Here is a 57671-nt window from a genome sequence, read left to right as displayed (position 1 = left end):
GAGGATAAATATGCGAAAGGACAAACTTACACATATAAATGAGCAAGGAAGAGCAAGGATGGTTGATATAAGTTCTAAGGAAATTACTGAAAGAGAAGCAGTCGCTTATGCATGTATTTATATGAAAAGTGAAACTTTAATGAGAATAAAGGAAGGAAGCATAAAAAAGGGAGATGTACTTTCTGTATCTCAAGTGGGAGGAATAATGGCATGCAAAAACACATGGAGTATTATACCTATGTGCCATAATATAAATTTATCTTCTTGCGATGTGAAGTTTAATTTAGATGAGGAAAATAGTAAAGTTGATATATATGTAAATACTAAGACTACAGGTCAAACTGGTGTGGAAATGGAGGCTCTGACAGCAGCATCTGTGGCAGCACTTACAATATATGATATGTGTAAGGCAATAGATAGAGAAATGACAATAACAGATGTAAAGCTTTTAAAAAAAACTGGTGGAAAATCAGGAAGCTTTGTTAGAGAGTAAATTGAATATTCTAGTATAAATTCTTTTAAATATAAGCAAATTAATAAAGTAATTAACTATATTTAAGAGGAGTGATTTATATGGCAAAGAAAGGTATGACAAGACCAGCACCAGATAACATGCCAGGTAAGAGAGTTAAGAAAAGAAATAATAATGAACAAAACCAGGTTGTAGAAACAAAAAAATAACAAAGGATGAGTGTATATATGAATACTCATGAAGTTTTTTTAGAAATTACAAAGCATCTTATGGAGGATGAAACACCTTCTATATATTTAAATGAACTTGTAAAAAGTGAAGCATTTAATCAATATCCTTTTAAGCTACTTAAAGCTATGACAAAAACAGAGCAAAGCCCAACTCATCACCCAGAGGGTTCTGTTTGGAATCATACAATGATGGTAGTGGATTCAGCAGCTAAAGAAAAAAAATTAAGTGAGCATCCTGAAGTATTTATGTGGGGAGCACTACTACATGATATAGGTAAGCCCCCAACTACAAAACTTAGGAAGGGCAGAATAACATCTTATGATCATGACAAGGAAGGTAAAAAGCTTGCAGAGGAATTTTTAAGATGCTTTACGGACGATGAAGAGTTTATAGAAAAGGTAGTAGCATTTGTAAGATGGCATATGCAGCCACTATTTGTATCTAAAAATTTACCGTTTGCAGATATAAATAAGATGTCTGAGGAAATTGATTTAGATGAAATAGCCCTTCTTTCTCTTTGTGATAGACTGGGAAGAGGAGAAATGACAGAAGAAAAGATAGAAAAGGAAAAGAATGGAGTAGAAGAATTTAGACACAAGGTTTTGGAAAAACTAGCTAAAAGATGAAAATAAGTGATAAAACCCCGTGGTAATAAATACAATTAAATATAAAGCATAGGATTTTTCAAAAATAAATGATATAATTGCTTTAGAAGATCTTATATAGTTACTAGAGTTATATAAGGGGGGCTTTATATGTTGGATGGAAAAAAGGTTAGAGAGTATAGGCTAAGGCTTGGATACACTGCAGCAGATGTGGAAATCCTTACAAGAAATACTAGGTTTGAAACGTCCATATCTAAATCTTATCTTGAAGAACTTGAGAGAGGAGATAAGAAAAACCCCAGTCTTCAAAAGATAGTGGTTTTAGCAAGCATACTTTGTTGCAAAGTAGATGACTTATTAGTGCACGCTTGTTGAAATTAAAAAACATATTCATATAAAATAGGCGATGTTTAATTAAAACATCGCCTTAAATTGCTAATGAAAGCTTTATATAAAATATGGCTTTGAAAATAAAGGAGGAATACATAATGCAAAAGAATCCAATTGTTACTTTTACTATGGAAAATGGAGATGTTATGAAGGCTGAACTATATCCAGAGGTTGCACCAAATACAGTGAAAAACTTTATAAGCCTTGTAAAAAAAGGTTTTTATAATGGGCTTACATTTCACAGAATAATACCTGGATTTATGATACAGGGAGGATGCCCACAGGGAACTGGAATGGGTGGCCCAGGATATGGTATAAAGGGAGAATTTAAAAGAAATGGTTTTGCAAATGATTTAAAACATACAGAAGGCGTGCTTTCAATGGCAAGAGCAGGACACCCTGATTCAGCAGGAAGCCAGTTCTTTTTAATGGTAGCAGCAGCTCCGCACTTAGATGGAGATTATGCAGCCTTTGGAAAGCTAATAGAAGGAATGGACTTAGCAAAAATGATAGTTAAAGTTCCAGCAGATTACATGGATAAACCATTAGAACCACAGGTTATGAAAGAAGTAACTGTAGATACTTTTGGTGAAGAATACGGGGAACCTGAAACTGTATAGAAACATTTTAAAGCAGTATTGAAATATATATTTTCTAAGGGAACTCAAAAAAGAGTTCCCTTAATTCATATTTTAAGAATATAAATTTCTCTATAGCACTATTCCAAATAAACAATATGAATAAAACCCCCCTACACTAATGTCATATTAATTTTATTTGCATATAATATTTTAAAGCACTAAGTAAAGTTGATAAAGATGAACAACTTATTAGAAATTCAAAATTGTACGTTTCTTGGTTCTGGAACTGAAGGAAGTGTATATTTAACAGAAGAAGGATATGCACTTAAATGTTTTAAGGATCTAAATGCAGCTAAAAGTGAGGAAGAAATACTTAACATAGCTAAAGACAGTGTTTTCTTTCCAAATACCATTTTAAGAGTTAGTAATATTTTAATAAGGGAATATGTCGATGGTGAAAATCTGTACGAATACATGAAGAAGAATGGATTGCCTTATAGTCTTTCTATGGAAATTATTGAATTGATTGAAGATTTAAAAAGACTAAACTTCAAAAAGCTAAATGTCAGAAATTCACATACATTTGTTACTTCTAGTGGAAAGATAAAGGTTATTGATCCAAGAGAACCTTTTACTATCAACATGCCATATCCAAAAGACATTATTAAAATGTTACTAAAATTGCATCTTTATGATAAATTTTTAAAAGATGTAATAAGATATAACCCAAAAGTACTTTCTTATTGGATTGAAGGTCATAATTATCTTGCATCTAAAAGAATTCGTAGAGTGCAAAAATATGCTTAAGAACTAATACCAGAGTTTCAATTGAAACTCTGGTATTAGTTTTATTTTAATAATTATAATATCCTTTGTAGGCCTTAAACTGTTTTCCATAATATTAATATCTTTATTTATAAGGTGAAAATTTGCATAATCTAAATTTTTTTATGTTAAAAAAGAGCTGCTACTTGCGTCTGATGGCATTCTTAAATCTCCTCTAGGGGATAGGCTTATAGTTCCAACCTTTGGGCCATCAGGCAATGCTGAACGTTTAAATTGTTGAGAGAAAAATCTTTTAATAAACATTTGAAGCCATTTTTTAATTTCATCCTTAGAATAATCTTTTTCAAAGGCTTTTTCCGCTAGAAATAATATTTTTTCAGGAGAAGCACCCTTCATAAAATTATATAAGAAGAAATCATGAAGTTCATATGGTCCTACTATATCCTCTGTCTTTTGTGCTATTTCACCCTTGTTATTCTTTGGAAGAAGTTCAGGACTTACAGGAGTATCTAAGATATCTAAAAGAATAGATGAAATATCTTCAGAAACCTCATTTTCGGCCACATATCTAACTAAATATCTTACCAAGGTCTTTGGTATAGAGCAGTTTACAGAGTACATTGACATATGATCTCCATTATAAGTTGCCCAGCCAAGTGCGAGCTCTGATAAATCTCCTGTACCTATGACAAGACCGTCTTCTTTATTTGCTATATCCATAAGTATTTGAGTTCTTTCCCTTGCTTGAACATTTTCATAAGTAACATCATGGATATTCTCATCATGACCAATATCCTCAAAATGTTGAAGAGAGGCCTCAACTATATTTATTTCTCTAAAATCAGTGCCTAGTTTTTTACATAAATCCACTGCGTTATTATAAGTTCTATCAGTAGTTCCAAATCCAGGCATGGTTATTGTAACTATGTTTTTCTTATCAATATTTAACATATCATAGGTTTTAAGCACAACTAAAAGTGCAAGAGTTGAATCTAGTCCTCCTGAAATTCCTACAACAGATTTTTTAAGTCCTGTATGACAAATTCTCTTAGCTAAAGCTGAAGATTGAATGTTAAATATTTCCCTGCATCTATCCATTCTTTCACTTAAATTAGAAGGAACAAAAGGATGTTTATTTATGTATCTTTCAAAGTTTACAACCTTATTAGATAAAAATTCAAATTCTATTTCACGAACCTTTGATATGGAAGTTTTAGAGCCATCTCTAAAGCTCATATTTCTTATTCTATCATTCATAAGTCTTTCTACATCAACAGTAGATACTATGACTTCATTTTCCCTTTGAAATCTATCATTTTCCTTAAGCATAGCTCCATTTTCAGAAATTAAAAGATGCCCACTAAATAATAAATCAGTAGAGGACTCAAATACTCCAGAAGATGAGTATACATAAGCTGCCATGCATCTAGCACTTTGAGAATTAACAAGATTTCTTCTGTAGGAAGCTTTACTTACTATTTCATTTGAAGCAGAAAGGTTTCCAATTATATTTGCTCCATTTAATGCAAGATAGCTGCTTGGAGGGATGGTAACCCAAATATCTTCGCAGATTTCAAATCCAAATTTAAATATTCCTGAATAAAATAATAAATCTGTTCCAAAGGGGACATCCTTTTGAAATGAGAGATTTACTATTTCATCTGTTATATTAAGTCCTTCAGTAAACCATCTCTTTTCATAAAACTCAGAGTAGTTTGGTAGAAAGCTCTTTGGAATAATTCCTAAGACCTTACCGTTAAATATTATAAAAGCACAGTTATACATGCAATTGTTAATTATAAGAGGAGCACCCACTGCAATTAGTATATCCTTAAGCTTTGAAAAATCACATAACTCCTTTAAAGCCTCCATGGAAGAGCTGTATAATTTGCTATTTAAAAATAAATCTGCACAGGTATAAGAAGTTATAGAAAGTTCAGGAAATACTATAAGTTTTGCTTCCGTATCTAATGCTTTATCTATACATTCCTTTATATTTTTCAAATTAAAACTTATATCAGCCACATTTGTAATAGGACATGCAGCTGCAACGTTTATAAAATCCTTAGAAGGAGAATAAGTTGTATCTTTCATGTTTATAAACCTCCAAACTTAAATAGTAACCAGTAAATATAGTATAACTCATAGTTGGTAAATTTAACATAAAGAGATAAAAAATAAGCTATAATTGATAAATATGCATGTAGCAGTAAATCCGTTATTATCCCAATTTGATTTCTCAACCAAGTCTATCTAATTGTATACGTGACTTGGAAAAGGAAGTCAAAACTATCATATTTGTAAGGAACAGTAAGGGAGTTGCCTTGACAAATGAACGTACTCAATTCTTACGATACGCAAGACAGGTCATACAGCTCAAGTTCTTTAAAAAATAAAATTTGCTGCAAGGTTTCAAGAGCCTCATCGTCATAGAGTCTGTATCCTGTGTCTGTGATTTCGCTTGGCTTTAATAATCCAATTTCATCGTAGTAATGTAGTGCGCGCACACTTATTCCTGTTAAATCATAAACTTGTTTTACTGTTCTCACTTTACACCTCCAAGTTTGATTTTAGAGCTGTTAATACTATCTAGCACTCAGCCGGCTGGGTATTTTTGTGAATATAGTGAAGCTCTATTTTTATATTAAACTATCACGCGGTGTTAGGGTCAACACTTTTTTAGGTGTGGAGACTTAACAAATATTCAGTACTAAAGAGTATTTGTACATGAAGCGGTTGACAAAAATTGTTAAATGTATTATTATAAATTAAAGTAAACTATGAGTTTACTTTACTTCATATAAGTGAAAGAGAGTGAAATGGTATGGGGATAAATGAACGTAAAGAAAAAGAAAAAGAAATTCGAAGAAATGATATTATTGATGCTTCAGAAAAAGTATTTTTTTCAAAAGGATATGATGTAGCTACCATGGAAGACATTGCAAGGGAGGCGGAATTTAGCAAAAGGACAGTATACGTTTATTTTAATAGTAAAGAACAGCTATACTTTGAAATAATGGTGAGAGGATATAAAATTTTAATTTGGATGATGGAAGCTTCCATTAAAGAGGTAGAAGGTGGAAATGGATTAGATAAAATAAAACAAATTGGTAGAACCCTTTATAAATTTAGCAATGAATATCCTGACTATTTTAACGCTATTATGGGGTATGAAAATAGTGAACGGGATTTTGCCAATGGAATACCTGATGAATCAAGAGAGGAATGTTATGCACTTGGAGAGAAAATGTTTGGCTATTTAACTTCAGCATTAAAAAATGGTATTGAAGAAGGAGTAATTCGAAGTGAATTAGATATTGTAAATACAGCTATCGTTTTATGGTCATGTACTATTGGTTTATTTAATACATTAACTAAAAAAATAAACTATATTAATCATTATAATAATAGGAATTCTGAAGAACTGTTATTAGAAGGTTTTGATATGTTAATAAGGTCCATAAAAAATGAAAATAGAGGTAAGGAAAATGAAAAATAGAATGATAATTATACTTCTAAGTATTGTTGTTATATTATTAGTAGCTTCTGCTATTGTATTTATAGCAGGTGGTATTTTTTCAAATCCAAAATATGTAGAGCCATGGAAGAAGTCTTATTCAAAAAAATTTGATGATCCAAGAATACAACTTGCAGCTCATGGAATTTTAGCAGCAAATGGTCATAATATGCAACCTTGGAAGATTAAATTAGATGCTGATAAAGATGTTTTTTATTTATTTGCAGACAGTGAACACTTGACAAAAGAGGTAGATCCTTTTGCAAGGCAGACTATGATTACTCAAGGCACTTTTCTTGAATATGTGAGAGTTGCAGGAGAAAAGTTAGGATATGAAACCAATATAGTGCTTTTCCCAGATGGAGAGTATGATGAACAAAATCTTGCTGGGAGCATGAATAATAAACCAGTGGCTAAAATAACATTAACAAAAGTTGAGCCTAAAAACAGTGTCCTTTATGATTTTATGTTTTTACCAGATACTAATAGGGCAGCGTATCAGAAAACACAATTAACTTCAGATCAAATAAAGCAATTAATAGCTATCAATACGGATAAAGACATGACAATAAAGATTTTTCAGGATAAAGAAAACATTAAAAAGTTAGGAAACTATGCTGTGAAAGGAGCAGAAATTGAATCAAGTATTCATCGTATAAATCAAGAATCGTCAAATATTTTTCGCTCTAATGAGTATAAAAAAAATAAATATAGATATGGTTTTTCTGTTGAAGGACAAGGAACAACTGGAATCATGAAATATGTTATGCAAGGACTTATTACATTGGTTCCATCCATTAATAACGAAAAAAATTCAGCTGATATATATGTAAAATCCACTCAAATGGTAGTAGACAACACCCCTGCTTATGTCATGATTATTACCAAAGATAATAGTCGCATTGAGCAAGTTAAAAGTGGAATGCTTTATAGCAGGTTGATTCTAACAGCGCATTCATTAGGTTTTGTTATGCAACCTCCTAGCCAAGTATTAGAAGAATATACAGAAATGAAAGAGCAATACAATAAAATTCATAGTAACTACGCTCCCAAAGATAGTACCATTCAGATGTTTTTACGTATGGGTAAGCCTACACAAGAATTTCCTCAAAGCATGAGAAGAGACGTTATGGATTTAGTAGATGGAAAGTAAAAATTACAGAAGAATATATAGCAGATTCAATTATAAACGCTCTAAACTGAGATTAGAGTGTTTAATTTTATAGTATTTAAATTTCCATATCTTGAAGGATATTGAGGTTATTTCTAGAATAATGGTATTAATAGTACGCAGATTGAACTACTTGGTGAGGATGGAGTTGTTAAAAGTAAATAGATCTACTATTGTAATTAATACCTGTGAGGAGTGTTAGTATGAAAGAAAATAAACAGTGGCATCCAATAAGAGCGATAATATTGATTTACTTGATATGCTTTGTGTTTAGAGCAATTGAATACATGTTTATTCGTACTGATCAAAGCATTTTCGGAGAGGCATTTATACATAAATTGGCCGGTACCCTTGTACTTGTGTTGGCAATACGACATTTCTCATTGAAGTGGCCCGAGGTAGGATTTATAGGCAAGTCAGCGGGAAAAAATATAGTATATGGACTGCTGCTCGGTGCTTCTATGTTCATCAAGCTTGCGGAAATGAGATGCTCATGAATTACAAGTGATTCGTATTTCTATTGCTCAGACAGTATCGTTCCTGATTGTCCTTTTTATCTACTGGAAAAGTGGAGCACACTATAAGCGTACATTTCGTAAACAGAATAATAAGATGTATTCTATATTAAAAGAAATATGAACCTTACTATAATTTATATAATTAACTAGGAGTAAATATTGGGGGAGGGTAATATAGATATGTATATAATAATATCAGCAGTAATAGTAGGTGTGTTTATATTATTTGGAAGTATAATACTTGGAAAATATATTATAGGTATAGGTGAAAATAATGAAACTGGTATATATCAAATGGTTAAGATAGATGAAAAAAATATTGTTATATTGGATACAAGGACAGGACAATATTGGGAAAAGTCTATTTTGGAAAATTCCTCTTTAAAAATATCGGATAAAGAGACAGATAAATATGCATAATTCTTACAATGTTACGCAAGCGTAAAATATTGTGTAACAATCAAAGGTATATAGGGAGGGGATAATTTGTATTTAATTGATATACTAGGAAAAGAGAATGCTTAACGGGTGAGGAAGCTGAACAGGCATTTAATAATGAGAATAAAAAATCTTGCTATATTTTTTATCAACATATAAATGATGGTTGATTAATATATAGATGAATTGATTTTTAGAGGTATTTTATGAAAAAGTTATATATATTTTTACTTATATTACTTGCGGGAGTAATATATTTTTATTATACAAAACCTAGTATATGTTCAAAATCCTATGAAGGTATACGATGTAGTATTAATAATGAATCCTATAAAGAAAATGTAACAATAAAACTTGATGGCAAATATACAAAAAAACCATTTTCATATGATGTATTTGAAGGAGATTTATATATAAACAATGATATATTGAAAAATGTAAAATTAGAATTTGATAAATTTAACAACTCACCAATTAGATATGATGATAAAAAAAGTAATACATTAACAACTTATGGATATATAATGATCAGTGATAACATCGATAAATTAACTATATTAGTAGCTGAAGAAGATATTAATAATGATTCTAAAAGTTGGCATTATGAAAATGGATTAATAATATCAGCACCAACTGATACAAAAGAAAATGCTATAAGAATTGCTGATCAGTTATTAACAAAACCTCATCAATAAATAAAAAAATATCAGAATATACTGATGAATAGTTGTAAATTAATAGGAATTTTAAAAATTAATAAAATGCGAGGATGTGATATAATGCAGTGCCCTTATTGTAATGAAGAGATGTTTAGCGGAGTTATTCATGGAGATAGATACTCAATTAAATGGGTGCCAAAGGACAAAGACAGGGGATCGTTATTACAATGGTTTTCAAGAGGTATAATTCTCGCAGGGATGGGTGAAAGTGTTGAAGAAGTATTTTATTGTGAAAAATGCGAGAAGATTATAATTGATACAAAAGGGAAAATGGATACAAGAAAAAAATAGTAAGGGAAATAAGTTAAGTGAAATCTATATAGGAGGGATTTGAGTGGTAAAAAAGATTTCTGCTATTATTTTTATGTTGCTACTGTTCATAAGTACAAATGTTTATGCAGGGGATATACCAGAGTCAATTATGTTAGGTAAACAAAATGCACTCTTCACAGGGAAAATAACTGCTATTAATACTGATACATATAGCATTGTCCCTTCTACAATTATGATGGGAAGTATAAAACAGCCAGAGCTTCAAATCAAAAAGTTTGATAAGTATTATGGAACAGGAAATAAACCTAAGATTGGCGACTTTATTGTAGCAGTTTTGTTAGATGAGAATAAAATTGATGATACTTGGGTATTTAAAAGCACATCTGAGGACTATAGAACTTTAAAACTTGTAAGCGAACCGTATGATATGGTACTTCGCTATGAAAAATATATCAATGAAGGAAAATACTTTGAAGCACAAAAGAGGATAGATGAAAATAAAAAAGTATCAAGTGCTTCTACTAATGTCAGTGTAGATAATACAAAAGAAGTTCAAAATAATAAAGAGCAATTTTATCTTACTAATGGTAAATTTATACCAATATCCATTGGAATTGCTTTGGGATTAGTTTCTTTATTTATAACTAAATTTAAAAAGAGTCATAACAATTGAATTTAAAAGCAATACAATATTTGGTCAAAGTAATTCGCGGAGGGGATTAAAATAGAAGTTAAGTTTGAAATAACAGAAGATGATTATATTAAGTTTAATTTATATCATGTTGAAAATTCACCATCACAGAAAAGGACATATAATTTGTTAAGATATGTAATGCCGGTATTGTTTTCAATACCTATATATGCAATAGGTACAAGTTTGTTTAAACAGCCAAGTGGTTATTGGATTGTTATCGATATATTATTTGTAGTAGTATGGATTATTAGCTATCCAAAACAATATAAAAAATTAGTAAAGAGACAAACTCAAAAAATATTGCAGGAAGGCGATAATTCATCTATATTTGGTAAAAAGACTATGTTAATTGATGAGAATAATATGAAAGTTTTTAGTGAATTTACATCTGAAACAATATCAAAGAAAAGTATAAAAACTATAAGAGTTTATGATGATATGATACTTGTTTACCTAAGTGGGTTTACCGCTCAAATAATACCAACAAGATATCTAAATGATGAATCTAAAAAATGCCTTATTAAGGAATTGGATATATTATAAGTATTAAAATATCTGTACTTACGGGGACGGCATTTGGGACAGCTGCTACCATTGGTGTAATTTGCATGATGATGGCAAATGCCATAGGTGCAAACGAAATATTGGTGGGAGTGGCTATATTATCTGGCATCTATTTTGGCGATAGATGTTCTCCAATGTCAACAAGTGCATTGCTAGTAAGCGAACTAACAGGAACAAATATTTATAAAAACATTCAACTTATGATTAAAGCGTCAATTGTACCATTTATATTTACATGTGCAGTTTATCTGAGTTTGGGATTTTTATGGTCAGGTAAAAGTGCTTCACTTGAAATTAGAAATGTGTTTGCAGATAATTTCAACTTGCATTGGCTCACTATTTTACCTGCTGTAATAATCTTCTCTCAAGAGCAAGGAATGTTGAGTATACCCCATGTGAAAAATATAATTCTTAATGACGATAAGCCCTTAGGGGCTTTTTTATTTGCGTTTTTTTATCTGTTTGTTTAACGTTCAGATAACCTTAAACAGGCCTAATTATTAACGTTTATATGAACAATATTAATAAAATAAGTTTACAAAAGAGGACATCAAAAGAGAGGATATATAATTTATATTGTGCTAAACTTTACATAAAAAGGGAGGTGGAAAGATGGAATGGCTGAAGCAACTAAATCAAGCGATTATTTATATAGAAAGTAATTTAACTAGGGATATTTCCTATGATGAAGCTGCAAAAATTGCTTGCTGCTCAACATATTATTTTCAACGTATGTTTTCTTACGTTGCAGGTATACCATTATCTGAATATATACGGCGTAGGCGCATGACAGCAGCAGCTTTTGAATTACAGAGAAGTGATATGAAAGTGATGGATATAGGCTTAAAATACGGCTATAAATCCCCCACATCTTTTAATCGTGCATTTCAAAGTGTTCATGGTGTCTCTCCAACTGTTGCACGGGTACAGGGAACTTTATTAAAAGCTTATCCCCCCATCAGTTTTTCAATTTTAGTTACAGGAGATGAGAATGTGAGCTATAGAATCGAGACAAAAGAATCAATAAGAATTGTTGGAGCAAGGATTGCATTACAAGAGGATATGGAACAAAACCAGAAGATTGTTCCAGTGTTTTGGAATAAAATGCTTGGAAGTACGTTGCTTTCTGAAATTTGCAGACTTACAGACAGAGATTTAAATTGTATTTTTGGTGTTACAGCATATACAAATCCCCAGAATATTTATTATTACATTGCTGTTCCAACTAATAAGCCTGTGCCCAAAGGCATGGTTGAGTTTGAGATACCTGCTGCTACATGGGTGATCTTTGAATGTAATGGTCACTTTAAGGAGTCAGTTCAGACCATATTCAAACGGTTTCTTACAGAATGGCTTCCATTTTCAGGCTATGAATATGCTGAATTACCGGATATAGAAGTTTATCCTGTAAAGGATGATGGATCAAAAGGTGGTTATATAGAAGTTTGGATTGCAGTTAAGAAAGAACGAGGTGAAAAATAAATGGATTATCAAATTGAAATTAATAAATTGGTTAAGCAGTATAAGAATGGAATCAGAGCCTTGGATGGTTTAAGTTTAAAAGTAAACCGTGGAGAAATTTTCTCTTTGCTTGGGCCAAATGGTGCAGGTAAATCTTCACTCATCAATATTCTTACAACCTTTTACAATCCTACATCCGGGGATGTAACCATGTTAGGTAAAGATTTATGCAAGGAACCTGATTGGGTCCGCACACAGATTGCCTGTGTTGCCCAGTGTGTTTCTATTGATGAGCATTTGTCACTTATGGAGAATATGATATTTCAAAGCAGGCTATACAAGGTTGATAGTGCTGTGGCAAGAAAAAGGATTAATGTACTGATTGACAATTTTGGGTTGTCGCAGTATTTGAAATATCCGGTTGCTTCCTATTCCGGAGGAGTAAAGCGTCGATTGGATATTGCTATGAATATGGTATCCATGCCTAAAATACTTTTTTTAGACGAGCCTACGGTTGGTATGGATATTGCTTCCCGAAAAGCCATGTGGGAAATCATGCGAAAAATTAGGGATGATTTTGAAATAACGATTTTTCTTACAACACATTATCTTGAGGAAGCCGATGAACTTAGCGATACAATTTGTATTATGAAAGAAGGTCGCGAATTGATCCAGGGGACTCCCGGAAGCTTGAAGCAATATACTAGACAAAATATACTCCGTATTGGTTTTTCTGATATGAAAAAAACCAAAGATTGTGCAGAAATACTTGCGCAAACACATTTGCTTACGTCAATAAACCTTAGAGAACACTCAATTTTTGCCGATATTGGAGATGATCGAAAGACTTTTGAAAATGTTAACAAGTGGCTTCTAGGAAAGGATGTTTCTTTTGACGCTATTGAAATTGTACAGCCTAGCATTGAAGATGTATTCTTGAAGTTAACTGGTATGGAAAGGAGATAACAAAATGGATACAATGAATATTTTGTTGCGTAATATAAAATGGCGCTTTCATAATCCTATTTCAATTCTACTTACTATTATACAGCCTCTCATTTGGCTTGTATTGTACAGTACAATCGCAGACCAGTCCATGGAGAACATAGCAGGCGGCAACTATACTACCTTTATTCTACCAGGTATAATGGTGCTTATTACACTTGCATGCTGCAGCAGCGGCGGATATATTAATTTTATTATGAAATCCAAAGGCAGCTTCTACAGGATATTGATAGCACCTGTAAAACGAACCTCCGTTGTTCTAGGGCAAATGCTGGAATCAGTTTTAGTTTCATTCACTGAAATAGCTATTATGCTTGTTTTGTCTATATTTTTATCAGTACGTATTGCATCGGGATTTACTGGATTGTTGCTAATGATGCTACTGATTTTCTTCACAGCATTTTTTATGTCAGGGCTATCATATGCTATTAGTCTTTGTTTACCCAATGAAGCAATTTATGAAACAATCATGAATTTGATTGTACTATCGATATTTTTTACTAGTACATCACTATTTCCCATGAACAGTATATCGGGATGGTTAAAAATTGCTGTGATGATAAACCCTTTCACCCATATTATAAACTGCCTGCGTAGCTTGATTTTTGTAACTTATATTGATTGGCAAAGCCTATTACTTGTAACAGGCTTATTTATATGCCTTTGCAGTATCAGCTTTGCATTAGCACTTTGGAGAGTGAAAAAAGAAACTGTCAATTAGATATAAACTTTTTTATAAAATTTTGAAACATTTTAGCTACCTATTCCCTCTTATATAGTGTAAGGCATGTATTCATATGTTAAAATTAATAAGAACTTATGAAATAGTATATTTAAACTCTGGAAGTCAAAATAAGGTCGCAATTTTTAGTCAATTAATGTATAATGGTATTAGTGAAACTTCATAAATAAGGTTTCACTTCTAAATTTTTAAAAACAAAAAAGTTTAGGGATTTGCTGCAAACAAATAATTGGTAAAGGAGGGCGTCGCCATGCTCACCACGACAGCTGCAATAATGTGGGTAATTATAGGCGGAATAGCACTAGCTGTAGATTTGACTACCAGTAGTCTTCTATTCGTATGGTTTACTGTAGGAAGCCTAGCTGCATTACTTGCACTTATACTAGGTTATTCATTTACAATACAAGTAATAGCTTTTATAGCTGTTAGTGTGTTATTTTTAGCTATAGGATATCCTCTTGCAAAAGAAATTCTGAAGAAGTCCGTAGATAAAATTCCAACAATGGAAGCAGGATATATAGGAAGGGAATTTGTGGTTAATAATGACGTGATGGAAAGAGCTATGATTAAAGTTGACGGGGTTTATTGGACAGTCAGAAATGAAGGAGAACCTATAATTAAGGGTGACAAAATTAGAGTAACTGGAACAGAGGGCAATAAGCTAATAATAAAGAAAATATAGAGGAGGACAATTATGTTATTTGGAAAAATATTTTTTATTATTTTACTCGTGATTTTACTATCAATGGTTATTTCATCCATAAAGGTAGTTAACACAGGATATGTTTATATACTTGAAAGGTTTGGACAATTTTTCAAGGTACTTGAGCCAGGATGGCATTTTACAATTCCATTTGTAGACTTTGTAAGAAAAAAGGTTTCTACTAAGCAGCAGATATTAGACATTGAGCCACAAAGTGTTATTACCAGTGACAATGTTAAAATATCCATAGACAATGTTATATTTTATAAGGTTATGGATTCTAAAGATGCAGTGTACAATATAGAAAATTATAAATCTGGTATAGTTTACTCAACTATTACAAATATGAGAAATATAGTTGGTAACATGAGTTTAGATGAAGTTTTATCAGGAAGAGATAAAATAAATAATGAACTTTTAAAGGTAATAGATGAAATAACTGATGCTTATGGGATTAAGATATTATCTGTTGAAATTAAAAATATAATTCCACCAGCAGAAATTCAAAATGCGATGGAAAAACAGATGAGAGCAGAAAGAGATAAAAGAGCAACTATCCTTCAAGCAGAAGGAGATAAGCAATCTGAAATTGCAAGGGCTGAGGGAGAAAAACAAGCTAAAATTTTACAAGCAGAGGCAGAAAAAGAAGCAAATATTAGACGTGCAGAAGGTCTTAAAGAATCTCAGTTACTTGAAGCTGAAGGTAAAGCAAGGGCAATAGAAGCCATTGCAGAAGCTGAAGCAAAGGCTATAGAAAAGGTTAATAAGGCAATAATAGAATCTGGTACAAATGAAACAGTTATTGCTTTAAAACAAATTGAAGCGCTGCAAGAAATGGCTAAAAATCCAGCTAACAAGCTTATATTACCTAACGAAGCAGTTTCTTCACTTGGAAGTATAGCTGCAATTGCTGAAATGCTAAAGGATAAGAAATAAAACTTGATAAACTTAAAGGAGTATGTGTTATAGACAGCCATACTCCTTTTTAAATATAATTTATTATATTATATCTTATATACTAGGATGTCCACTTATTTTTAATAATTCTTCGTTAGTTAATGCTGCTTTACTTTCATTTACTAGTACAAGTAAATAATCCCCTGAATGTATTGTAGTGGATCCATTTGGGATAATTTCTTTTTCACCACGTCTGATTCCGACGAGCAAGCAATCCGATGGTAAATCTAAATCTTTGATTTCTTTTCCATCCATCTCACAGTCTAAACAAACAGGTACTTCTAAGATTAACTTATCTTTACTATCTCCTACAGCATGATAATTCTCATTATTTTTAAGTAATCTATCCAATAGTGATTCATATATAGGTTCTGATTTTAATAAATCAGCTACTAAATAGGCAACTATAGATATAACACTTAAAGATAGCAGATGAGAAAACGAACCAGTCATTTCTGTAATCAATATGCTTCCTGTAATAGGAGCTCGTACAATAGCAGTAAAATACCCTGCCATAGCAAGTATTATGAAATTACTAACAAACTCAGAATTAAACCCAAAGAAATTTACTAATATATTTCCATAAATGGCACCAGTTAAAGCCCCTAAGACTAATAGTGGAAAGAATATTCCACCAGGAGCCCCTGAACCATAACTTATCATTGAAAATACAAACTTTCCTAGTAGAATAATAAATAACATTTTCATTGAAAAACTGCCGTGAATTAATGACTCTATAATTGGGTGACCACCACCTAGAACCTCAGGAAGAATTAAAGCAAGTACTCCTGCAACTAAGAAAGGAATCATAGGTCTAAATTTTACAGAAAGCCATTTTTGTTTTGTATAAATGTTTTGAGATTTTAATAAAGTATAATTATATATAACCCCAAAAACCCCTACGATAACTCCGAGAAGTATAATATATCCATAACTTTTGAGAGGCATTGGTACAATATTTTCAAAGTTAAAAACAGGTTTTAATCCAAAAAAGTACTTTGAAATAAAATCTGCAGTTAAAGATGCTGACATTGAAGATAATAATATTAAGGGAGAAAAATGTTTATGAACTTCTTCAAGTGAAAACATTACTCCAGCTAAGGGAGCATTAAATGCAGCAGCTAGTCCAGCACTAGCACCACTAGTGATTAAATATTTTTCTTCGATTTTAATTCTCCTAAAAACCCTGCTAACTCCTTGTCCTATAGCAGCTCCAAGTTGTATGGAAGGACCTTCACGTCCTAAGGATAAACCAGCTCCTATTGATATAACTCCGCCTATAAATTTTTTAATAACTACAGGTAACCAATTCATACTAAGCTTTCTCATTAATATACCTTCTACTTGAGGTATACCGCTTCCACTTATCATTGGTTCGCTTTTTATAAGTGTTCCAACAAAGTAGGCAGAAATTATTAGAAATATAAACCATATAGCTATAAGTTTAATATTTCCATTGAAATTTAAGATAAGCTTTTGTCTAAGTTCTTCAGCTTTTTCCAGTGTAATTCTATAAAGTACAATTAAAAATCCTGAAAAAATACCGACAAAGATTCCTTCAAGCATAAGCTTAAGTCTAAAGCTTTGAAAATGGGATAAAGTTGAGTAGGTATCATTTTTAGTACAGTTTTGCATATATTTTAGCCTCCTATTCTATAAAACTTTAAATAATCCCTTCTTTAGTATAGAACTATAGGGTAAAATAATCAAATTTATGGATGATTTTATTAAATTAATAAACAAAAGCTTCAAGAAAAATTATGAAAAATTAAATATAAACGTTGAAATAATGCTGGTAAAATTCTATAATTTTATTATGGTTTATTTTCTAAATATTTACTGTATAGGATGGGAGTGGCAAAAATGAGAATATTAATGTTAAGCTGGGAGTACCCACCTAATAACATAGGGGGATTATCAAAGCATGTATATAATTTGAGTCAAGAACTTAGCAAATTAAAACATGAGGTTCATGTTATAACCTGCGAAGAATATACATCGGCATTACATGAAAAAGACAATGGTGTATGGGTTCATAGGGTTACCCCTTATAATATTGACACCACAGATTTTGCAAAGTGGGTAATGCATTTTAATTTTGCAATAATTGAAGAAGCTACCAGACTTATTAGGGAAGTTGGGAGATTTGATATAATACATGCTCATGATTGGCTTTCAACATATGCTGCAAAAGCTTTGAAATGGTCATTTAACAATCCCCTTGTATGTACCATGCATGCTACAGAACAAGGAAGAAATAATGGCATAAAAACAGAAATGCAACGATATATATCAAATGTGGAATGGCTTTTAACTTATGAGTCATGGAAAACCATAGTATGTAATGAAAATATGAAAAACGAATTAGTAGAAATGTTCAAAACTCCTGAGGAAAATATATGGATAATACCAAATGGAATAAGTACGGAAAAGTTTAATATGCCATTTGATGAGGAACTATTTAGAAGCAAATATGCATCATCTGAGGAAAAGATTATATTATTTTTAGGAAAACATTCTTATCAAAAGGGAATTCATCTTTTAATAGAGGCTATTCCAGAAGTGGTCTCTTCATATTCTAAAGTTAAATTTTTAATAGTAGGAAAAGGACCTATGACAGAAGAACTCCAGGATAGAATAAGGTGCATGAATTTAGAGCACAAAGTTATTTTTACTGGATATTTAGAAGAAGAAGAAAAGATTAAACTTTATAGAGTATCAGATATAGCGGTAGTTCCATCTATATATGAGCATTTTGGTACAACAGCATTAGAGGCAATGGCAGCTAATTGTGCCGTTCTAGCTTCTGACATAGGTGGACTTAGTGAAATAGTGGAGCATAAACAAAACGGATTAAAGTTTATTTGTGGAGTTAGAGAAAGTTTAAGAGACAATTTGGTAGAGCTTTTAAATGATGAAAATCTAATAGAAAAGTTTAAGAAAAGTGGGAAGAAAGAAGTAGATAAGAGATATTCATGGTGCAATAGTGCTAAAATCACAGAACAGCTTTATAAAACTGTAATAAGCGAAGTTGAAGGAAGCATCTGGGCAAGCTGGCCGGAAGATGAAGAAAGAAAAAAGTTACAAGAAAAACTAAAAAAAGAAAAGGAAAAAGTACGAGAACTTAAAAAGAAACTTCAAGAATTACAGGAGGTAAAAGTAGATAAATCTACAGAATACGATACTTCTAAAGCTTACAAAACTGAAAAGGCGAAAAAAGTTTCCAAAACATCACGAAAAAAGAAAATAGCAGCTAAAGATATAGTTAAGGAAGAAACAGAAAAAGTAGTTAGTACTTAATGATTATTTTTATAGAAAACTCATAAAAGTCAGCTCAGGCTGACTTTTTAAGTTAAATGAAATACTTGAACAATGAAGAGGATAAGGTTAATATTTTAAGGTAGAGGTGAAGTTATGAAGAATAAAGCAATTATAATTGAGGATGAAGATAATATTAGAGGATTTATAAGAGTGAATTTTCAAAGAGATAACTTTACGGTATTGGAGGCTACTTCAGCGGAAGAAGGAATGAGAATAATCAACTTAGAAAAACCAGACATAGTTTTATTAGATGTAATGCTTCCAGGTATGAATGGTTTCAATGCTTGTGAGTTAATAAGAAAGGAGTTCCCACACATAGGCATAATTATACTTACAGCAAGAGGACAGGATACGGATAAAATAAAGGGATTAGAATTTGGAGCTGATGATTATATAGTAAAGCCCTTTAATCCTATTGAACTTTTATTAAGAACTAAAGCAATATTAAGACGTATGAAAGAAATAAAAAAGGATGATAATAAGCAAATACTTAATAATGGTCCTTTTAAGATAGATACCTATTCCCAAATAGTATATAAGGATGACGTTGAATTATACTTAACACCTAAAGAATATATACTTATGAAAATATTTATTAAAAGCCCAGGTAAAGCATTTACCAGAGATGAACTTTTAGATTTAGTTTGGGGATATGAGTTTATTGGTGATACAAAAATTGTCGATGTTAATATTAGAAGGCTGAGGACAAAAATTGAGGATTCTTCATCTAGTCCAATGTATATTGAAACTGTATGGGGAACGGGGTATCGTTGGAGAAAGGAATAAGGAACATGGAGGGGAAAGAAAATAAAGAAGAACAATTTAAGAGTATAAAAAGGAGAATGCTTGTTAATTTTATGCTTGTAATATTTATAAGTGTAATTGCATTTGAAGCTTTATTAATTGGGTTTACACGATACTATTTCTATAATAATGCAGAAGGTATTTTAACTAATCAAATAAAACTATCAGCTGATTTTTATAAGAGATATTTTTCAAATACCTCTCTTCAAGATAACATAATAGATAATGTAGATATATTTTGGAAGCAAACCACAGCTCAAGTTGAAATTATTGATTTAAATGGAAAAACCTTAATGAATTCAACTGGTGCTATACCAGATAAAAACATAGATGGTTTTGGCTTTGAAGCAGCATTAAAAGGGGGAAAGGGGAAGTGGATAGGGAAACCCAGTTATGATAGGCCAAGGATTATGGCTATTTCATACCCCTTAATGTCTAATAATAATATTGTAGGTGTATTAAGATTTACAACTTCGCTAGAGGAAATAGATAAAACTATAAATATGATTAACTTTATATTTTTGTTTATAGGTTTAACTGTAATAATAATTGGCAGTATTGTAAGTATATTTTTATCCTATAGTATAATTCATCCAGTTAAGGAGCTTAAGAAGGCCGCTGAGGAAATGGCAAATGGCAATTTAAATATACGTGTAAAAGAGATGAGAAATGATGAACTTGGCAGGCTTGGGAAAACTTTTAATTATATGGCAGATGAGATTCAAAAACGAGAGATCATAAAAAATGAGTTTATATCTTCTGTATCTCATGAATTAAGAACTCCACTTACAGCTATTAAGGGATGGGCAATAACACTAAATAGTGATGGAGGTTCAGATAAGGAGATTCTTACTGATGGTTTAAAAATAATTGAAAACGAAAGTGAGAGATTAACTGCAATGGTGGAGGAACTTTTGGATTTTTCCAAGTTTATTTCAGGAAGAATTTCGCTTCATAAAGAATTGGTGAGAATTGAAGATACTATAGAATATATAGAAAAATATATGAAACCTAGAGCAGAAAGAGAAAATATTAACTTTCAGGTTAAGCTTAAAGAAGGGTTGCCTTTAGTAGAAGTTGATTTAAGTAGAATTAAGCAGGTGCTAATTAACCTACTTGATAATTCATTCAAGTTTACTTGTATTGGAGGAAATGTTTCTTTAGAAGTACTACATCAAGAAAAATATATAATTTTCTTAGTGAAAGATACTGGGTGTGGTATTAGCGAGGAAGATCTTCCTAGAGTTAAAGATAAGTTTTATAAAGGGAAAAATAGTAAAGCTCAAAATGGATTAGGATTATCTATTTGTGATGAGATAATAAGTATGCATAATGGAGAGTTAATCATAGAAAGCGAGCTGGGAGCAGGAACTACGGTTTTAGTTAAAATACCAGTTGTAATTAATAATAAAATTAGGAGATAGAAAAAAATGAAGTTTGCAAAAGTTGCTATAGTATTAATATCAATATTTCTGCACGGATGTAGCCAAATTGATATTAATGTAGAGAATAAAATTACACCTCCTAAATACTCAGAATTACATGTTAAAGGTGTTTGGAAGATTGAAAAATATAAGTCTTTAAATAATGAAATGGATAAAGAAGGATTTAAAAATTACATAGATAAAATAGTAATTATCGATGAAAATATTACTGCTGTTGATAAGGAAATTTGTTTAAATCCCCAGTATAAGATTAAAAGTGTGTCATCTAACAACTTTTTTGAATATAGACATAATATAGATCATGAAATTATTGGAATAAAAGGAGAAAATATAGATATAATTTCTGCATCAGATAGCAAACAGCTTTTTTATGATTTTATTAAAATAAGTGATAATCAGCTGGCTTTATATAAAGACCAGAGGTTACTATTAATGAATAAGATATCAGATGATACTGATAAATATATAGACAAACTTAATTTTAACAATACTAACAAGAAGCTGGAGAATCAGTCTAAAGAAGATAAATTATTGAGATCTGGAGTGCTTTTGGGATTGAGTTCTAGTAATTTAAATAATAGCAAATCCAAGTATAAAACATTATGGATTTCATCTCGTAATAGAAAATTGCAAAATACAATAGAGCTTTCTCAGATTTTAGTTCCTAGAAAAAGTGGCTTTTGGGAAGTTGGCGTAAATAAAGAAACCAATAACGGGAAACTTATGCAAAAGCTATATGCACATCCAGTTATAGAATTTATTAAAGAAGGCTCTTTACCAAATTATACAAATACTCTTCAAGAATATCTAAAAAGAAATATTACTTTTATAGGCAACGATTATATATGTACAGAAATTGAGGAAAATGGACAGCTGCAGGTTCTACCTATTGATAATATTTCCATGGCAAAGGGAGTTAATATTTCAGATTTAATGTCAGAAGAGATTAATAATACGCTAACTCGCTCAGTTAATGTTTTTCTTGCTTCGAAGAATGAAGCTGATGAATTAGAAAAGCAAATGCGCAAAGATAATTTTACATTGGCAAGAGGAAATGGACATTGGACGCTTAAGGGAAGGTTAAATTATATTTCTTCTAGTGATAATAAAAATTTTGAAGATTTTATCATATATGGAGTTCCGCCATCAACACTTATTAATTATGATGAATTATATGTGCCTTGGAGTGAAGTAAAAGCAGAAGTCCCTGAAGCTGTTGATGTTTTTACTTCGCCTAATAAGGAGATTGCTTTGATAGTTAGTAAGAACTATATATATATATATTCTATCGTAAATGAACAATTGTCAGAGGAGCCTATAGGAAAAGTGAAAATTGATGAAAATGATTCTGTTATAATGGCTGAATGGGCTACTGGTGATTATGTTGAAAAGTGGAATAAAATTATAATGAATATTAAATAGAGGTATATGTTTGTTTTAAAAGAATTATATTTAAAGTATAATGTAATTATGAGGAGGGATAAAATGCAAAAGAAACAGTATGTTTGTCCGAAATGTGGTAACAACCAATATGAAGCTGACCAATTTCAAGCAACTGGAGGAAATCTAGCAAAATTATTTGATGTGCAAAATAAGAAATTTACTACTATCAGTTGTAAAAGATGTGGATATACAGAATTGTACAAATCACAGTCATCTGCTGGATGGAATGTTTTAGATTTTCTTATGGGAGGCTAAAATAATCTAGTGAGATATAGTGCTTAACTTTTTAAATATTTAGAAGGTGATTCCTATTAATGCAGAAATCATCTTCTAAATATTTAATGTACTTTTTATGAAAATAATTTTATTGAAATATTTTCTCAAACTCTATTAAATAAATCCCTTTACTAATTTCAATATCTTTTACTTTCTGATAGCCATTTTTTAAATATAAGTTGACAGCAGGCAGATTTTCTTTACCAGTACATACAACGACTTTATTTATGATATCTTCAATTTTTTCTATAAAGCTTATCATTTTTTCACCAATTCCTCTTTTAAAAAAGCATGGATGTACAGCAACTCTATGTATGTCTAAAATATTTTCATTAATCTTATAAGAAATTATTCCTGCTAAGATATCATTTATAAAATAACCATAAAAAATTTCATCACATTTAGTTAAACTATCAAGGGTGTCTTTTAAAGGAGGAATTTCATAAAAATCTATAAGTTCTGCCTCGATTTTGTATGAGGCTATTTGTAATTGTAATACAGATTCTGCTATTTTCATATTGGTTAGGTCAAGTTTTTTAAGCATATAAGAACCTCCTTATCTATGAAATATAACTAAGACGTATAAAGAAATATTATCGCATACTTTTAAAGTAGTAAACGTCAACCAAAGTGGATGACGTTTATTTTCGGACTCTTAATATAAGACCGTTATTTATATTTTGCAGTTCTTTAGTTGATATTTTAACTAATGAATACGGGGAGCCGCCGCCAGTATATATAAACTCTTTTTCTATTACTTTAGGATCTATTATAAAGATAGCCTTATATCCAAATGAAGGAACACCTCCACAGGGAAAGCCTGTTTTTTCAAGAATCTCATTTTCATTTGCAGTTCTTGGTGTATCTATATTTAAAACTTTACCAACTCTTGAAGTACTTGCCCTATTTTCACCTTTTACAATTGCTACAATTAAGTTATTGTTGTTATCTATCATACATATGTTTTTAACAAAATGATCTGGGGAAGTGCCAGCAGCCTTTGCTGCTTCTTCCACAGAATGACAGGATTCATTAAATAATAACTGCTCTGCTTGTATATTGTTCTCAATTATATAGTTTTTAAGTTTTTCTTCATATCCTCTCATATTTTCATCCTCCTTTATGTTTCTTGTGTATCACACCTTGTTTTTTTAATCTTTCCAATAAAAGCATAAAAAGTTTTCCAAACCCCAAGTGTTTACCTACGTAGTTTGCCACTGTCATATAAACTTTTGTAATTACTATATATATAAATAAAATAGCTAAGAAATTTAATATATATTGAATATAATCCATAATTTCTCCTTATCAACAACTGAATAATCAGATCTATAACTAATACAAGTATATATTAATAGTATATACCAATTATGCTTGTAGTTCCAATATTTTAAATTGGTTGAATAATTCAATTGATATCTAAGTTTTTAATACTAATATGATATAATTATTTATAAAAACCAAGTAAAAATATCTACTTGAAGGATTGATTTTATGAGTAATAATAAAGAAATAAGGATTTCAGTTAGAAATTTAGTTGAATTTATCCTGCGTTCTGGTGACTTGAATGCAGGATTCACAGGAAGCGGAAGAGCAATAGAAGGTACTAAAATTCATCAAAGAATACAAAGGTCTAAGGGCAAAGAATATTCCCCAGAAGTGTTTCTGAAATACACCTTTGATTATAGAGATATAACAATGACACTAGAAGGTAGAGCAGATGGAATAATAAATGTAAATGGAGAAATTACAATTGATGAAATAAAAAGTACTACCATGCCCTTAGAGGATATAGATGAAGAATATAATCCTTTGCACTTTGCTCAGGCAAAATGTTATGCCTACATATATGCGAAGCAGCAGAAATTACAATATATAAATGTGCAATTAACCTATGCAAGTGTTGATACAGAAGAAACAAAAGAAATAGCTGAAACTTATACCATTGAAGAACTTGAAGAGTTTTTTTATGAAATTATAGATAAATACTTTATGTGGGCAGACTTTAATAAAAAGTGGCTTGATGAAAGAGATGAAAGTATAGGAACTGTAAATTTTCCTTTTAAAAATTATAGAAAAGGGCAAAGAGAAATGGCAGTTTCTGTTTATGGAACTATAAGAGATGGAAAGAACATATTTATAAATGCACCTACAGGTATAGGTAAAACTATGTCTACTATTTTCCCAACGGTTAAGGCTATGAGGGAGGGGTTAACCTCTAAGATTTTTTATTTAACAGCTAAAACTATAACCTCCACTGTAGCACTAGAAGCATTTAATAAAATGGTAGAACAAGGCCTTAAACTTAAAGTTGTATTTATAACTGCAAAGGAAAAGCTTTGTTTTTGCAAGGATTCTAGCTGTAATCCAGAGCAGTGTGAATATGCAAAGGGACATTATAACAGGATAAATCAAGCACTAATGGATGTATTGAAAAACGAAAATATAATTACAAGAGAGTCTCTAGTCAAATATGCTGAAGAATACAAAGTGTGTCCCTTTGAATTTGCATTGGATTTAACACTGTGGGCAGATTGCGTTGTGTGTGATTATAATTATGTGTTTGACCCTAGAGTTTATCTTAAAAGATTTTTTGATACAGGAAAAACTGATTATGTATTTTTAATAGATGAAGCTCATAATTTAGTGGATAGAGGGAGAGAGATGTATTCTGCTGAGTTATATAAAAGCAAGTTTAATAAGGGTAAGGAGTTAATTAAAAAGGGTACCAGTAAAATATATAAAGCTTTAGCCAGTATAAATAGAGAAATATTACAGCTTGGAGAGGAGTGTGATGAAAACGGATATTATCTTCAAGAGGAGGAGCCAGATGAAATGTATCCTTACCTAAGGAGTTTCATAAAAGAGGGTGAAGAATGGCTTAAAGAAAATGAAAATAGGGAAGGCTATGATGAGGTTTTAGATTTGTATTTTGAGGTTATGGCTTTCTTAAGGATAAGTGAATATTATAGAAAAGGTTTTGTGACTTATGTGGAAAAGTCAAAGGATGGAGATGTAAAACTAAAGCTATTTTGCTTGGATCCATCAACCTTACTTAAGGATTCTTTAAGCATGGGTCGAGCAGGTGTCTTATTTTCTGCGACACTTACTCCTATGGATTATTTTAAGGAAGTATTAGGAGGAAGTGAAGGGGATTATCAAATGAGGCTTGAATCTCCTTTTAACAAGGAAAATAGGACAATAATGGTTAGCTCAAATATATCTACTAAATATAAAGTTAGAGAAAAAAGCTATGAAAAAATAGCAGATTATATAAATACTTTTATATCAGGAAAGATAGGAAACTATATGGTGTTTTTCCCATCCTATACTTATATGCAAAATGTAAAAGAGGTATTTGAAGAAAAGTACAGTGAAATAAACACCACAGCTCAAAGCACGGATATGAACGAAGAAGATAGAGAAGAGTTTTTACTTGAGTTTAAAGAAGATGCAGAGGAAACACTAGTTGGATTTGCAGTACTTGGAGGTATATTTTCAGAAGGGGTAGACCTTAAAGGAGATAGGCTACTCGGAGCAGTTATAGTTGGAGTAGGGCTTCCTCAAATATGCTTTGAACGAGATATAATAATGGATTATTTTAATGAGGAAAACGGTAAGGGATACGATTATTCTTATACCTATCCAGGAATGAATAAAGTACTTCAAGCAGCAGGAAGAGTTATTCGTTCAGAAGAAGACAAAGGGCTTATACTTTTAATCGATGAAAGATTTGTAACTTCAAGTTATCAAAGGTTGTTTCCACAGGAATGGTTTCCGTATACGAGGGTAATAGATTACAACTTATCACAAACAATTAAAGGGTTTTGGAAAAGTATAGATAAGAAATATTATTATTAAAATAAAAAACATTTCTTAATTTAATAGAGTAAATATTAAGATGTATTCATTAAATAGAGATTTTAAATTTATAGTGTTGAGTTAACTAGGGAGGAATTGAACATGAAGTACGAATATTTATTTAAAGAAGGAAACATAGGTAAACTTAAATTAAAGAATAGAGTTATAATGCCGGCAATGGGGACTATGCTTGCCTCAGCAGATGGAGAAATAACAGACCACCAAATTGCATATTTTGAAGAAAGAGCAAAAGGCGGAGTTGGACTTATAATAACTGAGGTTACTTCTGTGGAATACTTGCTAGGTAAGGCTGGCTCTTGCCACCCAAGGGTAGATGATAATAAATTCATACCAATGCTTCAAAGATTAGCAGATACTTTGCATAAATACGATACAAAGGTGTTTATGCAGCTTCATCATGCAGGTGGAGTAGGAAATTCTATGCTTACAGGCGGAAAACAAGTAGTTGCTCCAAGTGCTGTAGCAAGTAAGATTACAGGAGAAACTCCAAGAGCTTTAACTATAGAAGAAATAAAGGATTTAATAAATAGATTTGTAACAGGTGCTTTAAGATGTAAAATGGCGGGAATTGATGGAGTGGAGCTTCATGGTGCCCATGGATATTTAATATGTCAATTTTTAAGTCCATTTACAAACAGAAGAACTGATGAGTACGGTGGAAGTTTTGAAAATAGAATGAGATTTGCAGAAGAAATTGTTAAAGGAATAAAAAAGACCTGTGGAGAAAACTATCCTGTAACCATAAGACTTAGCATAGATGAGTTTATGGAAGGAGGAATAACTGAAGAAGAGGGACTTAAAATAGCAAAGTACATGGAAAGTATAGGTGTAGATGCTATAAATGCCAGTTGTGGTAATTATGAAAGCCTGCCAACAGTTATGGAGCCAATAACCTATGAACAAGGGTGGAGAGTTTATTTAGCAGAGGAAGTAAAGAAGGTTGTAAATATACCTGTTATAGCAGTAGGGGTTATAAGAGAGCCAGAGTTTGCAGAAAGTGTATTAAAAGAAGGTAAAGCTGATTTTGTAGCCATAGGAAGAAGCCATATTACAGATGCTGATTGGTGCAATAAAGCGCAGGAAGGAAGAGGGAATGATATAAGAAAGTGTATATCTTGCCTTCATTGTGTGGATAGTGCTTTTGTAGGGCATCACATGGAATGTGCTATAAATGCTAGAGCAGGACGTGAATTAGAATTCAAAAACCTAGAAAAATCAGGAGATGGGAGAAAAGTTGCTGTAATTGGTGGAGGTCCTGGAGGACTTGAAGCTGCAAGAATTTTGGCAGAAAGAAACTTTAAGGTGGTTTTATTTGAAAAGGACAGTGAACTTGGCGGACAAATAAAATATGGTCATAAGCCAGAGGGAAAGGAAAAACTTCATTGGCTTATAGATTATCAAAGAAATGAGCTCGAAAACTTAGGGATAGAGATAAGGTTAAATACAGAAGTAAAATTAGAAAATGTAAAGGCTGAAAATCCTTATGCTGTAATTGTAGCAACTGGTGCAATACCTTTCATGCCTAATATAGAAGGAATAGATAGGGAAAATGTATATACTTCAGAAGATGTATTAAGTGGAAAGGTTACCTTTGAAGGAGAAGCTGTAGCTGTAATTGGCGGAGGAATGACCGGAAGTGAAACAGCTGAGTTTATAGCAAATCAAGGGAATGCAGTTTATCTTATAGAAATGCTTTCAGAAATAGGTACTGGTAGTGGGCTTATTAATAAGATTGATTTAATGCAGCATTTATTTGTAGCAAATGTAGAAATACTTACAAATTATAAATTAAATAGTATAGTTGGAAAGTCTATTAAGCTTCAAAGTTTAAAAGAAAATAGAGAAGTTGAATTAGATATAGATAAGGTTGTAATATCCATAGGAGTTAAATCAGATAATGAATTGTATGAAAAAATGAAAAATAATTTTAATAAGGTATATCTAATAGGTGATGCGGTGGCTCCAAGAAAAATAGCGGATGCAGTAAGAGAGGGATTTGAGAAGGCATATATTCTTAAATAATATCTAATATTTAACATATATTGGTTATTGTTTTTGTAGAAAGTCCATTATATTTTTAGTATTGTAATATATAGAGCCGTAACAGGAAGAAATAAGATTATTACATAACTTGATTATATCTATTTGATATTTAAAATATAAATTATTATGTTTAAAAGGCAATAATGAAGCCTTAAAGTTTTGGAATTACATCCTACATTATACTTTAAAGTTATTGAAATCAATATGCCCCATAATGTTTCATCATATATTGAGGATTAAAGGAGAGAATATATTTTGTACTGAAAAATAAAGTACAAAATATGAATTTTGAAAGGGGAAATAAAAATGGATAATAACTTTATTGAAGAAACTAAAAGATTAAATGAGCAATCAAGACAAAATAAAGGTAAACCAGGATATGCTGCAACTAGTATGACCAATAGTATGAACAGTGGAATGACAAGTAGTACAACTAGCAATTTTTCAAATAGTACTTCCCAGTCTGCAATAGAAGAAGCAAGACAACTAAATCAGCAGTCAAGGCAGAACAGTGGAGCACAAGGATATGCTCAGTATAATATGAATAACAGCGCAATTGGAAGCTTTTCAAGCAATGCTACAGGGAACTTTACAAATAGCACTTCTGATCCTGCAATACAAGAAACTAAAAAACTAAATGAGCAGTCAAGACAAAACAAGGGAATGCAGTAAGGGAAGAATAATTAACAATTAAGGTAAAAAGTCGGTCTTTTAGGCCGACTTTTTACTTTTAGTGTATTGTGTATAGAACATAACATAAAATTATGGATAAATAAGATTATGGTTAAAATATGTAAAGGAATAATTAAGATTTGAAAACTATGATATAATAAATTATTACTATAAAATTAAGTTAATAATGAAATTAACAAAGGGTGATAAAAATGAGTTTAAGGTTTATATATGGAAGATCAGGCAGCGGCAAAAGCTATTATTGTTTTGAAGATATACAAAAGAAATTAAAAAAAAGTGAAGAACATCCTCTAATACTTTTAGTTCCAGAACAATTTTCATTTCAAACAGAAAAAAACCTAATTCACTATATAGGAGAAAATGCCATGGAAAGGGCAAGAGTATTGAGTTTTAAAAGACTTGCTCAAGTGGTATTTAATGAAGTAGGCGGAATAATTCATAAACATATAAATGAATCAGGAAAAAGTATGCTTATATATAAAATAATGCAAGAACATGCCAATAGGCTTAAAATTTTTAATAAAGCTGCAATAAGAGAAGGTTTTATTAGTACAATGTCTGAGCTTATAACTGAATTTAAGAGATATAACATAAGTCCGGAAATTTTATATGAAACTCATGATGCAATTCAGGACCAAAACCTGCAGTGGAAGATGGAAGATATAGCGCTTGTATATTCTCAGTTTGAAGAAAACTTACATAAAAAATATATAGATTCAGAAGATGACTTAACATTACTTGTAGAAAGATTAGATAAATCAAAGCTGTTTTATAATGCAGAGGTTTGGATAGATGAATTTTTTGACTACACTCCTCAGCAATATAATATACTTGAAAAAATAATGAATCAAGCTAAGAGAGTAAATATTACATTAGCTACAAATAGCTTAAATGAAACAAGAGCAATAGATAACTTAGATCTTTTTTATCTTACAAAGAGCACTGAAGATAAGATTTTAAAGATAGCTGAAAGAAATAATATATCCTTTGATAAACCAATATCATTAAATTGTTCTCCTTGCTATAGATTTAAGGAAAGTAAAGAATTAAGCCATATGGAGCAAAATATATTTGCATATCCTTATAGGATTTTTAAAGGAGATACAAAGGATATATGCATGTTCAAAGCATTAAACAAGTATTCTGAAATAGAAGATACTGCAAGGGATATACTTAAATTAGTAAGGGATAGGGGATATAGATTTAAGGACATAGCTGTAGTTACAGGTGATTTAGATGGATATGAAAATTTAATAAGGGCGATTTTTGATGAACATTCCATTCCTTATTTCATAGATAAAAAAAGAGAAATAGTTAGTAATCCACTTATAGTTTTAATATTATCATCCATTGAAGTTATGGTTAAAAGATGGAGCTATGAAGCTGTTTTTAGATACCTAAAAACTGGACTTACTGATATTTCAAGAAAAGATATAGATCTTATAGAGAACTATGTTTTAGCAAATGGAATACGTGGGAAGAAGTGGACTACAGAAGAACCTTGGAGTTATCGAATAAAATATAGCTTTTCTGGGGATGAAATAAGCGAGGCAGAACAGGAAAGCTTAAATAAGATAAATCAACTAAGATATAAAATAACTAAGCCTTTGATGGAATTTCATGAAAATATAAAGGGTAAAAAAACAGGTAAAGAAATGTGTCATGCTTTATATAACTTTTTAATGAAGCTTAATATTGAAGAAAAAACTCAAGGTTTAATAGAAGTGTTTAAGGAAGAAAACTTACTAGATAAGGTAAATGAGTATAGGCAAATATGGGATACTATTGTAGATATAATGGATCAAATTGCTGAAGTCATAAATGAAGATAAAATAGATAGTGAAGTATTTGGTAGAATTCTTAAAAGTGGATTTGAGGAGTATGAGCTTGGATTAATTCCTCCAGCTATTGACCAAATTCTTGTAAGTAGTGTTCAAAGAATTAGAAGCCATGATATAAAAGCGCTTTATATTGTTGGAGTGAATGATGGAGTTTTCCCAGGAGCCATAGCAGATGAAGGAATACTTACAGATTTAGAAAGGGAGAGCTTAAGGGAAAATGGCTTGGAACTTGCAAAGGATACAAAGAGTTTAGCTTTTGAAGAGCAATTTTTAACTTACATTACCTTAACTATTATGAGCAAATATTTAAGATTAAGCTATCCTATAGCAAGTCTAGAAGGAAAGAGCTTAAGACCGTCTATTGTGATATCAAGAATGAAAAAGATATTTCCACAGCTTTGTGAAAAAAGCAATATAATAGCTAAGCACACTGAAGAGGAAGATATAGAAATGGTTAGTACTCCAAAGGCTACATTTAACGAACTTATATCAGAGCTTAGAGGAAGCAGTGAAGAAATAAATTTAAGTAAGGTCTGGCTTGACGTATATAGGTGGTATAGAGATAGGGATAAGTGGAATAGAAAGTTAAATACTATACTGCAGGGATTTAGTTATAGTAATGATGCAGAAATACTAGATACCCAAAAGGTTAGAAAACTTTATGGACATAATATGAGTATAAGTGTGTCACGCCTAGAAAAGTATGCATCTTGTCCTTTTGCATATTTTGTAAAGTATGGGCTTAATGCAAAGGATAGAAAGATATATAAGCTTACCTCACCGGACCTAGGAAGTTTTATGCATGAAATATTAGATAATTTCACTAAATACTTAGGGGAAAAAAATTTGTCCTGGGAAAATGCAGATAAAAGTTTATATGAAACAGCAATTGGAAATTTGGTAGATGAAAAAATACAAAGTACTCCAGGGGCAATTTTTAATAGTTCTCCTAGATATGAGCATATGACACAAGGAGTAAAAAAAATTCTTATAAGGACTCTAGAAGTAATTGGAGAGCAAATAAAAAGAGGGGATTTCAAGCCGCAAGGATCGGAGCTTTCATTTAATTTTAATGGAGATTTTCCACCTATTTCTGTAGAACTTCATTCAGGAGAAAAAGTAAATTTAATAGGTAGAGTTGATAGATTAGATACATTGAAGGAAGAAGAAGGCACATATATAAGGATAATAGATTATAAATCAGGAAACAAAAAGTTTAGCTTGATAGATGTATACTATGGTTTGCAGCTTCAACTTTTAGTATATTTAGATGCACTTTTAACTGATTTAGAAGAAGAAATAAAGAACAATACATTGCCAGCAGGAGTACTTTACTTTAAAATAGACGATCCTATAGTAAAGGGAACAGGTAAGGAAACTTATGAAGAAATAGAAAAGAAAATACTTTCAAGACTAAAGATGAACGGACTCTTACTTGAAGATGTAGATATAATTAAGGCTATGGATAGACAAATTGATAAATATTCAGATATCTTACCTGTGGCTTTAAGTAGTAAGGGTGAATTTTATAAAAATGTAATGGGGTCTCTTGCTACGAAAGAAGAATTTGATATATTAAGAGCCTATGTGAAAAAGACAATAGTAAATCTATGTGAAGAGATGCTTGAAGGAAATATTTCAATAAAACCCTATAAGAAGAAGGAGTCAACCCCTTGTGGCTTTTGTGAGTATTCTCCAATTTGCCAATTTGATTCATCACTAGATGGAAATTCATATAAAAACATACAAGAAAAGAGTACTGATGAAGTGTGGGAAATGATTAAAAAAGAAACCAGTAAATAGTGTGCAGGCTAAAGGCACTAGAGATTTAAATATGAGTAACCAGAAGGCTAATAGCCAGTAACCAGCTTTTGCACCTCAAAAGGGGTGCATTTTTTATATTGAAAAGTTAAACTGTAAAAAAAGCATTTATTATAGAGTGAGAAAGGATGATTAAAAAGTATGTATTATCTAATTGATTATCATATTCATACAAGTATTTCCCCTGATGGTAAAGATTCAATTATTCAGGTTTGTGAAAGTGCCATAAACAAAGGATTAAAGGAAATAGCTATAACGGAACATTGTGAAATGCACAGGAAAGACTGGGCATCCCAATATTACGACTTGGAAAAATATAAAAATCAAATATTAGAGGTTAGGGAAAATTTTAAGGGGAAAATTGAAATAAAGGCAGGATTAGAATTGGGACAGCCACATCGTAATTTAAAAGAATCAGAAGAACTGATAGGTTCTTTCAACTATGATTATATTATAGGTTCTCTTCATAAGATGATTAATAATATAGATCTTGGCAAATTAGATTTGACAACTATTACACTAGATAACTTATGTTTAGAGTATCTTCAGCAGTTAGATCAAATGGTGGTATGTGGAAAGTTTGATTGTGTAGGTCATCTTGATTTAATAAAAAGATATAGTACAAATTACTATAAACAAAGAATAACGCTAATAAAATACTATGATTTTCTAGTAGATATACTAAAAAAAATTATTGAAAATGGAAAGGGGATTGAAATTAATACATCAGGGCTAAGACAAGCTCCTAAAGAAACGATGCCAGGTCTTGATGTGATAAAATTATATAAAAGTTTAGGTGGGGAAATAATAACTATTGGCTCAGATTCACACAATAAAAGCGATGTAGGTAAAAATATTATAGATGCTTTGAAACTTTGTGAAGAAGTAGGATTCAAGTATATAACTACATTTAATAATAGAAAGCCATATTGGAAAAAGATTTATTAGTAAAGACATATTTTACAATGAAATATGATTATAAAAATATGAGAGAATTATCAGTAAATTCCATTGACAATTAATGTAATTTAAGTTAATATAATCATATAGAGAATATAACAACATATAACAACATAATATAATGTATAACAACATGGGGATGTTAGAAAAATTTTAAGGGGGAATTTATTATGAAACCAGAACATGTAAAACAATTAGAGACTGCAATTGAGGCAGTTAAAGGTGTTAGTGTTAAAAATTTTTACTTTGTAGCTTGTGGTGGATCAAAGGCGATATTTGAACCTGCACAGTATATAATGGACAGGGAAACAGAGATTCCATCAGCGGTTTATTCATCAAATGAGTTTGTACATCGTTCACCAAAAGGCTTAGGACAAGGTTCAGTTGTAGTTCTTTGTTCACATTCAGGTAATACACCAGAAACAGTAAGAGCTGCTGAATTTGCACGTGAAAAAGGTGCAATAACAATAGCATTCTCACATCTTGTGGATTCGCCACTTTGGAAGGCGGCTGAATATACAATACATTATGATTGGGGAACAGAAGCAGATGCATCAGAATTAAATAATGGAATGTTATATAATCTTATATTTAGTATGCTTAATGTAGTTAATCCTAATGAAAAATATACTCGTGCAGTAAAATCCATTAACAATTTACACAGAGTATTTGAATCAAATAAGACAAGCACCTACGAAGCTGCAGATAAATTTGGAAGTGAACTTAAGCGTGAAAAGCTCATATATACTATGGCAAGTGGTGGTTGTTATGGGGTAGCTTATTCCTTTGCCATTTGTTTACTTATGGAAATGCAGTGGATAAATTCTAGTGCAATTCATTCAGGAGAATATTTTCATGGACCATTTGAAGTTACAGATTATGATGTGCCATTTATTATAATTAAAGGATTAGATGAAACTCGTCCGCTTGATGAACGTGCACATGCATTTTGCAAGAAATATAGTGATAAGATAACTCTTATCGATGCTGAAACATTTGATATGGAAGGAATTGATGAAGACCTTCGTGGATACTTTGCACCACTTGTTGTTGGAGTTGTTCTTCGTCAATATGCAGACCGTATTGCAGAACATAGAGGACATCCGTTATCTGTTAGAAGATATATGTGGAAAATGGAATATTGATAATAGGATATATATTAATTAAATATATATTAAGATATTAATTGGGGGGGTAAAAATGTTAAAGCGTATTCTTGCGGTAGCGTTAAGTTCTGTAATGGTGATGTCTTTAGTAGGCTGTGGTGGTGGATCTAAGGATACTGCCGGTCAACCAACAAAGTCATCTGATGGTAAAACTGTAATCAAATTTTTCCATAGATGGCCTAACGAACCTAGAAATTCATATTTTAAAGAATTGGTTGCTGAATTTGAAAAACAAAATCCAGATATTAAAGTTGAGACAGATGCAGTTTTAAATGACTCATACAAAGAAAAAATTCGTGTACTTGTATCATCAGATAATGTTCCAGATGTATTTGTATCCTGGTCAGATTCATTTGCTGAAAATCTTGTAGCATCAGGAAAAGTAAAGCCACTTAATGATATGGTTGAAAAGGATAAGGAATGGGCTAGCCAAGTTATGGATTCCCAAAAGGGCGCATTTACATTTGATGGTAAGCTTTATGGAATGCCTCTTACAATTGATGGGAAAGCATTCTTTTACAATAAAGATGTATTTGAAAAGAATGGACTTAGTGTACCTAAGACATTTGATGAACTTATAGCGTTACTAGAAAAACTAAAAACTCTTGGATATAAGGCCCCAATTATTGAAGGATTGACAGATCCTTGGACTATAGCGCATTACTTAGGAACAATGAATCAGCGTATGCTTGAGCCAGCAGTTCTTAAGAAGGATTATAATGCAAAAACTGGAGAATTTACCGATCCAGCATATGTAAAAGTTTTAGAACACTTTAAAACATTAACAAAATATATGGGAACAACAGCAACTGCAATTGACCATGAAACTGCACGTAACATGTTTGCAAGTGGTGAGGTTCCTGTTATGTACATGCAGCTTGCAGAAATTAAAAAAGTTCAAGATAACGGAGATATCAAATTTGGGTTCTTTAACTTCCCAACATTTGCTGATGGAAAGGGAAGTCCAGAAGCACTTACTGGAGCACCAGAAGGTTTTATGTTAAGTAATGTAAGTAAAAATCCAGAAGCAGCTGAAAAACTTTTAAAGTTTATAATTTCCAAGGAGAATGCTACTAAGTTTACAAAATTAGATGGACAGGTTACAGCAATAAAAGGAGCTGTTTCAGCTGATAATGCATCAAAGGAAATTTTAGAAGCTGTTGATTTAATTATGAATTCTTCTGAAACTACTCCATGGCTTGACAATGCAGTAAAAATCAGTGTAGCTGATGCTTATATGCGTGGAGGTCAATCTATAGCAGCAGGACAAAAGACTCCACAGGATGTAATGAAGGATGTACAAAAAGCAGCTGCTGAAGAACGTAAATCTGCAAAATAATTTAAAATAATATTACAAATTTAAGAAGAGGGGGCTTCCCCTCTTGTGTTATATAAGTTTATAGTAATCTATTTTGCTAGGAGTGGTGGTAATGAAAAAATCAAAAGTTGTATTAGCTCCATATTTATTTATAGCTCCATGCATTATTATGTTAGCAGTGTTTATATATATTCCGCTAGCTCAAAATATTCTTTATAGTTTTGAAGAATTTTCAACATTATCTCCTATAAGAAAAATGATTGGACTGCAAAATTATAAAACACTACTATCTGATAAAGTTGTGGTGACAGCATTAATAAATAATGTACGTTATGCAATAATATCTGTAATTTGGCAGGTATGTTTGGGTTTGGTAGTGGCAGCAGTATTGGAAGATAAGGTTTTTAGAAAAATTTCACCTGCTATTCGAACTATATACTTTTTACCGGTTATAATTTCGATGACAGTAATTTGTTTGCTTTTTAGTTTTATATACAATCCTCAGACAGGGCTATTAAATAGCTTTCTTAGAATTATAGGACTGGACAGTTTAGCAAAACCTTGGCTAGGTTTACCTTCTACTGCACCATATGCAGTAATTGCAGTATCTCAGTGGCAAAGTTTGGGATACATTATGATGCTATTCATTGTTGCAATTCAAAAGATACCAGAGGAGTTATACGAAGCAGCAGAGATAGATGGAGCGGGAAAAATTAGACGTTTTATAAGCATAACTTTACCACAAGTTAAAGAAATGTTTTTTGTAACTAGCTTAATCACAATTACAGGTGCATTTACGGTATTTAATGAGCCGTATATTTTGACAAAGGGTGGAGGACCTGGAACAAGCTCTATGACTATTGCAGTTCATATGTATCAGTCAGGCTTTTTTAAAGATAAAATGGGATACGCTGCTACTTTAGCTGTACTAATATTTGTTATAACAGCATCACTTGCTGTGGTTCAAATGTTATTATTTAGAACGGGAAAGGAGGAATAGAGATGGATAAACATAAAGTTTCTTCTTATAGTGATATACAATTAAGCACTGAAAATAAAATTCCTAAGATGCCTAGATATAAAGCTTCCTCTTATCGCCGTAACAAATTTGGTATAGGTGAAACTTTAGTTTTGGCAGTTCTTTTGATTGGTGTTGTATGCATTGCCTATCCACTATTTTGGATGGTAATGTCTTCTTTAAAAAGCTATAAAGAGATTTATGGAAATGTATGGGGGTTACCTTCAGTTTGGAAATTCTCTAATTATGCAATTGCATGGGACAAGGGAATATCAAAATACTTTTTAAACAGCTTAATAGTTACAATCTCAACAGTTACTGGGGTAGTTATAATTGCTTCATTATGTGCATATGGACTTAGTAGATATAGGTTTAGAGGTATGAGTATAGCGCTTATAATTTGTATGGGTGGAATGATGTTAAATCCACAGGTATGTGTAGTTCCACTTTATGTTCTTTTGCAAAAACTAGGAATTCATAATACTCGTTTTGCAATGATTCTTCCTTATATAGCATTTAGATTACCTTTAACGGTATTACTTATTAGATCATTTTTTCTTGCAATTCCAAAGGAATTAGAAGAATCAGCAAGAATAGATGGATGCAGTGCTTTTGGGATTTACTGGAGGATATTTATGCCTATTTCAAAACCAATTTTACTTACAAGTGTAATACTTACATCATATTATTCTTGGAATGAATTTTTATTTTCAATTATATTTATAGATTCAGACAACTTAAAAACTATTCCTTCAGGACTTATGAATTTTAGAGATGCACTTCAAACGGATTGGGGAGTGTTACTTGCAGGTATGGTTATTTCTGCACTACCTATAATTATATTATTTATATGTATGCAAAAATATTTTATAAGAGGTATGGCAGCCGGATCTGTAAAAGGTTAATATTTAAATTGGAGGGTATGTAATATGAAAATGATAGCTGTAGGAGATAATGTAGTTGATTGCTATTTAGATCAAAACCTATATTATCCAGGTGGGAATGCTGTAAACGTTGTAGTTAATTGTAAACGATATGGATTTGATGAATGTTCTTATATTGGGATATTTGGAACTGATAAAAAAGCTGAACATTTGATGTGGGCACTTAATCAAGAGGGAATAAATTATGAAAAATCCCGTCATGTGATAGGAATAAGTGGACAACCAAGAGTAAATTTAACCTCTGAGGGAGATAGAGTATTTGTTGGTGGGCCTAAGAATACTGTGCAGCATATTGTTAGATTACGTTTAACACCAGAGGACTTAAATTATATTTCAGATTTTGATGTATGTCATACAAGTTGTTATTCGAATATTGAAGCAGAACTTGTAAAAATTAAAGATTGTTGTAATATTTCATTTGATTTTTCCGATAATAGAGATGTAGAGTATTTAAAAGGAGTATGTCCAAATGTGAGGTTCGCATTTTTCTCAGGTTCAGATTTGATATTGCAAGAAGTAAAGGATCTTATAAACACATGTCACTTGCTAGGAACTGATATAGTTGGAGTAACCCTAGGAGGAAAAGGGGCGTTATTTTCTAAAAATGGTGAACTATTTGAGCAGGGCATAAAGAAAACAGAAGTTATTGATACAATGGGTGCAGGAGATAGTTTTATTGCAGGATTTTTGACAAGTTATACTCAAAATAAAAATATGCAAGAGGCGCTAGATTTTGCAGCTACTTGTGCAGCAAAAACATGCACATTCCATGGAGGATTTGGATATCCTCATTCATTTGATGACTAAATATTAAATAAAGGAGAAATAATATATGTTAGTAGCTGATAGCTCAATATCTTTGTATGAGCAATTAAAGTTTCTGATTAAAGACGATATTGTAAAAAGAACCTACAAACCAGGCCAAAAGATGCCAACTGAAGCGGAACTAGGTGAGCGATATGGTGTAAGCCGAATAACTGTTAGAAGAGCAATAAAGGAATTAGTAAATGAGGGATTATTGGTATCTAGGCAGGGAAAGGGAACTTTTGTAGAATCTTCAAAGATACATTCAAAGATTTTGAGTTTAGATGGCTTCACTGACTTAGCAACTTCAGAAGGTATTAATCCTGAAAGAATAGTTTTATCAAAAGCAATAATAGAACCATCAAATAAGGTTTTAAAATCTTTGAATTTACCTGAGGGATCCAAGGTTTTAGAATTAAAACGTATGATTATGTATGAAGGGTCACCGTTTAGTATCGATATAGCTTACTTCCCTACTGACCTTTTTCCAGATATAATTTATAAAATCTCCGACCATGTATCGACTTTTAAAGTTATGAGGGAAGAATATGGAGTTGTAATGAAAAAAGCTTATAAGGAATTTAGCGTTACTGTAGCAAATGTTGAGCAAAGCGAGCTACTTAATTGTTCACCTGGTGAGGCACTATTTTTAGTTGAAAAAATTATATATAATGAAGAAGATAAGCCTATTCATTTTTCACATTTTTTAGTTTTATCAAGTAGAGCAACCTATTCTATTACCGTAGAGCAAAACTGAGTAGGAGTGCAAGTGGAAGGGAGTAGGGAGAGAAGAATAGAAGTTTGTAACTGCAAACTTCTATTTTTTATACTTGGTATTTAATTATATTTTAAAGAACTGTATCACGGCTGCCCAGCTTGCTTTTTAGATAGGCAAAAGCTCCAGGTAAAACTGATACAAGAATTATTGCAAATATAACTAATGTAAAGTTATGTTGCACTGCTGGTAGATTTCCGAAGAAATATCCCATTAAAGTAAATAGGGCTACCCAAGTAATTCCTCCAACAATATTATAAGATATAAATTTGCTGTAATGCATTTTTCCCATACCTGCAACAAAAGGAGCAAAAGTACGTACTATTGGCGCAAATCTTGCAAGTATTATAGTTTTGCCACCATGTTTGTCATAAAAACTATTGGTCTTATCTAAATATTCCTTTTTTATAAATTTGATATTTTGATTTTCATAAAGACCTCTTCCTAAAAGTTTTCCTATCTCATAATTTACTGTATCACCAACTATTGCAGCAGCCATAAGTACTAAAAGTAAAGTGAAAATATTCATGGAGCTTACGGAAACTAAGGCGCCAGCGGCAAAAATAAGTGAATCTCCTGGTAAGAAAGGAAGTACTACAAGGCCTGTCTCGCAAAATACTATAAGAAATAGTACGGCATAGGACCACATTCCATAATTTTGCACAATGGCACTTAAATGTGTATCAATATGTAATATAAAGTCTATAGTCATTTGTATAAGTTGCATAATATAACCTCCTAATGTTTATCAAAATGACAATAGATATTATATCACATAACAGAAATAAAATTTTCAATAATTTGATTAAATACTAAATTTTACATTAAAAAAGCGGATTTTATATTTTATAAAAATAATTTTTATGTAAATGTTTTCGGTACGTTGACACATGTTTAAGAACGTGATAATATCTTTAATAACAAATCAAGAATGTTAAGTTAGTTTGCAATAGAATATAAATTTTAAAAATTATGACGAAGACAAAACTATCATCACGTTAACTACAGAGAACCGGATAAGCTGAGAACCGGGTTAAATGGATAGCAATACTCACTTCTGAGTTGTATAGTCGAAATTAAGTAGATTATACCGCGGGGCTGCGTTAAAAAGCTGAGGTTTAATAGAACCTGAAAAAAGACTATTCTTATGATGAGAGTAGTGAAGTAGAGTGGTACAGCGTTAAATATCGCCTCTACATGTGTTAAGCACATGTAGAGGCGTTTTTTTATAACCTATAACCTTAAATAGGGGCTATTTTAAAAAATAAAGGGGGCAATTTTATGAAAAAGAAATTATCATTATTATTTGCAACAATGTTTGTCACAGGAGCATTGGTAGGATGTGGAAGCAAACAAACATCTGCAGATGCTAAGACCGTAAAGGTAGGTCTTAACTATGAGTTATCTGGAAATGTGGCTACATATGGCCAAAGTTTAAGTGAAGGTGTTGAACTTGCACTTGAGGAAATTAATAAAGCAGGTGGAGTTTTAGGAAAACAAATTGAAGTTGTAAAGGTAGATAATAAGTCTGAAACTGCTGAAGCTGCTAACGTTGCAACTAAGCTTGCAACTAGAGATAAGGTCGTAGCAATACTTGGACCTGCAACTTCTGGTAATACAAAGGCAGCAGCACCAATTGCTGTACAAAACAAAGTTCCATTAGTATCAGCTTCTGCTACAGCAGATGATGTTACGGTAGATAGCAATGGTAAAGTAAGAGAATTTATATTTAAAACTTGTTTTAGTGACTCTTTTCAGGGGGTTATAGGAGCTGACTTTGCAGCTAAGGATTTAGGTAAAAAGAATGCAGCTATTCTTGTAGATACTACTAGTGACTATAGTAAAGGTCTTTCAAAAAACTTTAAAGAAACCTTTGAAAAACATGGCGGGAAAATTGTAACTGAACAGGCCTATCAAGCAAAAGAAACAGACTTTAAAGCAGTGCTTACAAAAATTAAGGGTTCAAACCCAGATGTAATATATCTTCCAGGTTATTATGAAGAAGTAGGTTTGATAGTAAAACAAGCTAGAGATCTTGGAATTACTGCTCCAATAGTTGGGGGAGATGGTTATGAGTCACCAAAACTTACAGAGCTTGCAGGAAAGACTGCATTAAATGGAGTTTATTTTACAAATCATTATTCTTCAAAGGATACTTCAGCTGAGGTTGTAAATTTCCAAAAGGCATTTAAAGCTAAATATAATAAAGAGCCAAATGGATTCAGTGCTCTTGGATATGATTTAGGATATTTCTTTGCAGATGCAGTAAAGAGAGCTGGAGAAGCTAATCCTGTTAAAGTTAAAGAGGCTATGGCAGCTACTAAAGATTTCAAAGGAATAACAGGTAAGTTTTCTATAGATGAAAATCATAACCCAGTAAAATCAATAACAATTCTTGAAATGAAGAATGGAGAGCAGACTTTCTTAAAGAAGCTAGATCCACAATAATAAATAAACTAAAAGAGTAGCTAGGATTAGAGAGTACAAAGAATACAATATGAAATTAAATAAAAGCTTTGTGCTCTCTAATATATTTTAAAAGGATGTGAAAAAGATGGAACAAACTTTACAGCAGTTAGTTAATGGACTTTCACTTGGGAGTATATATGCATTGATTGCGTTAGGATATACAATGGTTTATGGTATCATAAATCTTATAAATTTTGCTCATGGTGATATATATATGTTAGGAGCCTATATAGGTTTTGCTGTTACCACATTCCTACATGTTGGTTTTATACCAGCAATCATTATATCAATGGTTTCTTGTGCAGCTATAGGAATTATAGTGGAAAAAGTAGCATACAAACCTATTAGAAATTCTACGAGAATTGCTGCACTGATAACTGCCATAGCAGTTTCATTATTCTTAGAATATGGAACAATGTATTTTGTTAAGGCGGAAACGAGAACTTTCCCACAAGAGCTTGCAAGTAAAAATATAAAACTATTCAATGGTGGGGTAGTACTTAATACTACAGATATATATATATTAGCAATTACTATTGTGCTTATGATAGCGCTTCAGTATATTATTCATAAAACAAAAATGGGTAAAGCTATGAGGGCTGTTTCAATGGATAAAGAAGCAGCACAATATATGGGAATAAGCATTGATCAAACAATATCCTTTACTTTTGCTCTTGGTTCTGCACTAGCAGGAGTTGCAGGTGTACTTGTTGGAGTATATTATAACTCAATAAATCCTTTAATGGGAGTTCTTCCCGGACTTAAGGCTTTCGTAGCTGCGGTAATTGGAGGAATAGGAATTATACCAGGTGCGGTTCTTGGTGGATACTTCCTTGGAATGACAGAAACTATAGTTAGTGCTAATGGTGGATCTTTATATAAGGATGCCGTAGCATTTGCAGTATTAATTATAATACTTTTAGTAAGACCTAATGGACTTTTAGGTAAGAATGTAAAAGAAAAGGTATAGGAGGGAATAGTATGAAGGTATTTAATAAAAATAATATAGTAACAGCGGTTCTCGTACTTCTCCTATATGTATTAGGACAAATATTAATAAGTGCTGGTATCATTGATTCTTATATTTTACTTAATTTAATAGTAATAGGTATTAATATAATACTTGCTGTAAGCTTAAATCTTATCACAGGTTTTACAGGACAATTTTCACTAGGACATGCAGCTTTTATGTCCATTGGAGCATATGCTTCTGCTGTAGTTACAGCTAAATTTAGCCTGCCATTTGGAGCAGGAATAATTGCAGGAGCAGTAATTGCTGCAATTGCAGGAATTGCTATAGGAATTCCTACATTGAGATTAAAAGGAGATTACCTTGCTATAGCAACATTAGGATTTGGGGAGATAGTTAGAATAATAATTCTTAATAATGAATACTTGGGTGGTGCTAGTGGACTAAATGATATACCGCAATATACAAACTGGGCGTGGATGTTTGCAATGGTTGCACTCACTATCGTTTTAATAAAGAACTTTATCAATTCAAAGAGTGGAAGAGCTTGTATTGCAATTCGTGAAGATGAGATTGCAACGGAATCTATGGGGGTTAACACTACTTTTTATAAGGTACTTGCTTTTGGTACAGGTGCTTTCTTTGCAGGAATTGCAGGAGCATTATATTCAGGATATTTTTATTTTATAAAACCAGATGCCTTTGGTTTCATGAAATCTATTGATATTCTAGTAATAGTAGTATTTGGAGGTATGGGAAGCATTATGGGCTCAGTAGTTGGAGCAATAGCACTTTCTGTAATATCTCTTTTACTTCAAGGATTCCCTGAACTTAGAATGGTTATATATTCAGTTATACTTTTCTTAATAATGGTTTATAGACCACAAGGAATTATGGGTAATTATAGATTTAGGTTATTTAAGAGGGGAGGTATTCAAAATGTCAGTGCTAACGGTAAATAATATTTCAATGTCTTTTGGTGGAGTAAAGGCAGTAAGTAATGTAAATATGAAAATAAAGCATGGGGAAATAATTGGGCTTATTGGACCAAATGGGGCAGGCAAAACCACATTTTTTAATTTACTTACAGGCATATATAGTCCAACAGAAGGTGAAATAATATATAATTTTGATAAAAATGTTCATCCTAATAAAATGAAACCTCATGAAATAGCTGCAGCAGGAATAGGCAGGACATTTCAAAATATAAGACTTTTTAGTGAAATGACAGTGGAGGAAAATGTCAGAGTAGGATTTCATAAGAACATTAAATATAAAGCTATTTCTTCCTTGTTTAGAACTCTCTCTTATTATAAAGAAGAAGAAAATGCGGATAAAAAGGTTATGGAACTTTTAAAAATCTTCAACCTTGATGGAAAAAGAGAAGAACTCTCTAAGAATTTATCCTACGGGGAACAAAGAAGACTAGAAATAGCAAGAGCTCTTGCGTCTAATCCAAAGGTTTTACTTCTTGATGAACCAGCAGCAGGAATGAATCCAAATGAAACACATGAGCTTATGGAACTTATAAGATGGATCAAGGATAAATTTGATATAACTATAATTTTAATAGAGCATGATATGTCACTTGTAATGTCTGTATGTAATAGACTTTACGTTCTTGATTATGGAAAGCTTATTGCAAATGGAACGCCAGAAGAAATAAGACATAATCCTGCAGTTATTAAGGCATATCTTGGAGGTGAAGATGAAGCATGTTAGAAATGATTGATGTTAATGTATATTATGGAGCTGTTCATGCTTTAAAAGGTATAAGTTTAAAAGTAAATGAGGGCGAAATTGTTACTTTAATAGGTGCAAATGGAGCTGGGAAAACTACAACTCTTAAGACAATTTCTGGAGTGCTAAAACCTAAAGTTGGAAAGGTTACGTTTGATGGAAAAGACTTAAGTAAAGTTAATGCAAGCAACATGGTAAGTCTAGGAATGGCTCATGTACCAGAGGGAAGAAGAATTTTTGCTAACATGTCGATTATGGAAAACTTGGAAATGGGGGCGTTTTCAAGAAAAGATAAGGCAGAGATAAAAAAGGATTATGGGAAAATATTCGAGACATTTCCAAGATTATTAGAACGTAAAAATCAGATGGCAGGAACTTTATCAGGAGGAGAGCAGCAGATGCTTGCTATAGGGCGTGCTCTTATGTCAAGACCTAAATTGCTTCTTCTAGATGAACCTTCCATGGGGCTTGCACCGTTAGTAGTTAAGCAAATATTTTCAATAATAGAGGACATAAACAAAAACGGTACTACAGTTTTACTTGTAGAACAAAATGCTTCTATGGCACTTAAAGTAGCCCATAGAGCTTATGTAATACAAAATGGATATGTAGAAATGGAAGGAGACGCTTCAGAACTTTTAAATGATGAAAGCGTAAAAAGTGCATATCTTGGGGCATAATTTATAGTATTAAATCACAAATCTATAGATTTAAATTAAGGGATAATAGATAAAAAGGGGCTTTTAGTTGAGATATATTTTATAAAACCTAGCTAATTTTACTTAGCTAGGTTTTATTTTTGTGTAAAGTTAATTTCAAGAAAGTTTATGAATGTAGGCCATAGCAATTTTTCTAGTGAATTAGGTCTAGTTCTTGCAAAGCTATGAGGCTTTGAGCCGCCTTCTCCCTCGGCCTTACTTCAATAATATAAATTATAGGTTTATCTTTCATAAGGTTAAAGTGCCATTTAAAATCAATAAGCCCAGTACCTGGAATTTGATGGTCGCTTTTACCATTGTTATCGTGAATGTGGCAAGTGTGTATTTTATCTATATTTTTTACGAAGAATTCAATTTCTGCATACTTATTTTCAAGGGAATGACCTATATCCCAAGTTAGGTATAAGTTATCACTGTCTAAAAGTTCTTGAACAGTTTCTTGAACAACCTTCTTTGGAAACCTACCAGAGTTTTCTACGCATATTTTAATTTTATTTCCAGCAAAATCTACAATTTTTTTTAAGTTAGTTTTTAAAATGTTTTTATATTCATTTTCGTAAGACTCTTCCATATAACTTTTTCTATCTGTCAAAGTAAAGCATACAGAAGGTCCTACATGCAGAGTTAAATTCTTTGCTCCAATATCTATTCCAAATTGTATTATGGTCTTAAATCTATTTATTACAGCTTCTCTTATATCTTCCTGAAGTTGAAGTAAAGAAATATCTTCAGGAGCGTGTAATGTTAAAACTATACCTTTGTGTGAAGTATAATTTTTAATGTTAAGTCTGTCCTCTTTAGAATAATTTTCAGGAAAGAACATTGGAACATTCATGTTTAGTTCTACTGCATTAAAGCCACTTGAAATTGCAAAATCAATGATATCATATATGCTTTTTTCTCCTAAGCAAGCTGCGTAACCTATAGGGTTCAACAAGTTATATCACCTCTCTAAAAAATATGAAGGAGCTTTGTTTATTCAAAACTCCAACAAAATTATTAACTAATATTATAGATTTATGTTTTTTGCCCATATTATATCAGGAATATTTTCAAGTTCCGTTAAGGCATCTTTAGCTATTCTTTCATCTATTGTAAGTATCATAAGGGCCTTGTCACCTTTAAGCTTTCTTCCAACCTGCATAGTAGCTACATTTATATCTTGATCTCCAATAAAGGTTCCAACTTGGCCGATTACCCCTGGTACATCCTTATTTTGTATAAATAACATGTGTTCTGTAGGTTTTACATCTACTTCATAGCCAGCAATTTCAACTAATTTTCCCTCTCCCTTAGTTGAAATCGTACCTGCAAGGGTAAAAGTGAAGCCTCTATTACTTCTAATTTCTACAGTAATTAAATTTGAATATCCATCGTAAGCTTCAGATGTATTATTAACATTAACTGCAATTCCACTATCATTAGCTTTTACTCTTGAATTTATATAGTTAACCTTATCCTTCATAACAGGCTCTAAAAGTCCCTTTAAAAAGGCTATAGTTACAATTTCAGTATCTTGAATTCCTATTTCTCCACGGTAGTTTATTTCAACTAGTTCAATAGGAGCTTTGTGAAGTTGATAGTATATTTTACCTAGGTTTTCCATCAAGTCTATATAAGGAGTTATTTCCTTTAACTCATCTCTGTGTATAACAGGAAGATTTACTGCGTTAGGAACAATTCCACCCTTAAGTCCATTGATAACCTGTTCAGCTATAGTCATTCCAACATTTTGCTGTGCTTCTACAGTAGTTGCTCCAATATGAGGAGTTACAACTACGTTATCGAATTGATAAAGAGGAGAACTGTATCTAGGTTCTTTGTCATGTACATCTAATCCAACACTTGCAATTTTGCCGCTCTCAAGTCCCATGAGAAGTGCTTTTTCATCCATAAGCTTTCCTCTTGCTGCATTTACAAGTCTAACTCCATCCTTCATTATTCCTAGTTCTCTTTCGCCAATCATACCAATAGTTTCTTCTGTACGTGGAGTGTGTATTGTTACATAGTCAGATTGCATTAAAAGCTCATCTAAGGTTTCCATTCTTGCTGCATTATATCTTTTAAATCTTTCCTCAGAAATGTAAGGATCATATGCAACTATGTTCATGCCAAAGGCATGCATACGAGTAGCAACTAAAGCTCCAATTCTTCCAAGACCTATTATACCAAGAGTTTTGTTATATAGCTCATTTCCCATAAAGCTATCTCTATCCCAATTGCCTTCTTTTAAAAACTTATCAGCACTGCATACATTTCTGCTTTGAGCAAGTAAAAGTGCTATAGCAAGTTCACAAGCTGATATACTATTACTATCTGGAGTATTTGCTACAATTATTCCGCGCTTTGTAGCTTCTGGTATGTCTATATTATCAACTCCATTACCAGCTCTTCCTACAATTTTAAGGTTAATAGCTTTATCCATAAGTTCGCTGTCAACTTTAGTATCACTTCTGATCATAAGAGCGTGATAATTTCCAATTATATTTAAAAGTTCTTCTCTTTCAATGCCAATCTTTATATCTAATTGAAAATCTTTCTCTTTCTTTAAAAGTTCAAGCCCCATTGGATCAATATTATCTACAACTAGTATCTTTTTAATGTCGTTCATTTAAATTGCCCCCTCTTTTTATATAATATTAAATAAATAATAAATAATAAATAAATTCAAATGAAAGTATATTTTTAAAATTATATTATATACATTGATAAAACACAAGTGTTTGTATTAAATAAATTTTATTAAATAAGTTAAGTTTTTTTAATTATAATAAAATAAGTTAAGGTTATATAGATTTAATAACTTAACTGATATAAAATAAAGTTATTAGTAAAAGGAGGTAAATTATGAGAAATTTAAAAAGACATCAACTAAGTTTTTGTTTATTTATAATGCTAATTGCTTTAATTTTTGGGAAAAGTACTGTAATGGCAGAGGAAAAGATAGTCATTTCTAACTGGAATGTAAATTCTAATGTGATGGAAGATGGTTCGCTAAATATAAATGAATATATTACCTTTAAGTTTAATGATAAATTTAATGGCGTATATAGAAGTATAGTACTTACAGGAACAGAAGGAATAAGTAACTTAAAAATATATGAAAAATCTCCTTATAAGGATATAGAATATAAAAAAGTTGATAAGGCATCTAAAGGAGATAAGGATGTATATACTGTTGACATTAACAAAGATACAGCTGAAATAAAGATATTTTCTCCTTCGAAGTCCAAGGAACAAAAGACTTTTAATTTAGTTTATATGATGTCAAAGGTTTCTACTAGATATAATGATACAGCAGAACTTTATTATAATTTTTTGGGTAGAGAAAATGAGACTTCTATAGAAAACTTTAATGTCAACATAGGATTTTTATATAATTTTGATAAGGATAAGGTTAAGATATTCGCACATGGCCCTTTAAACGGAACTGTAAGGTTTATAAATAACAATACAGTAAATTTAAATGTTAAAGATGTGCCTAAAAAAACCTTGGTAAGTGGAAGAATTTTATTTCCAAAAGAGTTTTTAGATAAGAATTTATATCCTAAGACTAAAAGAGAAGATAGCTTCAAGAAAATTTTACAAGAAGAATTAAAGTCTGCAGAAAATATAAAAAAGAAATTAGAAAGGAAAAATGCTTTTAAAAACATCTTTAATAATATATCAATAATACTTTCAATATCCATATTAGCTGTTTTGGCTTATATATTTAACAAATTAAAGAGAAATAAAGTAGACCTATCAGATGAATATAATATTCATCCTAAAATTTCTACTCCAGCGATGCTTAGTATATTTTACTATAATACTTTAGATTTTAAAAGTATACTTGCAACTCTCTTAGATTTAAATAAAAAGAGGTATGTAGAAGTTAATGAAATAGGAGAAGTGGATGAAAAAACAAAGGATTATTTAATACAAAGGATAAAAGAAAATACTGAAGAATTAGAAGAACATGAGATTTTTTTTATGAACTGGATATTTGGAGAAGTATCAGATAATAACTGCATAACCACAAAAAAATTGAAGGAATATGCAGAGAACCATAAAAAAGAGTTTGCAGAACGATTCAGAAAATGGGAAAATATAGTAAAGAGTAAATTTGATGAGAATAACTATATAGATAAAAGAGGGAAAAAATATGGAATGCCATTAATGGTTACTTCGTTTATATTCTTAGGAGTAAGCATAGCTGCATTAGTAAATGAATCTATGATTGGATTACTGTTAATGATAATTTCAATTATGAGTTTAATAACGGGGATAACCTTATTTTATCGCAAAAGTGACATTGGATACGAAGAATATACTAAATGGCAGCAACTGTTTAAAAGAGTTAAGAAAAGGGATGAAGCAGGGGATGTATATTTGTTTGAAAACTATTTACCTTATTTTATAGTAATGGGTTTAAATCATAGACATGTAGAAAATTTTAAAATTAGAACTCAAGGAACTTCATATAGCACAGGATTTTTTGCATGGTATTATTTAGCTAATAGTACCTCGGGAAATAGCTTTAACAGCTCTTTAAACTCATCACTCCAAAGTACAGTACCAGGGGCAGGAGAAGGAGGAGGATTTTCATCAGGAGGAGGCGGTGCTTCAGGAGGTGGGGGAGCTGGAGGGTTTTAAAAGATGAGTGTTTAATATTGAAGATTATGGAAAAATTTATTTTATAACTAATATAAATTATTTTTATAAAAATATTAAATTTGGGGAGTTACTTTAAATGAAGAAAGTAAAAAAAACAAAGGACACCTGGGGAAAATTAAGAAATGGATTCATGATAATAAATCTTATGTATTTTATGTGGCTTATAGGAAAAGGGAGATTTAAGGAGTTTTATATGATATGGAATATAATACTCTGCTGGATACCCTTTGAATTATCTTTATTTTTTCTTAGGAATAACTCAAAGAAAAAAGGGTCATCTAAGTTTTTACTGATTTCGTGTGCAGTACTTTGGGTATTATTTTTGCCTAATTGCTTTTATATAATTACAGACTTTATTCATATAAGTGGAAATTCCTATATGGTTATAAACCCCAACTATAAGCCCTATACAACGAATGAGAGTATGTATTTTTTTAGTGATAATATAACAATATGGTATGATTTTTTATCCATATCATTAGGAGTCTTTATAGGACTAAGCTTGGGAGTATTATCTCTTTATATAATCCAAAGCCTTATCGAAAAGAAATATAACAAAGTATTTTCCTGGATAACTGTTATAGCTATAAGCTTTATAAGTGGATATGCTATATATTTAGGAAGATTCTTAAGATGGAATAGTTGGGATTTAATATTAAATCCTATAAATATAATAAACATGTTTAGTCATCACATAAATACTAAATCCTTAAAATTTGCAATGCTTTTTGGTACATTAAACTTTGTAGTATATATTTTAGTTCATATACTTATAAGCGTTTCTAAATATATTTCTAATGAAAGTTAAAATTTTTTTAAATTTTATGCACATTTTTCAAGTTAGTGAATAAAATTAAACAGGTGGGAAAAAACTACCTGTTTTTTTAGTTGCTTTTTTAATAAAATCAAAAAATATTATAATATAAGGAGGAAAAATTTTACATGCGTCGAATACATTATATGGAAAAGGACGCAAGAAAATTTATGGCACAAAGGGGATATGAAAAATGAGAGCAAATATTGAGATGAGTTTTAACAACGAACTAACAGTACCAATTGATTACAACTACATTTTGCACGAGATGATATTAAATTGTATGGGTAAAGAGGGATATGAAACTTTAATTCATGATAAAAGGTATGAGTATAAAAATAGGAGTTACAAGCTTTTTACCTTTTCAAAGCTTTTTGGAAAGTTTGAGATGGACAAAGAAAATAGCACTATAACATATTTCGATAGAGCAAATTTTACGGTATCCAGTCCGGATTATACATTTTTAAACTATCTTATAAATAGAGTTTTAAAAAATCCTAATTTTAAAATAGGATGGAATGATATAAAAATAAAGAAAATAGAAAACTCTCATGCTCAGCTTGGAAGTTCTGAAGTAATATATACAAAATCACCTATAGTTGCATATAAGACATTAGATAATGATAAAAGAAGAAAAACTTTATACTATAGTCCATATGAAGATGAATTTCAAGAAATATTAAAAGAAAACCTGGTAAATAAATATAAAGCAATTTATGGATTTAAGCCTGAACGAAATGATTTTAAAATAAATATATTAGATACAAAAAAACCTAAGTCTAGTTCTATTAATTATCAAGGCCACATAATAAAGGGATGGAATGGAGAATTTTTATTAGAAGGTTCTCAAGAACTCTTACAAATTGCTTATGACACAGGATTAGGATTAAAAAATTCACAAGGCTTTGGATGTATAGAAGTAAAGGAAATAATAGGTTAATAATAATAGAATAAAAAGTTCATGATTTAAGGTCTTACATTTTTAATTAGATGTAGGACCTTAACATTTTTGGTTAATTTACTCTTGTAACACGAACAATGAAATATAAATTAAATAAAATATCTCGAATAATACGAATAATTATATAAAAAAATAATAAAATGTATTGAAAAAAAGTTTATTAAGTGTTACTATAAATACAAGATAATTAAATATTAATTACCCATATAATCTCGATAATATGGTTCGAGAGTTTCTACTAGAAGACCGTAAATTTTCAGGCTATGGGTAAGTCCAGATTTTTAACTGCATTTTGTGTAGTGTATTTGGCATCTTTAAAAATCTATCTTGGGCTTACCTAAAGGCTTGGGGTGGATTATTTTTTTAAATAAAAATAAGGAGAAGTCAAATATGAAAAATAATGTTATAAGACTTTATGTAGAGAAAAAGCCTGGTTTTGATGTTGAGGCAAAACATTTGTTAAGTGATTTAAGAGATAATCTTGGAATGACTGGAATTCAAGAATTAAGACTTGTAAATAGATATGATATAGATGGTATTTTAAAAAGTACGTATGAAAAAGCAAAGGATTTAATATTCTCAGAGAAAACTGTTGATAAAATTTATGAGGAAGAATTACCAGTTAAAGAAAACAATAAGATTTTTGCAATGGAATATTTGCCTGGGCAATATGATCAAAGATCCGATTCAGCTTGTCAATGTATACAAATCTTAACGGAGGGGGAAGTAGCAGAAGTAGCTTCAGCAAAAGTCATAATACTAGAGGGGAATTTAAGTGAAGAAGATTTTATTAAAATAAAAAATTACTGTATAAACCCTGTAGATTCTAGAGAAGCTTCTTTTGAAAAACCAAATGGAATTTATAATGAAACTAAAATTCCTGAAGATGTAGCGATTTTACAAGATTTTATAAATTATGATGACGAACAATTAAAGAAATTTTTAAATGAATTTGGCTTAGCTATGAGCTTTGAAGATTTATGCTTCTGCCAAAAGTATTTCAAAGAAACTGAAAGAAGAAATCCTACTGTAACTGAATTAAAAGTTATTGATACTTATTGGTCAGATCACTGCAGACATACAACTTTTATGACTGCTATAGAGGATGTATGCATAGAAAAAGGGGAGTTTACCAAACCTATAACGAAGGCCTACGAAGAATATTTAAAGACTAGAGAATATGTTTATGAAGATAAAAAGAAAGATGTATGCCTTATGGATATAGCTGTTATAGCTATGAAAGAGCTTAGAAAAAAAGGCCAATTAGAAGATTTAGATGTTTCAGATGAAATCAATGCCTGCAGTATAGAAATTGATGTAGATGTGAATGGTAATGATGAAAAGTGGCTTTTAATGTTTAAAAATGAAACTCATAATCATCCTACAGAAATTGAACCTTTTGGAGGAGCAGCTACTTGTCTTGGAGGAGCTATAAGAGATCCACTATCTGGAAGAGCATATGTTTATCAAGCTATGAGAGTCACAGGAAGTGGAGACCCTAGAACAAAGGTTTCTGATACTCTTCCAGGGAAAATTGCTCAAAGAAAGATAACAATAGGGGCAGCACAAGGCTATAGCTCTTATGGAAATCAAATTGGTCTTGCAACTGGACAAGTTTCGGAAGTTTACGATGAAGGCTTTGTAGCTAAAAGAATGGAAGTAGGAGCAGTAATAGCTGCGGCACCAAAGGAAAACGTAGTAAGAGAAGAACCTAAGTGTGGGGACATAGTAGTTTTAATTGGTGGAAGAACAGGAAGAGATGGCTTAGGTGGTGCTACAGGTTCTTCAAAGGAACATGATGAAGAATCAATTTTAAATTGTGGTGCTGAGGTGCAAAAAGGAAATGCAGTAACTGAGAGAAAAATACAAAGATTATTTAGAAATCCTAAAGTAAGCAAAATGATTAAAAGATGCAATGACTTTGGAGCTGGCGGAGTTTCAGTAGCTATAGGAGAGCTTACAGATGGACTTGATATAAATTTAGATTTAGTTCCTAAAAAATACGATGGATTAGATGGAACGGAGCTTGCTATATCAGAATCACAGGAACGTATGGCTGTGGTTGTAGCTAAAGAAGATGTAGAAAAGCTTATAAGTTTAGCACTAGATGAAAATGTTGAAGCTACAGTGGTTGCTGAAGTAACAGATAGCAACAGGCTTAAAATGACCTGGAGAGGAAAAGATATTGTAAATGTAAGTAGAGACTTCTTAAATACCAATGGAGTTAAACAAACTACAGAAGCAGTTATAAAAGCTCCTTCTATAGAAGAAAATTACTTTAATAAAGAAGTTCAAAATAAATTAAGTATTAAAGGGGCTTGGCTTGCTAATTTACAAAAGCTTAATGTATGTTCTCAAAAGGGAATGGGTGGAAGATTTGACAGCACTATAGGAACAGGCACAGTGGTTATGCCTTTCGGTGGAAAATATCAGGCAACACCTGCAGAAGGCATGGTAGCAAAGATACCAGTACTTAATGGAGAAACAAATACAGTTTCAATGATGACCTATGGATATAATCCTGAAGTAGGGAAATGGAGTCCATATCACGGAGCTGTATACTCAATAGTTGAAGCTGTAACTAAAATGGTGGCTATGGGTGGAGATTACTCAAGGATAAGATTATCTCTTCAAGAATATTTTGAAAAGCTTGGTAAGGAATCAGAAAAATGGGGAAAACCTTTAGCAGCACTTTTAGGTGCATTGCATGCACAAAGAGAATTTGCAATACCTGCAATTGGTGGTAAAGACAGTATGTCTGGAACATTTAAGGATTTAAGTGTCCCTCCAACAGTAGTAGCATTTGCAGTTGCAACAAGTAAGGCAGAGAGTATTGTAACTTCTGAATTTAAAAGAGCAAACAGTAAGGTGGTTTTAGTATCTGCTGTAAGAGATAATGAAGAAATTCCTGATTTTGAAATTTTAAAGAAAAACTTTAATAAAATAACAGAACTTATAAGTGCTAGCAGAGTTTTATCAGCCTCCTCAGTAAGAGGCGGTGGAGTTTCCGAAGTTATTAGCAAAATGTGTTTTGGAAATAAAATAGGAATGATTTTTGAGAAAGATATAGAAAGTAAAGAATTATTTAGTCCAGATTACGGTTCAATTATTCTAGAATTAAATGAAGTAGATGATTTAAAAGAAACTTTTGGTGAAGTTCAATATAAATTATTAGGACATACAAATGAGAATGGCGTAATTGAAGTTTGCGGCGAAAAAATTACCTTGGAAGAAGCTTATGAGACATATGAAAAGCCATTAGAAGCAGTTTTCCCTACAAAAGCTAAAGATCACAGCCAAGTAGTAGAAAATATAAGCTTTGATAAGAAAAATACAAAGACACCTGTAATTCATACTGCTAAACCAAGAATATTTATTCCAGCATTCCCAGGTACAAACTGTGAATATGATTCTCAAAGAGCTTTTGAAAGAGCTGGTGGAGAAGCCCACAGCTTTATATTTAAGAATTTATCAAGTAAAGCTATTGAAGAATCTATAGATGAAATGGTTAAGAAAATAAATAATTCACAAATTATTATGCTTCCAGGTGGATTTAGCGCAGGGGATGAACCAGATGGTTCAGGAAAGTTCATAGCTACTGTATTTAGAAATGAAAGAATAAAGAATGCAGTTATGGAACTTTTAAATAACAGAGATGGATTAATGCTTGGTATATGTAACGGCTTCCAGGCACTTATCAAGCTTGGACTAGTACCTTATGGAGAAATAAGAGATTTAGATGAAAACAGTCCAACACTTACTTATAACAGTATAGGAAGACATATATCATCTATGGTAAGCACAAAGGTAGTATCAAAGCTTTCACCGTGGCTAAGCAATGTAGAGCTTGGTGACATTCACACTATCCCAATATCTCATGGAGAAGGAAGATTTGTGTGCGGTGAAGATGAAATAAAGACATTAATTAAGAATGGACAAATAGCTACTCAATATGTAGGAGATAATCCAAATGGCTCTTTCTATGGGGTAGAAGGTATAACAAGTCCAGATGGAAGAGTATTTGGTAAAATGGCCCACAGCGAAAGAGTTGGCGAATGGCTATATAAAAATATACCAGGAGAGAAAGATCAGAAGATATTCAAAGCAGGAGTTGAATATTTTAAATAACAATTTAAATACCAACTAAGGAGGAACTTTTATGAAAGTTGCAATTATATTTGGAAGTAAGTCAGATACAGAGGTTATGAAGGGAGCAGCAACAGCATTAAAGGAATTTAATATTGATTATAAAGCCTTTGTGCTTTCTGCTCATAGAGTGCCAGAAAAACTTGCAGAAGTTTTAGAACAAGCTGAAAAAAATGGCTGCGAATGTATTATAGCAGGAGCAGGACTTGCTGCACATTTGCCTGGAGTAATAGCTTCTCATACAACATTACCAGTTATTGGAGTGCCAATTAATGCTGCTATTAATGGATTAGATGCTCTTTTATCTATAGTTCAGATGCCAAAATCCATACCAGTAGCAACCGTTGGAATAAATAATAGTTATAATGCTGGAATGCTTGCGGTACAAATGTTATCTCTTAAGTATCCAGATTTAAAAGAAGCTTTAGTAGAATATAGAAAAACAATGAAAGAAAAATTTATAAATGAAAATAATGAAGGAGTGGAATTATAATGGAAAAATTAGAAATGATTTATGAAGGAAAAGCAAAAAAGGTATATAGTACAAAGGATGCAGATAAAGTTGTTATATATTACAAAGACGATGCAACAGCTTTCAATGGAGAGAAAAAAGGACAAATTGAAGATAAGGGTGTTTTCAATAATACTATTACTTCTACAATTTTTAGTCTTCTTGAAAGCAAAGGAGTTAAGACTCACTTTATAGAAAAATTAAGTGATAGAGAACAGCTTTGCAAAAAGGTAGATATAATACCTCTTGAAGTTATAGTTAGAAACTTAGCAGCTGGAAGTATGGCAAAAAGATTAGGTCTTGA

56 protein-coding genes, 2 pseudogenes and 1 riboswitch (2 of these 59 running past the window's edge) are annotated in these 57671 nt (G+C 31.5%); of the genes and pseudogenes, 49 read left to right on the top strand and 9 right to left on the bottom strand.

Annotated features, from left to right (window positions below; genetic code table 11):
- From moaA to JOC70_RS11990, 6 genes are all read left to right on the top strand, one after another.
- A protein-coding gene (gene moaA / locus JOC70_RS12015; RefSeq protein ID WP_204599121.1) for a GTP 3',8-cyclase MoaA crosses the window boundary here: on the top strand, positions 1–8 show its 3' portion. 955 nt of this gene lie to the left of the window's left edge; only the last 8 of its 963 coding nucleotides appear in the window; its start codon lies off the left edge, out of view; it ends in the stop codon at positions 6–8.
- Between the two features lie 2 nt (positions 9–10).
- Positions 11–493, top strand: a complete 483-nt coding sequence (moaC, locus tag JOC70_RS12010) for a cyclic pyranopterin monophosphate synthase MoaC (RefSeq protein ID WP_204599120.1) — start codon at positions 11–13, stop codon at positions 491–493.
- 206 nt (positions 494–699) lie between these two features.
- Entirely contained in the window at positions 700–1329 is a 630-nt protein-coding gene (locus tag JOC70_RS12005; protein WP_243429119.1) for an HDIG domain-containing metalloprotein, read from the top strand.
- Between the two features lie 129 nt (positions 1330–1458).
- On the top strand, positions 1459–1683 hold the full coding sequence (locus JOC70_RS12000; protein ID WP_204599118.1) for a helix-turn-helix domain-containing protein: 225 nt from the start codon (positions 1459–1461) through the stop codon (positions 1681–1683).
- A gap of 113 nt (positions 1684–1796) precedes the next feature.
- Positions 1797–2318 carry a peptidylprolyl isomerase gene (locus JOC70_RS11995; RefSeq protein ID WP_204599117.1) on the top strand — a complete coding sequence of 174 codons (522 nt, stop codon included), beginning with the start codon at positions 1797–1799 and terminating at the stop codon, positions 2316–2318.
- A 198-nt stretch (positions 2319–2516) separates the two neighbouring features.
- Entirely contained in the window at positions 2517–3086 is a 570-nt protein-coding gene (locus JOC70_RS11990; protein WP_204599116.1) for a serine/threonine protein kinase, read from the top strand.
- Between the two features lie 141 nt (positions 3087–3227).
- Here JOC70_RS11990 and JOC70_RS11985 read toward each other — a convergent pair whose 3' ends face one another.
- On the bottom strand, positions 3228–5159 hold the full coding sequence (locus tag JOC70_RS11985) for an NAD(+) synthase (RefSeq protein ID WP_204599115.1): 1932 nt from the start codon (positions 5157–5159) through the stop codon (positions 3228–3230).
- A gap of 137 nt (positions 5160–5296) precedes the next feature.
- Between JOC70_RS11985 and JOC70_RS19410 the strand changes: the two genes are divergently transcribed.
- Positions 5297–5461, top strand: coding sequence for a LysR family transcriptional regulator (locus JOC70_RS19410; RefSeq protein ID WP_207755295.1), 165 nt, complete (start codon positions 5297–5299; stop codon positions 5459–5461).
- Here JOC70_RS19410 and JOC70_RS11975 read toward each other — a convergent pair.
- Positions 5438–5614: pseudogene (locus JOC70_RS11975) on the bottom strand (MerR family transcriptional regulator); the annotation flags it as partial. The gene JOC70_RS19410 and the pseudogene JOC70_RS11975 overlap by 24 nt on opposite strands.
- A 275-nt stretch (positions 5615–5889) precedes the next feature.
- On the opposite strand from JOC70_RS11975, the gene JOC70_RS11970 reads away from it, so the two are divergent.
- The 15 genes and pseudogenes from JOC70_RS11970 to JOC70_RS11900 all read left to right on the top strand — a co-directional run bounded on the left by JOC70_RS11970 (position 5890) and on the right by JOC70_RS11900 (position 15806).
- Positions 5890–6564 carry a TetR/AcrR family transcriptional regulator gene (locus tag JOC70_RS11970; protein ID WP_204599114.1) on the top strand — a complete coding sequence of 225 codons (675 nt, stop codon included), beginning with the start codon at positions 5890–5892 and terminating at the stop codon, positions 6562–6564.
- A complete protein-coding gene (locus JOC70_RS11965; protein ID WP_243429118.1) occupies positions 6554–7735 on the top strand; it encodes an Acg family FMN-binding oxidoreductase in 1182 nt (393 codons plus the stop codon). The genes JOC70_RS11970 and JOC70_RS11965 overlap by 11 nt, the downstream gene beginning before the upstream one ends.
- Before the next feature lie 221 nt (positions 7736–7956).
- Entirely contained in the window at positions 7957–8250 is a 294-nt protein-coding gene (locus JOC70_RS11960; RefSeq protein WP_204599113.1) for a hypothetical protein, read from the top strand.
- A gap of 201 nt (positions 8251–8451) precedes the next feature.
- Entirely contained in the window at positions 8452–8691 is a 240-nt protein-coding gene (locus JOC70_RS11955; RefSeq protein WP_204599112.1) for a hypothetical protein, read from the top strand.
- Positions 8692–8789: 98 nt separating this feature from the next.
- Positions 8790–8879, top strand: a pseudogene (locus JOC70_RS19405) (DUF4275 family protein); the annotation flags it as partial.
- A 36-nt stretch (positions 8880–8915) separates the two neighbouring features.
- Entirely contained in the window at positions 8916–9404 is a 489-nt protein-coding gene (locus JOC70_RS11945) for a hypothetical protein (RefSeq protein WP_204599111.1), read from the top strand.
- Between the two features lie 84 nt (positions 9405–9488).
- Entirely contained in the window at positions 9489–9719 is a 231-nt protein-coding gene (locus tag JOC70_RS11940; RefSeq protein ID WP_204599110.1) for a PF20097 family protein, read from the top strand.
- 43 nt (positions 9720–9762) lie between these two features.
- On the top strand, positions 9763–10374 hold the full coding sequence (locus JOC70_RS11935) for a hypothetical protein (RefSeq protein ID WP_204599109.1): 612 nt from the start codon (positions 9763–9765) through the stop codon (positions 10372–10374).
- A 144-nt stretch (positions 10375–10518) separates the two neighbouring features.
- Entirely contained in the window at positions 10519–10938 is a 420-nt protein-coding gene (locus JOC70_RS11930; RefSeq protein ID WP_243429117.1) for a YcxB family protein, read from the top strand.
- A 65-nt stretch (positions 10939–11003) separates the two neighbouring features.
- Positions 11004–11429, top strand: coding sequence for a Na+/H+ antiporter NhaC family protein (locus JOC70_RS11925; RefSeq protein WP_204599108.1), 426 nt, complete (start codon positions 11004–11006; stop codon positions 11427–11429).
- 142 nt (positions 11430–11571) lie between these two features.
- Positions 11572–12441 (top strand): AraC family transcriptional regulator, encoded by an 870-nt coding sequence (locus JOC70_RS11920; protein ID WP_204599107.1) that lies wholly within the window; start codon positions 11572–11574, stop codon positions 12439–12441.
- Entirely contained in the window at positions 12442–13386 is a 945-nt protein-coding gene (locus tag JOC70_RS11915; protein WP_204599106.1) for an ABC transporter ATP-binding protein, read from the top strand.
- A 4-nt stretch (positions 13387–13390) separates the two neighbouring features.
- Complete coding sequence (locus tag JOC70_RS11910) at positions 13391–14146, top strand: ABC transporter permease (protein WP_204599105.1); 756 nt, start codon at positions 13391–13393, stop codon at positions 14144–14146.
- Positions 14147–14417: 271 nt separating this feature from the next.
- Positions 14418–14849: an NfeD family protein gene (locus JOC70_RS11905; RefSeq protein WP_204599104.1), complete on the top strand. Its 432-nt coding sequence runs from the start codon at positions 14418–14420 to the stop codon at positions 14847–14849.
- A 12-nt stretch (positions 14850–14861) separates the two neighbouring features.
- Positions 14862–15806, top strand: a complete 945-nt coding sequence (locus tag JOC70_RS11900; RefSeq protein WP_204599103.1) for an SPFH domain-containing protein — start codon at positions 14862–14864, stop codon at positions 15804–15806.
- 75 nt (positions 15807–15881) lie between these two features.
- Here JOC70_RS11900 and JOC70_RS11895 read toward each other — a convergent pair whose 3' ends face one another.
- Positions 15882–17462 (bottom strand): ClC family H(+)/Cl(-) exchange transporter, encoded by a 1581-nt coding sequence (locus JOC70_RS11895; protein WP_204599102.1) that lies wholly within the window; start codon positions 17460–17462, stop codon positions 15882–15884.
- A 228-nt stretch (positions 17463–17690) separates the two neighbouring features.
- On the opposite strand from JOC70_RS11895, the gene JOC70_RS11890 reads away from it, so the two are divergent.
- From JOC70_RS11890 to JOC70_RS11870, 5 genes are all read left to right on the top strand, one after another.
- Complete coding sequence (locus JOC70_RS11890) at positions 17691–19127, top strand: glycosyltransferase family 4 protein (protein ID WP_204599101.1); 1437 nt, start codon at positions 17691–17693, stop codon at positions 19125–19127.
- A gap of 114 nt (positions 19128–19241) precedes the next feature.
- Positions 19242–19934 carry a response regulator transcription factor gene (locus tag JOC70_RS11885; RefSeq protein ID WP_204599100.1) on the top strand — a complete coding sequence of 231 codons (693 nt, stop codon included), beginning with the start codon at positions 19242–19244 and terminating at the stop codon, positions 19932–19934.
- A gap of 5 nt (positions 19935–19939) precedes the next feature.
- Positions 19940–21376: a sensor histidine kinase gene (locus JOC70_RS11880; protein ID WP_204599229.1), complete on the top strand. Its 1437-nt coding sequence runs from the start codon at positions 19940–19942 to the stop codon at positions 21374–21376.
- Between the two features lie 6 nt (positions 21377–21382).
- Positions 21383–22819, top strand: a complete 1437-nt coding sequence (locus tag JOC70_RS11875) for a hypothetical protein (RefSeq protein ID WP_204599099.1) — start codon at positions 21383–21385, stop codon at positions 22817–22819.
- 63 nt (positions 22820–22882) lie between these two features.
- Positions 22883–23095 carry a zinc ribbon domain-containing protein gene (locus JOC70_RS11870; protein WP_204599098.1) on the top strand — a complete coding sequence of 71 codons (213 nt, stop codon included), beginning with the start codon at positions 22883–22885 and terminating at the stop codon, positions 23093–23095.
- Between the two features lie 109 nt (positions 23096–23204).
- Here JOC70_RS11870 and JOC70_RS11865 read toward each other — a convergent pair whose 3' ends face one another.
- From JOC70_RS11865 to JOC70_RS11855, 3 genes are all read right to left on the bottom strand, one after another.
- Complete coding sequence (locus JOC70_RS11865; protein WP_204599097.1) at positions 23205–23660, bottom strand: GNAT family N-acetyltransferase; 456 nt, start codon at positions 23658–23660, stop codon at positions 23205–23207.
- 97 nt (positions 23661–23757) lie between these two features.
- Entirely contained in the window at positions 23758–24222 is a 465-nt protein-coding gene (locus JOC70_RS11860) for a YbaK/EbsC family protein (RefSeq protein ID WP_204599096.1), read from the bottom strand.
- A gap of 4 nt (positions 24223–24226) precedes the next feature.
- Positions 24227–24412: a hypothetical protein gene (locus JOC70_RS11855; protein ID WP_204599095.1), complete on the bottom strand. Its 186-nt coding sequence runs from the start codon at positions 24410–24412 to the stop codon at positions 24227–24229.
- A 198-nt stretch (positions 24413–24610) separates the two neighbouring features.
- Between JOC70_RS11855 and JOC70_RS11850 the strand changes: the two genes are divergently transcribed.
- The 11 genes from JOC70_RS11850 (at position 24611) to JOC70_RS11800 (ending at position 40363) form a co-directional block, all read left to right on the top strand.
- Positions 24611–26977 (top strand): ATP-dependent DNA helicase, encoded by a 2367-nt coding sequence (locus JOC70_RS11850; protein WP_204599094.1) that lies wholly within the window; start codon positions 24611–24613, stop codon positions 26975–26977.
- A gap of 102 nt (positions 26978–27079) precedes the next feature.
- The gene (locus JOC70_RS11845; protein WP_204599093.1) at positions 27080–29020 is read left to right on the top strand and encodes an NAD(P)/FAD-dependent oxidoreductase; all 1941 of its coding nucleotides are present in this window, start codon (positions 27080–27082) and stop codon (positions 29018–29020) included.
- Positions 29021–29347: 327 nt separating this feature from the next.
- Positions 29348–29713 carry a hypothetical protein gene (locus tag JOC70_RS11840; protein ID WP_204599092.1) on the top strand — a complete coding sequence of 122 codons (366 nt, stop codon included), beginning with the start codon at positions 29348–29350 and terminating at the stop codon, positions 29711–29713.
- Between the two features lie 212 nt (positions 29714–29925).
- Complete coding sequence (addB, locus tag JOC70_RS11835; RefSeq protein WP_204599091.1) at positions 29926–33378, top strand: helicase-exonuclease AddAB subunit AddB; 3453 nt, start codon at positions 29926–29928, stop codon at positions 33376–33378.
- A 159-nt stretch (positions 33379–33537) separates the two neighbouring features.
- Entirely contained in the window at positions 33538–34344 is an 807-nt protein-coding gene (locus JOC70_RS11830; protein ID WP_204599090.1) for a histidinol-phosphatase HisJ family protein, read from the top strand.
- Positions 34345–34526: 182 nt separating this feature from the next.
- Positions 34527–35501: an SIS domain-containing protein gene (locus JOC70_RS11825; RefSeq protein ID WP_204599089.1), complete on the top strand. Its 975-nt coding sequence runs from the start codon at positions 34527–34529 to the stop codon at positions 35499–35501.
- A 55-nt stretch (positions 35502–35556) separates the two neighbouring features.
- Complete coding sequence (locus JOC70_RS11820; RefSeq protein ID WP_204599088.1) at positions 35557–36861, top strand: ABC transporter substrate-binding protein; 1305 nt, start codon at positions 35557–35559, stop codon at positions 36859–36861.
- A gap of 91 nt (positions 36862–36952) precedes the next feature.
- On the top strand, positions 36953–37840 hold the full coding sequence (locus tag JOC70_RS11815; protein WP_204599087.1) for a carbohydrate ABC transporter permease: 888 nt from the start codon (positions 36953–36955) through the stop codon (positions 37838–37840).
- Between the two features lie 2 nt (positions 37841–37842).
- A complete protein-coding gene (locus JOC70_RS11810) occupies positions 37843–38763 on the top strand; it encodes a carbohydrate ABC transporter permease (RefSeq protein WP_243429116.1) in 921 nt (306 codons plus the stop codon).
- A gap of 24 nt (positions 38764–38787) precedes the next feature.
- Positions 38788–39609 (top strand): PfkB family carbohydrate kinase, encoded by an 822-nt coding sequence (locus JOC70_RS11805; RefSeq protein WP_204599086.1) that lies wholly within the window; start codon positions 38788–38790, stop codon positions 39607–39609.
- Between the two features lie 25 nt (positions 39610–39634).
- Entirely contained in the window at positions 39635–40363 is a 729-nt protein-coding gene (locus JOC70_RS11800) for a GntR family transcriptional regulator (protein ID WP_204599085.1), read from the top strand.
- 91 nt (positions 40364–40454) lie between these two features.
- On the opposite strand, the gene JOC70_RS11795 is transcribed toward JOC70_RS11800, so the two are convergent.
- Positions 40455–41108 (bottom strand): DedA family protein, encoded by a 654-nt coding sequence (locus JOC70_RS11795; protein WP_204599084.1) that lies wholly within the window; start codon positions 41106–41108, stop codon positions 40455–40457.
- Positions 41109–41662: 554 nt separating this feature from the next.
- Here JOC70_RS11795 and JOC70_RS11790 point away from each other — a divergent pair.
- From JOC70_RS11790 to JOC70_RS11770, 5 genes are all read left to right on the top strand, one after another.
- Positions 41663–42829 (top strand): ABC transporter substrate-binding protein, encoded by a 1167-nt coding sequence (locus JOC70_RS11790; protein ID WP_204599083.1) that lies wholly within the window; start codon positions 41663–41665, stop codon positions 42827–42829.
- A 106-nt stretch (positions 42830–42935) separates the two neighbouring features.
- Positions 42936–43820, top strand: a complete 885-nt coding sequence (locus JOC70_RS11785; RefSeq protein WP_204599082.1) for a branched-chain amino acid ABC transporter permease — start codon at positions 42936–42938, stop codon at positions 43818–43820.
- An 11-nt stretch (positions 43821–43831) separates the two neighbouring features.
- Positions 43832–44782, top strand: coding sequence for a branched-chain amino acid ABC transporter permease (locus tag JOC70_RS11780; RefSeq protein ID WP_204599081.1), 951 nt, complete (start codon positions 43832–43834; stop codon positions 44780–44782).
- Positions 44760–45542 (top strand): ABC transporter ATP-binding protein, encoded by a 783-nt coding sequence (locus JOC70_RS11775; protein ID WP_204599080.1) that lies wholly within the window; start codon positions 44760–44762, stop codon positions 45540–45542. The genes JOC70_RS11780 and JOC70_RS11775 overlap by 23 nt, the downstream gene beginning before the upstream one ends.
- Positions 45536–46240, top strand: coding sequence for an ABC transporter ATP-binding protein (locus JOC70_RS11770; protein WP_035308054.1), 705 nt, complete (start codon positions 45536–45538; stop codon positions 46238–46240). The genes JOC70_RS11775 and JOC70_RS11770 overlap by 7 nt, the downstream gene beginning before the upstream one ends.
- Before the next feature lie 172 nt (positions 46241–46412).
- Here the strand turns inward: JOC70_RS11770 and JOC70_RS11765 are convergent, their stop codons facing one another.
- Both JOC70_RS11765 and serA read right to left on the bottom strand, forming a co-directional pair.
- Positions 46413–47216, bottom strand: a complete 804-nt coding sequence (locus JOC70_RS11765) for a sugar phosphate isomerase/epimerase family protein (RefSeq protein ID WP_243429115.1) — start codon at positions 47214–47216, stop codon at positions 46413–46415.
- 72 nt (positions 47217–47288) lie between these two features.
- On the bottom strand, positions 47289–48890 hold the full coding sequence (gene serA, locus JOC70_RS11760) for a phosphoglycerate dehydrogenase (protein ID WP_204599079.1): 1602 nt from the start codon (positions 48888–48890) through the stop codon (positions 47289–47291).
- A gap of 236 nt (positions 48891–49126) precedes the next feature.
- Between serA and JOC70_RS11755 the strand changes: the two genes are divergently transcribed.
- The 6 genes from JOC70_RS11755 to purC all read left to right on the top strand — a co-directional run.
- Positions 49127–50914, top strand: a complete 1788-nt coding sequence (locus JOC70_RS11755; RefSeq protein ID WP_204599078.1) for a DUF2207 domain-containing protein — start codon at positions 49127–49129, stop codon at positions 50912–50914.
- 97 nt (positions 50915–51011) lie between these two features.
- Positions 51012–51743 (top strand): DUF1361 domain-containing protein, encoded by a 732-nt coding sequence (locus JOC70_RS11750; protein ID WP_204599077.1) that lies wholly within the window; start codon positions 51012–51014, stop codon positions 51741–51743.
- A gap of 199 nt (positions 51744–51942) precedes the next feature.
- Positions 51943–52689, top strand: a complete 747-nt coding sequence (gene cas6 / locus JOC70_RS11745) for a CRISPR-associated endoribonuclease Cas6 (protein WP_204599076.1) — start codon at positions 51943–51945, stop codon at positions 52687–52689.
- A 203-nt stretch (positions 52690–52892) separates the two neighbouring features.
- Positions 52893–52994, top strand: a riboswitch (purine riboswitch).
- 106 nt (positions 52995–53100) lie between these two features.
- Positions 53101–56838 (top strand): phosphoribosylformylglycinamidine synthase, encoded by a 3738-nt coding sequence (locus JOC70_RS11740; protein ID WP_204599075.1) that lies wholly within the window; start codon positions 53101–53103, stop codon positions 56836–56838.
- 31 nt (positions 56839–56869) lie between these two features.
- Positions 56870–57349, top strand: coding sequence for a 5-(carboxyamino)imidazole ribonucleotide mutase (purE, locus tag JOC70_RS11735; RefSeq protein WP_204599074.1), 480 nt, complete (start codon positions 56870–56872; stop codon positions 57347–57349).
- Positions 57349–57671 carry the beginning of a phosphoribosylaminoimidazolesuccinocarboxamide synthase gene (purC, locus tag JOC70_RS11730; protein ID WP_204599073.1) on the top strand. The gene runs 388 nt beyond the window's last position, so the window shows 323 of its 711 coding nt (coding positions 1–323); its start codon is at positions 57349–57351; its stop codon lies beyond the right edge, outside the window. The genes purE and purC overlap by 1 nt, the downstream gene beginning before the upstream one ends.

It is taken from the genome of Clostridium pascui, assembly GCF_016908015.1.
Taxonomy (GTDB): domain Bacteria; phylum Bacillota; class Clostridia; order Clostridiales; family Clostridiaceae; genus Clostridium_AK; species Clostridium_AK pascui.
Note: the sequence above shows the minus strand (reverse complement) of the source record. Positions and strands in the feature narration are given on the sequence as shown.

What these genes read in the sequence shown, in the direction of transcription:
- moaC (WP_204599120.1), top strand. Translation starts at nt 11, where the DNA reads ATGCGAAAGGACAAACTTACACATATAAATGAGCAAGGAAGAGCAAGG.
- JOC70_RS12005 (WP_243429119.1), top strand. Translation starts at nt 700, where the DNA reads ATGAATACTCATGAAGTTTTTTTAGAAATTACAAAGCATCTTATGGAG.
- JOC70_RS12000 (WP_204599118.1), top strand. Translation starts at nt 1,459, where the DNA reads ATGTTGGATGGAAAAAAGGTTAGAGAGTATAGGCTAAGGCTTGGATAC.
- JOC70_RS11995 (WP_204599117.1), top strand. Translation starts at nt 1,797, where the DNA reads ATGCAAAAGAATCCAATTGTTACTTTTACTATGGAAAATGGAGATGTT.
- JOC70_RS11990 (WP_204599116.1), top strand. Translation starts at nt 2,517, where the DNA reads ATGAACAACTTATTAGAAATTCAAAATTGTACGTTTCTTGGTTCTGGA.
- JOC70_RS11985 (WP_204599115.1), bottom strand. Translation starts at nt 5,159, where the DNA reads ATGAAAGATACAACTTATTCTCCTTCTAAGGATTTTATAAACGTTGCA.
- JOC70_RS11970 (WP_204599114.1), top strand. Translation starts at nt 5,890, where the DNA reads ATGGGGATAAATGAACGTAAAGAAAAAGAAAAAGAAATTCGAAGAAAT.
- JOC70_RS11965 (WP_243429118.1), top strand. Translation starts at nt 6,554, where the DNA reads ATGAAAAATAGAATGATAATTATACTTCTAAGTATTGTTGTTATATTA.
- JOC70_RS11960 (WP_204599113.1), top strand. Translation starts at nt 7,957, where the DNA reads ATGAAAGAAAATAAACAGTGGCATCCAATAAGAGCGATAATATTGATT.
- JOC70_RS11955 (WP_204599112.1), top strand. Translation starts at nt 8,452, where the DNA reads ATGTATATAATAATATCAGCAGTAATAGTAGGTGTGTTTATATTATTT.
- JOC70_RS11945 (WP_204599111.1), top strand. Translation starts at nt 8,916, where the DNA reads ATGAAAAAGTTATATATATTTTTACTTATATTACTTGCGGGAGTAATA.
- JOC70_RS11940 (WP_204599110.1), top strand. Translation starts at nt 9,489, where the DNA reads ATGCAGTGCCCTTATTGTAATGAAGAGATGTTTAGCGGAGTTATTCAT.
- JOC70_RS11925 (WP_204599108.1), top strand. Translation starts at nt 11,004, where the DNA reads ATGATGATGGCAAATGCCATAGGTGCAAACGAAATATTGGTGGGAGTG.
- JOC70_RS11920 (WP_204599107.1), top strand. Translation starts at nt 11,572, where the DNA reads ATGGAATGGCTGAAGCAACTAAATCAAGCGATTATTTATATAGAAAGT.
- JOC70_RS11915 (WP_204599106.1), top strand. Translation starts at nt 12,442, where the DNA reads ATGGATTATCAAATTGAAATTAATAAATTGGTTAAGCAGTATAAGAAT.
- JOC70_RS11910 (WP_204599105.1), top strand. Translation starts at nt 13,391, where the DNA reads ATGGATACAATGAATATTTTGTTGCGTAATATAAAATGGCGCTTTCAT.
- JOC70_RS11905 (WP_204599104.1), top strand. Translation starts at nt 14,418, where the DNA reads ATGCTCACCACGACAGCTGCAATAATGTGGGTAATTATAGGCGGAATA.
- JOC70_RS11900 (WP_204599103.1), top strand. Translation starts at nt 14,862, where the DNA reads ATGTTATTTGGAAAAATATTTTTTATTATTTTACTCGTGATTTTACTA.
- JOC70_RS11895 (WP_204599102.1), bottom strand. Translation starts at nt 17,462, where the DNA reads ATGCAAAACTGTACTAAAAATGATACCTACTCAACTTTATCCCATTTT.
- JOC70_RS11890 (WP_204599101.1), top strand. Translation starts at nt 17,691, where the DNA reads ATGAGAATATTAATGTTAAGCTGGGAGTACCCACCTAATAACATAGGG.
- JOC70_RS11885 (WP_204599100.1), top strand. Translation starts at nt 19,242, where the DNA reads ATGAAGAATAAAGCAATTATAATTGAGGATGAAGATAATATTAGAGGA.
- JOC70_RS11880 (WP_204599229.1), top strand. Translation starts at nt 19,940, where the DNA reads ATGGAGGGGAAAGAAAATAAAGAAGAACAATTTAAGAGTATAAAAAGG.
- JOC70_RS11875 (WP_204599099.1), top strand. Translation starts at nt 21,383, where the DNA reads ATGAAGTTTGCAAAAGTTGCTATAGTATTAATATCAATATTTCTGCAC.
- JOC70_RS11870 (WP_204599098.1), top strand. Translation starts at nt 22,883, where the DNA reads ATGCAAAAGAAACAGTATGTTTGTCCGAAATGTGGTAACAACCAATAT.
- JOC70_RS11865 (WP_204599097.1), bottom strand. Translation starts at nt 23,660, where the DNA reads ATGCTTAAAAAACTTGACCTAACCAATATGAAAATAGCAGAATCTGTA.
- JOC70_RS11860 (WP_204599096.1), bottom strand. Translation starts at nt 24,222, where the DNA reads ATGAGAGGATATGAAGAAAAACTTAAAAACTATATAATTGAGAACAAT.
- JOC70_RS11855 (WP_204599095.1), bottom strand. Translation starts at nt 24,412, where the DNA reads ATGGATTATATTCAATATATATTAAATTTCTTAGCTATTTTATTTATA.
- JOC70_RS11850 (WP_204599094.1), top strand. Translation starts at nt 24,611, where the DNA reads ATGAGTAATAATAAAGAAATAAGGATTTCAGTTAGAAATTTAGTTGAA.
- JOC70_RS11845 (WP_204599093.1), top strand. Translation starts at nt 27,080, where the DNA reads ATGAAGTACGAATATTTATTTAAAGAAGGAAACATAGGTAAACTTAAA.
- JOC70_RS11840 (WP_204599092.1), top strand. Translation starts at nt 29,348, where the DNA reads ATGGATAATAACTTTATTGAAGAAACTAAAAGATTAAATGAGCAATCA.
- addB (WP_204599091.1), top strand. Translation starts at nt 29,926, where the DNA reads ATGAGTTTAAGGTTTATATATGGAAGATCAGGCAGCGGCAAAAGCTAT.
- JOC70_RS11830 (WP_204599090.1), top strand. Translation starts at nt 33,538, where the DNA reads ATGTATTATCTAATTGATTATCATATTCATACAAGTATTTCCCCTGAT.
- JOC70_RS11825 (WP_204599089.1), top strand. Translation starts at nt 34,527, where the DNA reads ATGAAACCAGAACATGTAAAACAATTAGAGACTGCAATTGAGGCAGTT.
- JOC70_RS11820 (WP_204599088.1), top strand. Translation starts at nt 35,557, where the DNA reads ATGTTAAAGCGTATTCTTGCGGTAGCGTTAAGTTCTGTAATGGTGATG.
- JOC70_RS11815 (WP_204599087.1), top strand. Translation starts at nt 36,953, where the DNA reads ATGAAAAAATCAAAAGTTGTATTAGCTCCATATTTATTTATAGCTCCA.
- JOC70_RS11810 (WP_243429116.1), top strand. Translation starts at nt 37,843, where the DNA reads ATGGATAAACATAAAGTTTCTTCTTATAGTGATATACAATTAAGCACT.
- JOC70_RS11805 (WP_204599086.1), top strand. Translation starts at nt 38,788, where the DNA reads ATGAAAATGATAGCTGTAGGAGATAATGTAGTTGATTGCTATTTAGAT.
- JOC70_RS11800 (WP_204599085.1), top strand. Translation starts at nt 39,635, where the DNA reads ATGTTAGTAGCTGATAGCTCAATATCTTTGTATGAGCAATTAAAGTTT.
- JOC70_RS11795 (WP_204599084.1), bottom strand. Translation starts at nt 41,108, where the DNA reads ATGCAACTTATACAAATGACTATAGACTTTATATTACATATTGATACA.
- JOC70_RS11790 (WP_204599083.1), top strand. Translation starts at nt 41,663, where the DNA reads ATGAAAAAGAAATTATCATTATTATTTGCAACAATGTTTGTCACAGGA.
- JOC70_RS11785 (WP_204599082.1), top strand. Translation starts at nt 42,936, where the DNA reads ATGGAACAAACTTTACAGCAGTTAGTTAATGGACTTTCACTTGGGAGT.
- JOC70_RS11780 (WP_204599081.1), top strand. Translation starts at nt 43,832, where the DNA reads ATGAAGGTATTTAATAAAAATAATATAGTAACAGCGGTTCTCGTACTT.
- JOC70_RS11775 (WP_204599080.1), top strand. Translation starts at nt 44,760, where the DNA reads ATGTCAGTGCTAACGGTAAATAATATTTCAATGTCTTTTGGTGGAGTA.
- JOC70_RS11770 (WP_035308054.1), top strand. Translation starts at nt 45,536, where the DNA reads ATGTTAGAAATGATTGATGTTAATGTATATTATGGAGCTGTTCATGCT.
- serA (WP_204599079.1), bottom strand. Translation starts at nt 48,890, where the DNA reads ATGAACGACATTAAAAAGATACTAGTTGTAGATAATATTGATCCAATG.
- JOC70_RS11755 (WP_204599078.1), top strand. Translation starts at nt 49,127, where the DNA reads ATGAGAAATTTAAAAAGACATCAACTAAGTTTTTGTTTATTTATAATG.
- JOC70_RS11750 (WP_204599077.1), top strand. Translation starts at nt 51,012, where the DNA reads ATGAAGAAAGTAAAAAAAACAAAGGACACCTGGGGAAAATTAAGAAAT.
- cas6 (WP_204599076.1), top strand. Translation starts at nt 51,943, where the DNA reads ATGAGAGCAAATATTGAGATGAGTTTTAACAACGAACTAACAGTACCA.
- JOC70_RS11740 (WP_204599075.1), top strand. Translation starts at nt 53,101, where the DNA reads ATGAAAAATAATGTTATAAGACTTTATGTAGAGAAAAAGCCTGGTTTT.
- purE (WP_204599074.1), top strand. Translation starts at nt 56,870, where the DNA reads ATGAAAGTTGCAATTATATTTGGAAGTAAGTCAGATACAGAGGTTATG.